The following is a 55,356-nucleotide window of genomic DNA, read 5'->3' as shown; positions in this document are numbered from 1 at the left end:
GCCGCTATCATACTCCGCCATCAACTCGCCATGGTATGCCGTATGGCGGTTAGCTGCGCTTGCTGTTGTTGGTTTTGTTGCTTTATCGTTCGGATATCTTCGCTGTCGGGGATTAACACCAAACAGCCGTTTAAAATCTTCACCGTGAACGTGAAACCCGTCTCAAAAATTGCTTCTTTTAGCTATTGCTCATTAAGGTGTATCGCGGACGATGGGCTAGCTTTATTGCCGCTCGGGCATAGCCCACAGTGTAATAACGTTCTGTTTGGGAAAGAATTCAAGCCATTACACCGCCACCAATATAAATAAGATATTTAATATATTTACAATAAGTCTATTCAATAAAGGAGGTTATTGTAGATTTTTTTTGGGGAAACGTGAAACTGGTGCAGTTTTCCACCCATGAAAGTGCCATCATGGGTGGAAATGGGCTAGTAAGAAACGATAACGCGCACAGTTTTAGAGAATGGGCCTGGGGTTATCGTTTGACCAGGTATCTTACTTAACGTTGCTGAATAAGGGACCGTTATTGGTTTAAAAGGTTTAATTTCACCAATTACATAAGGCTGATTGAAATTTAATTCGGTTGAATTATTTTTTATTACTGTTTGTAATCCATTTCCCATATCAAGATATTTTTCTCCTAATATAGTGTTATTATTTGGTTCAAAACGAACAGAGACATTTAGTCCTGTCTCACAGTCATCTGGAATAGCCATGCCAATATTAAATGTACGACTGACCACACCACCTGTATCCATTTGCTTTGGTGAAATAGCTCCAAATCCTACCGTTCCTCCGTTTGATGATGTAATACTAACGGCAGGAGCAGGGCAAAGCAGAGTTAAATTACCAACAATACGAATATAAACATCGCCACCAAGATAAGTATTTTGTTTATTCACATGAGTTCCTAGTAAGAATAGACCTGTATCGAACGGCCTTAATGGATTAGCTCCTTTCTTCACTGAAAACTTATAATATATAAGAATTAACTGGTTGTTTTTTTCTGGCCATGCTAATAAATCTATATTAGGTACGACAGGGTTTGTGATCGTAACAGTCGAGTCACCATATTGAGTTAATGTTTGGTTGATAGTAACACCACTATTAATCAACATTGATTTTATTGATGGCTGCATGAGATTTTTGAAATATACGTGATTAAGATTAAGATCTTGTCCTGTAAAGTCACAGGTTAGTACTATTGCATTCGTTGTTGTAGATGCCAGCTCTGTTCCTGTGGATATATTGGTGTTATTAGCTTTAATATCAAATATAATATCTTGTTGTATTGTATTGCTACCAGAAGCTGGCGCGCATTTAATTACATCCGCGAAAGTATTAAAACTTAAAAATGATAAAAACAATAAACTGACTAATTTTATTTTTTTTAAGTAAGACATTGTAACCTCTTGCTATTTTTCATTCGATAATGAGCAAATTGTACTTTGACAGGTATAATTTAATAGTTTTGGTGCACCATAATCATCAATATAAGTTACAACAATATTTGGCGACTTTGCTTGTTTCGCTGATAAGGAATAGCTTTGATTACTATTTGGTTTAACAATTATTTCTTGAAAGTTATCGACTTTGTTTTTGCTATCATTAATATTTATTAAAACTATATGATATTGAGTTGGATTTGTTAATTTTAATGAATTGCCAATTTTCTCAATTTTTAATTGTTTTTGCCAGTTATTATCTGGGTATTTAGTTAATCCTTTAGGACGATAAAAAAGTTTAAGCCTTGATTGAATAACAATTTCAACTGCATTATCTAACTCACTTTTAGGAGGAATACCTAAAATGTTCAAATAAAATAAGGACTCTTCATTATTGACAGGTTTTATATTGTTTTTTGAGGTGCTAATCCTCACTTGTTTCTTTTGATTCGGTTCAACACGTTGTAATACAGGTAATGCAATTAAAGGCTCTGAGATTTTATTTTTATTTTCATCTTCGAGCCATGATTGAACTAAGAAAGGGTCTTTAGTGTCAATGTTTTCGACAACAATACTCACGCCGTTGCTAGACTCATCATAAACAACTCGAGTACGGTCAATTGAAATTGTAGCTTGTGTGTATGTACTGACTAATAATAATCCAATAATAATTAGTTTGATGTTTTTCATAATGTTTTACTCTTTATAACAACTTATAGTATTGATATTTTCAATGTCTTGGTCATCAATTGATATTGTACATGACTGGCCAGAATTCCACTTAACAATTAATTTTTGATTTGGGTGAATACCAGTTAAATAAACTAAACCATTTTCTGCAATCATACCTAATGGCGTATCTTTCTCCGAATCATAAACTAATGCACCGAAAGGCGGTGTATTACCATCAGGTAATTTCACCGTAACTAATGCTTTTTCACCAATAATTGAATCTAACTTAGCATAACCAATAGCACCATCAGTTAAAGTTGATTCAACAACACTATTTTCAATACTAACATTTTTAGGCATATTATTAAGGTCAACATACTGAGTAGACCTGTAATAGGTTGGTACGTTACTAATAGCAGCTAGACCAAACCTATTAGTAATCGATTCATCATTATTGATAGAAACATCTTTAGCATTATCAGTATCAATAACCATTCGTGCTTGGTTTTCATATACCCTACGATGCAAAATAGGCCCTTGACTTGTAATGGTTAAAGAACCATCTAAAGAACCACTAATAGATTGATGATCATTACTATATAAACCAGTTATCTGTGCTCTTCCATATTCTGTATCACGATATGCAGAAGCATTCAATGCTGTGTTATCGAAGAAATCTTTTGTTGATAATCCTAAACTCAAATTGTTATCATTTACTTGAGTTGTGTAATTAACGTTATTATTATATTTTTTATCGCGGTCATTATAGGAACCAAAATATTGTAATCTTGAGTATCTTTCACCACCGAAAGGCACGCTTAATGACAGATAAACCTGCTTAGTACGCTCCCCTTTCATATAACTACTTTCGCTAAGTGATAATGACAATAATGCATTATTAAGAAAATCATTATTGATAGTTTTATTAAATGATAAAGTTAAAGTGTCGTTAACTTTAGATTCATCCCAATAACTTTCTCTTGAATAACTTAAGCTTATGTCAGAATTCCAATCAGGAATTTGTTGCGAAAATGATGTGGTAAAAACATTTTTTTGACGATAATTATAGTCTGTTGGGTTTCCTTTTTCACTAATAAAATTACTAACAGACATAAATCCTTGATTTGAAAATTGATACCCAGTTAAATCAAGCCTACTTGTCTCTGAGAATCGTTTCGCATAGTTAATACGATAGCTTTCCCCTGTACTTGAGCTTACTTCATTTAATTTATTCTTAGATTGTGTAATATCAAATGATATTGCGCCAAATTTTTGCATATTTAAGCCAATACCAGCATTATATGCATGGTATTCGTTGTTTGATGTTGCAAATAATCCACCAAAAATAGATAAGCTGTTGAATAGCCCCCAAGATAACTCTGTTGAAATAAAATCATTATCAACATTCTTATAGCCCATAGGGTCTAATTGGCCAGCATTCAGTTTGTATTGTAACATTCCTGGTCGTGTTAAAAATGGAATATTTGTTGATGATATTTGGTATTCCCTAACTGAACCATTTTCTTCTGTTATTTTTACATCTAAAACGCCGGATAGAGAAGACGTTAAGTTATCTATTGAAAAAGGGCCAGGCGCAACTTTTACTTGGCTTAATATGCGTCCATTTTGGGAAATTACAACAGTTGCATTACTTGTTGCTGTTCCTGTAACGCTAGGTGCATAACCCCTTAACATAGCAGGTAGCATATTATCATCGGTGAAAACACTGGCACCTTTAAAGCGTACTGAATCAAAAATCTGACTTGCTGTATAATATCTACCCATAAAAAACTTAGCAGATAAATCCGGTAAGTCAGTAAATAAATAGGTTTGAACCCATTTGAAACTATCGTTACTACTTTCGTTAAAATCTTTTAAGTATTGATAATTACTACGTAGTCTCCAGCGCCCTAAGTTAGCACCAATAGCCCCAAATGAACTTAAATTATTCGTACTATCTGCATTTTTATATTTGAAATAGTTTTCAACTATATTGTAATCAAATACAAAAGCGTTAATACCGACATCTCGTTGTTTAGGTGGAACCCAGCTTTCATCTGTATAGAGAAAATAGACTTGTGGTATTGATAGTTGTAATTCTTGCTTTTCATCATCAAATCGAGACGTAATATCACTATCTTGAGATGATAAATCATAACACTGACCATCTGCCCATGTAGGTGTCTTTTTGATAAACTCTTCTTTTAGTCCAATAATTTCTACTAATTTTTGTGAAATGCAAGGTTGAACTACACCATTTTGATTTAAAAAATCAATTCTATCAAAAAAATTTACTCTTCTATTATTAATAGATACGTTTGAGAAATAAGAACCTTCTTGTACAGTTCCTTTTTCAAATGAACTTAAGTCTATATCTGGGCTACCAGAAATAGACAAAGCATCTCGATTAAATTGAACGTTATTTGCACTAACATAGTTTGAGTATAATAATATACTAGAGACTAAACCCGTCACTATGCTTATTTTAAATTTGTTCATCTTCATTAACCGAAATATCCTAAAAATAATTTTATTTTATTAGTGATAATAGGAGTCAGTAAAACTGGATATGCTGTAGCATAGGATGCTATAAACAGCATATCCAGAATTCGTGTTCAAAAACTTATTTATTATAATGATCTTATAATGTTAATTTTTTATTACTGATAATCTAAAACATAAGCAACGGTAGATTTAACAGAACCAGACGTTGCTGCACCTAATGATTGCATACGTGCAGATAAATCAACAGTATTCGCACCAGTTTTCAGGCTTTGTTCAATAGTTTCACCTGATTTGATATTTTTACCAGTGCTATCTTGGAATAATACTCCGACGTTTTGAGCTGTACCATTGTTAGCCCATAATGTACCGGCGGAATTCATTGCGCCATTAAATGTAACTTTAACTTTTGAATAATCGTCAGCTTCTGCATCAGCTGTTTCTAATACGCAGTCAGATAATTCTAATGTGAAATTAACATTAGGACCTTGTGCACCAGCTGTTTTTAATGAAACAGTAGGAACAGAACCTAATTCAACTTCTTTAGTAACTGAGGTTGGTGCAATAGTACAAGCTCCAGAGTTAACTGTTCCATTAAATTCGATTGTACCACTTCCAATATCTGCTGCGAATGCAGTTGAAGCCGCAGTTAATGTTAATGCAATAACGGAGGACGCTAATAATGTTTTTTTCATTCTATATTACCTTTAATTATTAATGTTTAATTTATGTTGCTGATTAAATATTAAACAGTTAGATTGTTTTTTCAAAGCAAGCTAATAATACGTATAAAAAACATATTGAAAATAAATACTATGTTTCATATATAAAGCATAGTGTAAGTGAATATATTTCGCAAATCTGATTTTATAAAATAAAATTATTATGCATGTTTAGCGTAATTATTTAAATATAAAACAACTAGTAGGAGTAAGTAAAATTATATTAAAAATAACAAGAAGGAGTAAGTGTTGTGAATCTAAAACTTGTGTTTTTGAATGATGCTGGTAACTTCAATTAGTAAAAGAATTAGTAAAATAGCAATACACAATAGTGGTGTTTGTTGTAATGTTATGTTACATCTGTGTGTTGGTTTTTTATTGAGTATTAGCCGAAAAAAAATTTTTTAGCTTATTTTCAACATCATTACATGAGCGTTAACATTAGTAAATATACTTAAAAACTAAATGTGTAATACCGTGATATGTTAAAATACATATTTAACCTTAGAACGTTAATATTGGTAAATATACTTAACGACTAAATGTATAATACCGTGATATGTTAAAATACATATTTAACCTGAGCTGTGGATAAGAATTGAATGAATGCCCCAAGTTGCGATCAGATTGTTTGACGAGCACATTCATAATCGCAAGGATTAATTAAGAAAAAATCTACACTGATGTCGATGACTTTTGTTTGATTTTTCTTCCTCAGTGGGAAAAACAATTTCTTATACCGCGCAGGTTAATTAATGTTTAAATAAAAGTATCACTCAATATCGAAAATGTAAAAAAGCTGAGTTTCGAGTCACGGTGAAACTGTTTCAGGCTATCTAGGCACTATTTCCTTGTGCTTTCAAATATTCGTCGATGAAGACTGTCGTTCTGTCGAACAGAAATCAGGCGACTAGCGAAATCATTAGTACTGAGTAATATCAGGAGACTTTTGGTGTTCGCCAAACCAATCGATACATAGCCAGTAAAAATAATAATGTTGCTAACAATGTTATTTTTATAATCACCGGCATCAATGCATGAATATCAGCATTTTGGGAGTTCAACATGGAAAATCCACTGACCATTGTACTTGATGGGAAAATTTCCATCGTTTTTACAACCCAGTCGGGCATATTAAAGGTAGGAAATGATGCACCTGATGCATAGAAGATGACCATCGAGGTTGCAGATAACATTTGCATTGGGCGGTTAATATTATCAAAAAAGCTACCAATCAACATACCCATAGAACTTACCGCCGCAGAGAACAGAACAATCAGTAAAAGCTGCAAGAACATATTGCCTTCGTTGGGATATCCTTGTAGATAGTAAACCCATCCAAATACAAATATTGCACCAAAAAAGCCGATTATAAACAAGCCCAAAAACGTTCCAATAAACTGCGATGTATTTATTTTTGCTAAACCTACACTGTTACGTAATGCAATAAGCATAGAACTGGCAAAGATAAGTGTTTGTTGGAGTATAATGATAAATACCAACGGCATAACAAAAGATTCGTATCCTAACGTGGGATTATATAGTGGAAGCGAAATAATATTATTCGTGGTTTTCGGTGCTAATCGATTAATGTCGGTTGTAGAGCTTATTGCGTTAGTCACTGCTAACCTCAGATCCGCAGCTACAGCCATATAACCACCAGATAGATGGACATCGACCCCAGCATCTCCGCCTCTGATAAGATTATTTTTAAAATCATTATCAATAGTTATCACGGCTGAAACTTTCCTGTTACGCAATAAATTTAATGCATTAGACAGCGAGCTATCAACATGAGTCACGTCAATTTCACGGGTGGCTTGTAGGTTATCAATTAGATTGCGTGATAAAGATGAACGATCAAAATCGACAACTGCTACGGGAAGTTTGAGGTTTACCTGCGCCTTATAAGCACTAGGATAGAAGATACTGTAAAGAAATAATGACAAAATAGCCGTTGAAAATATCGGTTGTGATTTTTTTATTGATGTCAATGTACTGATAAAGCTCTGCATAATACCGTTAAAATGTGTATTTTCTTGGAGCGCTTCGGGTAACTGTTTATCTTTATGCTTATCTAATAGAACAAAAGAAATGGCTAACGGTATAATAATATAGAGTGACAGAATACCAAACTGCTGAAGGCTAGCTGTAATATCGCTACCAAGGTTAACTTGCTCAAGCTGTATACGATAATAGTGCGTAAATGGCTGAAAGTTACTCCAAAACTGAGCCCAACCATTAGCATTCAAAATTGACAGCGTACCATCAGAGTAAGTTAATGCAGCACTGGTATACACTGTTGAAATGCTTAATGCCATTAATACATTTCGTGTTATTGAAACAAACATAACAGCGATACATGCAGTGAGAAGGCACAGCATAAATATTGCTAACATTAAAACCCAGGAATTACCTAAAATCGGCCAGCCTCGTCCAACGACTTGCCAGACGTTATATATTAAGTTCCATAGGAAAATAATAATTATATAGGGAAGTATGCGAGAAATAACTTGAATTGATAGATAGGATTTACTTTTGTTTACCCAATTGGCGTAGAGCTTATTTTCTTCAAAAAAACGGCCGATTGCACAAATCACCGCACTGCTTAGGATTATACTTAGCAGTACGGGTATGGCGATTGGCGTCAGAAATCTTTCGTAGCTATTTTGTGGATTACTGATATTAACTACTTGAATATTAAGTAAAGGTGTACCTGTGCTTTTATGTTCAGCACCTAACATTTTTCTATTTTTTAGTGAATCAAAGGCATCACTTATCGCGGCTTGTAACCCAACATATGCAGCATTACCCGTTGATCGGAATTGCCCGTTATAACGAATGACTACCGCATTATCGTCTTTGCGGATAGTTGAACCTGATGCACCGGGTGGGATCTCGACAAAAGCATAGATTTTCATGCTTTTCATTAGGTGTTGAGCTTGCGTAACACTTTCCGGTGTTTCAATTAATTCAATACTTTTCGATGCATCAATATTTCTGATTATTTCCCGGCTTAACGAAGAGTGATCGTGATCCACTAGAGCGACTGGTATTTTTTCAGGCACGCCATTACTGAACATTGCACTGACAAAAATTATTAAGATTGCCGGAACAATAAACAGTAAAAGTTTCATATAGCGATCATGGTAGATGAAATTAATTTCATCTACCAATGAGGCTGAAATATTCGATATGGTGTTTTTAATCATTTCCAAAAGGCCAATCAAAAATAACAGACATACCCGGGCGCATCCCTTCAATTTTATCTACAGGATGTAAACGTACTTCAAATGTTCTAACATCGTAGCCACTGGACTGGCGAGTTGCCCGCCAAGTAGCGAAATTACCTTTTGGATTAATGAAAAATACATCAAATTTTGCTTTTTTATTTTTCAGCGCAGGAATAGTTCCTTCAATGACGTCACCTATTTTTAATGCGTTGAAACGATCTTCTCGTAAATTAACGGTTACCCATAGATTATTTAAATCAATCATGCTGAATATTGGTGTACCAGCAGAAACGAGTTCACCTTGATTGGCAAAACGCTTGGCAATCTCGCCATCGTTTTTTGAGTGTACAGTCAATTCATTGACGAGAGAATTTGCTGATTCGAACGCGGCCTTGGCTGCATTAACGTTAGCATCAGCAATACGAATGTCTTCAGTTCGATTACCACGCTTAGCTTGCATATATTGCTCATAGGCAGCATTTGTTTTTTGCTTGGCAATATTATATCGAGCGATGGCATCATCACGCTCTTGGGCAGAAACAGCTTTACTATTATCATAAAGTTTTACTACCCTATCAGTCGTTATCTTGAGGTTTCTCTCATCTGCTTGAGCGCTATTCCAATTAGCTTTTAATGATTCAATGTACTCTGAACGCTCCCCGTTATACGCCTTATCTTGGCTCGCTATAGCCGCAGCTAATGCTTCTTTTGTCTGTAGGGCATTTTCGGTAGTTTGTTTATCATACAAACTGACTAAGGATTGCCCAACGTGTATGCTATCCCCTTCCTTGACGTGCAGACTATCAACTCTTGCCGTGACTTTACTCGTGATATTGATTTCATCTGTATCAACAACACCTTCTAATATCTCATGTTCAGAGTTATGAGATAAAATAAATCCAGCAGATAGCACCATTACGACAACGATAAATATGGCTATCTTTATTATTTTGTTATTCTTTATCGTCATACTATTTATATCCTTAGGTTCTCGCTATTTTTGTGATATTTCAGCAATATGTTGAGCTAAGTTGAAAGTAATCTTCGTTTTACAATGAAAATGCTTACACTTTTACCATAGACTCACTCTATTATACATTTCTTCAATACTTAAACATCTTAATATTTTTAATGAACCAACAAAATAAGACGTGTTCGCATACAATAATCCAAAAATTTATGATAGATAGATCAAATAACCTGAATTTGGATCTATGAGCTTGGCGGCTATCTTCGCCATCACGTTTAAACAGTCACAAATTAACGCCTAACTGACAGCCCTCGTTGCTGCACACAGCTTCAACCCTATCTAGTAGCGGACGAACTTGAGCACTGATTTTTTGCTGTTGTTTATCATTACGGGTTGACTCATCGTGAACAAAAAGGGGGGGAACCGTCGATAACATTTTCTGTGGTATCTTGTGAGGAGAACTGCATTTGTAATGGTCTAATTAAGCTACCAAGATTTATATTTTATAGTTAAGTAAAATTTTATAGTTATAGCATGAGTCAAATTTAATAACGAAAATTATAAAAAGTGGTAATAAATATTTAACAGATATGCAGAAATATACAATAAAGTTGAACGATGGATGCAATGTCTCTCGGCAAATGTGCGGTTTCCAAATATGAAATTAACTCCAAAAGAGAATAGGGCGCTCCCTTAGAACCCACCATTAATAAATCTTTAGTTTAATCCATGTCAGAAAAATGAAATATCGCTCTTTTATTTGTAATAGAACTTAAAAAAGTAATAAAAGTTGATTTTACGCAATCAAATAAAAACGATCAGATTCATAATTGAATAATCCACTATAAATTTTTTTATTTATTTCAATTTACGTTAAAACACTTAATTTAATAAAAAGAGGGCATGTCATGATAATACAAGTTATCACGGCGTTTGTTATTATTGTTACAATATATTTACTTGTAAAAAAATACGAAACCAGGATGGTACTGATAGCAGCCGGTTTACTACTTTGTATTATCAGTTTAACTCCAATGAGCGCTTTAAACGCATTTAGTGAACGAATGGTTTCGGCTCCGCTGATCCAAGCTATCTGTTCCAGTATGGGTTTTGCTTATGTAATGAAATATACTAAATGTGATAAACATTTAGTTTTAGTTTTATCTAGTTTCTTAACTAAACTTGGTTTTTTTCTGATCCCTACCGCAGTTATCCTCACTTTTTTTATCAATATTGCTATTCCATCTGCAGCGGGTTGTGCGGCGGCTGTTGGTGCAACTTTGATTCCTTTATTGATAGCAGCTCGTATTCATCCTGCGATTGCAGGGGGGGCAGTGTTATGCGGTACGATTGGCTCCATGCTTAGCCCTGGCCTCTCACACAATCCATTTGTCGCTCATATGTCTAACATGAGCATTGTTGACCTCATTGCTCGTCATAGCCCATATAGTCTAGCGGTAGGGGCAATTGCCGCAGTTTCTTTATCTTTTGTTGCACTAATCAAAAAAGAGTACAAAATTAGTCAAAACGTTTTCGAAAATGGAGGGGGGACGGTTGCCTCAGAAGAAAAGGAACGTCCAAATTATTTATTTTCTACCGCGCCATTTGTTCCTTTAATTATACTCTTACTGCCGTTTATTGAATCTTTTAAAGAGTTTCAAATTACAGTGCCTGCTGCGATGTTAATTGGCGCTATTTATGCATTAATTATTACACGCACCAACCCTTCGACTATCACTAAAGAATTTTTTAAAGGAATGGGGAATGCATATGGCGATGTGCTAGGCATTATCATTGCTGCTGCGGTATTTTCGGCAGGATTAAAAGCATCGGGTGTCATTGATTCATTTATTGGTTTTCTCATTCATTCTCCTGAATTTGCACGTTGGGGGGGAACACTCGGACCATTTTTAATGGGGATGATAACAGGCTCAGGAGATGCTGCGGCATTTGCCTTTAATGAAACTGTTACACCATTTGCACAGAAATTTGGTTATGAAATCCCCGATTTAGGTATGGCCTCTGCAATTTCTGGGGCATTAGGCCGCACCATGTCACCACTTGCAGGGGCGACAATTGTTTGTGCCGGTTTAGCAAATATTAACCCAATGGAAATCGCAAAACGTACAGCGCCAGGCATGATAGTAGGCGTCATTTTTATTGCATTAATAATGCTTTAATATTAAGGAAATAGTATGTCAATAGTAACGTTAGAACAACTTATAGCATGGCGTAGAGAATTCCATCAGTTTCCTGAAATTGGTTGGTCTGAGTTTTTAACAACGGCTAAAATTGTCAAACATCTACGGGCCCTTAATCTTGAAGTCAAAGTTGGCACGAGTGTTATTAACCCTGAATATGCCTTTGGTCGCCAACAAAAAATAGTTGATAAAGGCTTAGAAGTCGCTCGTCAACACCATGTTAGTGATGAATTACTAAAAGAAATGCAAGACTTAACAGGGTGTGTTGCCATTTTTGATAGTGGCAAACCTGGCCCAACGGTAGCATTACGTTTTGATATTGATTGTGTTGGTGTCACCGAGAGTACCGCTGACGAGCACACCCCTAAAAAGTGTAATTTTTCATCTTGCCATCCAGGTGAAATGCATGCATGTGGTCATGATGGTCATATTTCTATTGGTTTAGCGGTGGCAACTTGGTTAGTGGCAAATAAAGATAAGCTAAACGGTAAAGTGAAAATACTTTTTCAACCAGCAGAGGAAGGGGTTCGCGGTGCCAGAGCAATGGCTGAAAGTGGTATTGTCGATGATGTTGACTATTTTTTAGGATCTCACCTTGGTTTTATTGCTAATAGCGGCGAAATTGTCATTAACCCAACGCATTTTCTCTGTACCACTAAGCTTGACTTCCGTTTTAAGGGAGTGCCATCCCACGCAGGCGCTGAACCAGAGCTCGGTATAAATGCACTTGCTGGCGCATGTCATGCCTCGACACAAATGCTGGGCATCTCTCGCCACGGTAAAGGTATGTCACGTATCAATGTTGGGGTATTAAGGGCTGGGGAAGGCCGTAATGTGACTCCTGCTTATGCAGAAATGCAGGTTGAAGTGCGTGGCGAAAATGAAGATATTAACCGTTTTATGAGTGAGAATGCGATTCGCATGGCCGAAGGTTCTGCACACAGTTTCCAACTTGAAATGGAATATGAAGTGATGGGGGAAGCTGTAGATCTGCAAAACGACCAACAATTAATTGATGTTTTAACCTCTGTTGTTCAGCAACATTCAGAGCTTACTGCGATTGCGACTAAACCCTTTGGTGGTAGTGAAGATGCGACAATTTTAGCAAAACGAGTGCAACGTTGCGGGGGTAAATCACTTTATTTTGTTGTTGGCGCAGATAGAACGGCAGGGCATCATCAGGCGAATTTTGATTTTGATGAAAAAGCCATGTTAACAGCTTATAATCTTTATATTGGTTGTTTAACTTCGTTATTATAAAATCCATGTCATTATTCAATAAAGCGTAATGACGGGGCGATATTCTTTATCGGTTTTAATAATAAAGAAACCCCCTCGTTTCTAACTAGGGGGTTTTGTTATCTTTTGTATAAATTGTATTTAAACTTTATTTCTACTGATATTTATAAATTAATAAACAGCCATAGAAAAAGTTAACTTATTTTAGATACTCATTTATTTGCGTTAATTCTTAATCGACCAAGCTAATGTTTGACCTGCTAAGAAAGGAATTAAATTGCCAACACCAGCAATAGCTAGAGTATCCGGTACCAAAAAATCTCTTTTAACTAATGTGAGTGATTCTTTATTGACAGGTAATTTATAGAATTTGGGGCCGTTTAAAGATGCAAAAGCTTCAAATTTATCTAGTGCATTTGCAGTTTCAAACACTTGAACATATACAGAAAGTGCCACTAATGCATTAAATGCACCAGCACACCCACAACTACTCTCTTTACGCATTTGTTCATGCGGCGCGGAGTCTGTCCCTAAGAAAAACCTCTCGCATCCTGAAGTAATCGCTTTAATTAGCGCTTGACGATGCTTTTCTCGTTTTAATATTGGTAGGCAATAGTTATGTGGGTTTAAGCCTTTGTTAAATAATGCATTGCGATTATAAAGAACATGTTGTGGTGTGATAGTTGCTGCGACATTCTGTTGGTTTTGCATAACAAATTCAACCGCTTCAGAGGTGGTTGCATGCTCTAAAACAATGCGTAGTGCGGGATAACGAGCAACTAATGGAATTAATATTTTTTCGATAAACTTAGCTTCGCGATCAAAAATATCAATCGTACTATCTGTTACTTCGCCATGAATTAATAGCGGAATATCTGCTTGTTGCATGGCATCTAACACATGGCTGATATTATCAATTGAACTAACGCCTTGTGCAGAATTCGTTGTGGCATTAGCTGGATATAATTTTGCCGCTTTAATAATCCCTTGCTTAAAACCTTCAACTAAATCAGTTGGATTAGTATCATCGGATAAGTAAGCGGTCATTAAGGGGGTAAAATCATGTTCGTCTGGGCAAGCGGCTAAAATACGATCACGATATGCGGCGATTTCCTGAGTTGTTTTTAACGGGGGCACAAGATTCGGCATGATAATCCCTCGGCTATAATGCAAGGAGCTAAATGGGAGCACACCTTTTAGCATATCGTTGTCCCGTAAATGCAAGTGCCAATCATCAGGGCGACGAATTGTTAGTTCAATACTCATAAGCCTTTTTCCCTCTTTTAGGATAATGCGGTGTAAGCCTCAAAAGGTGTATCATTCACAGAGCCCGTTAGCTCAGAGATATGTTTTATGCCATGATTTGCACACCAAATTTCAAGTTCATCGATTATGGTTATCATGGTACTTGGATTAACGAATGTTGCTGTGCCAACCTGAACCGCGGTCGCGCCTGCCATCATGTATTCAATCGTATCATGGGTATTGGAAATACCGCCGCAGCCAATAATGGGAATATTGACGTTTTTGAAACATTGATAAGTCATTCTTAATAATACCGGTTTGATTGATGGCCCTGAAAGCCCCCCTAATATATTCCCTAAATTTGGACGACGAGTTTGAATATCGATAGACATTCCGAGCAGCGTATTACCAACCACTAATGCGTCGCAACCTTCTGCTTCAGCCGCTTGTGCTACGCTGATTATGTCTGATGTGTTTGGGGTCAATTTTGCCCATAACGGTAAAGTTGTTGCATTACGCAAGGCTTTAATGACTTGCGCTGTCGTCTCTGGCGCAATGGCGAAAGCTTTTCCGTTAGCTTCAATATTTGGGCATGAAATATTGGCCTCAATACCTGCAATCCCCGGAACTCGATGCAAACTTTCCGCTAAGATCGCAAATTCGGCGGCGGTATTGGCAGAAATACTCGCTATTAGTGGTGGTTGATATTGAGTATAGAACGGTACGGTATTTTCAATATAATCTTCCAACCCTTTACTCGGAATACCGATAGCATTCAACATTGCGCTATCGAGTTCACAAATTCGTGGGATTGGGTTTCCTGCTCTTTTTTCTTTAGTGAACGTTTTAGTAACAAAGGCTCCTAACCTATTAAAGTCAATCACTTCAGCTAATCCGTCAGCAAATGTTCCAGAGGCTGGCATGATGGGATTTTGTAATTTAAGCCCTTTAATATTGACCGACAAATCAATCATAATACGACCTCTTTTATTTGAAAAACAGGACCGTCATAACATACCCGCTTACTTACTTGCGGTTGTTTTTCACCCACTTTTATAGGTCTTACGCAGCAATAACACATACCGATACCGCAAGCCATATGCTGTTCTAGCGCGACCTCTCCATCACAATCAAAGGTTATTGCTAATTGTTGTAATAACTTTGACAATCTAACGGAACCGCATGTATATATTGAGTCAATTTTATTTTTTTGATTGATTTCTTCTATTAATGCCTTGACCTTGTCAACCTCACTGGAGCCATCATCATCCGTGACTTCGAACACGGTCGCATTTACATCATGAAAACGGTGTTGGGACATCAAGCGGCCTGAATCCTGTGCACTTAGTATCGCGGTTACTTGAATATTCATACTAGATGCATGCTCAGCTAAAGGCGCTAATGTGGCCAGTCCCACGCCACGACCTACTACTAATATATGGCGATAGTGCGATTTTAAAGAGAATCCCTTCCCTAATGGGCCTAGGAAACTTAAGTCCTCTCCCGCTTTTAATGTTGCAAGGCCTCGCGTTCCTGCGCCTGTCACTTTGTATAAAAATTCGACTCTGTGAGTATTTTTATCCGCATGGTATGTGCTCATTGGACGACGAAAAAATGGTTTGTCAGTACCAACTTGTGGGCAAGATAAATTAAAGAATTGTCCCGGTTGAACTTTTGACGCTATTGGGCCTACGTCAACAACAATATGTTTATAATTATCATTAACCCATTGGTTGCTGATTACTTTTGACTTACCGTCTACTGCAGCCATAATGAAAACCTCATAAAATTACTTTAAAGAAACGCCTTTGCTCTCTTTTATTAAGAATACTGTTGCAATAATGTCGATGACATAAATTGACGCGAGTAAGGCTATTGCATAGGTGAAAGAATAAGTTGTCGCAAGTAAACCGACGATAAGTGGTCCTGTCGCGCCAACACCGCGGCCAATATTGAATAAAATATTTTGCGCAGTTGCGCGAATTTCAGTTGGGTAGTTTTCAGAAATAAGTACACCGAATCCAGCTAACATGCCATTAACGAATAACCCCATTAAAGCGCCAGCAAACAGTAATATTGTAGGGTCTGTTAATTGGGTGTACACCAGAACCATAACAAAAGCGCCCAGTTGATAGGTAATGAAAATGGGTTTACGGCCAAATCGGTCAGACAATCGACCAAATAGCCAAATGCCTATTCCCATGCCGATAATCGTTACGGCCGTCCACACACTTGATTTACTTAATGAGAAACCTAAGTTGTTCGCCATGAATGTGGGGAGCCAGATCATCAGCCCGTAATAACCAAAATTTTGCACGGAGGTCAAAATGACAATGCCAATTGTCGTTTTTGTGGTTGCTTTATCGGCAAATAAAAGCTTTAACGAAAATTTGTTTTTGACTGATTGGCTTCTTTTGGCTTTAAGAAAAATCTCGGGCTCGCGTAAGCGGCTGCGCATGATAAAAGCAATAACCGCAGGAACGAGTCCAACTAAAAACATCCCTTTCCAGCCAATCAACGGAATTAATAATGGTGGTAAAATGGCGGCCATTAACACACCAGATTGCCAACCTAGCCCAACATAAGATGAGGCTCTAGCTCGTTTTTTCGCAGGCCAAGCTTCGGCAACTAATGTCATGCCTATTCCAAACTCGCCCCCCATTGCGAAGCCAACAAAAAATCGGTAGATCAATAAGTCTGTGTAACCAACTGAAAAATAACACAGTGTAGTAAATACCATATACAGTGCTATTCCCCATTTTAGGGCAAATACACGACCATATTTATCACTGATGATGCCAAAAGAAACACCTCCTGCAACCGTCCCCAGTAATGACCAGCTCACCAGTGCCCCTGCTTCTGTCGGAGTGACTGACAGTGCTACAGTAATTGCAGATATCAAAAAGCCAATCATCAATAAGTCAAAACCTTCAACCATATAACCTGTTATTGATGTGCCTACGGTCTTTAGTTGATAATTTCTCGATTCTCCCTCCTCAGATGGTGTGGCTGAAGGTGAACTCACATTCAGTATGGGGGCGGAATTTTTCATACAATTATCCTTATATTACTCAATAAGATAGAGTTGAGCTCACAACGTTATATTGCGATTAATTTGTTGTTTTTGTGTATTAATTTAAAAATATATTGGTTTAAAGTTTAATTAACATTATTGAAATATATTCTTTTCTTTGATTACAAATTTAACAGATTGAAGAAAGAGAATTTGTTTTGTAAAATAAGAATAAATTCACATAACAGATAATTATGAAGAATAATCCTATTAACTACATATCTATCGGTAATCGCCTTCGAGCCTATCGTATAGCTGAATCCTTAAGGGCAGAGCAAGTTGCCGAAAATTTGGGAATTTCTAGAGCCGCCGTTTATCGTTTAGAAAAAGGCGAAATTGTAAAAATAGAAACCCTTGAAAAACTTGCTGATTTACTTAACACTTCCCTTTCAAGTTTATTAGGAGTCAGCTCTGAGTATTATTCAAATGCTGATGGTTTTTTTGAACGAATGCGTCAACTAGAAGACTCGTCAGAGAAAATCTATGCGCACTTTGAGCCATTCTCATATCTATTAACATCTAAAAATTACGATACGTATCTTGCAAAAATGCTAATGGATTCTGCACCTAAAGGCTTATTATCAGAAAAGCAACGTTCGACTCTTTCAATTTTAGAAGAGCGTAAAAATACTATTAATAGTCGGCCCCCAAGATTATTTAATCTTATTAGCCTTCAATCTATTCAACGAATATTACATACGGGCTTAGTTGGATCTTTAAATTTACCGCCAAGTACAAAAATAGACCGTATATTACAAGCTCGAAATGAATTAATTCATTTAATTAATATTATCGAAGGAAAACAACATCTGGCAAATATTGCTATTTCAATAAAAACTATTCCATCTTTAACATTTCAAATATTTTATAACCAACAGGGTGCTTCATCTTTAGCCGTTAGTCCCTTTAGACTAGGTGAGTTTCCTAATATTACTAATGGCATAGCCTCTGTCACTAATTCGGAAGAAGCAATTTCGCGCTATAGACATCTGTTTGATAATCTTTGGGAACATGCAGCCAAAGGTGAAGATGCCATTAATTTACTAAAAAGAACACTTGATGATTATTAATCTATTTTTTATTTCGCCAATGAATAAAGTGTTTCCTTTAATAAATCTGCTGCAATAATAATATCATTAAAATCGGTAAACTCATCGGGGTGATGACTAATCCCATCTTTTGACGGCGTAAAAATCATTGCTGTAGGAAATTTTTTAGCCATATTCATCGAGTCATGACCAGCACCACTTATCATTTTCAAATGGTTAATTTTTTTATCTAAGCAAATTTGTTCGATGACCTGACAAATATCTTGATTAAGCTTAACTGGCTGCTCAGATGATATTTCTCGAATTTTTATTTCAACGTTATTATCTTGTTGTGATTTTATTATCGAACGGTGCAAACTTTCAGCTACTCTATTAATTGAATCCGTCTCAATGCCGCGAATGTCGACTAAAAATTTCACTTCGCCAGGGATGACATTCATTGAGTTAGGGTAAACATTTAATTTACCAATTGTACCGACAGTCCCCCAGTGTGCTTCTTTACACGCAGCTCGATTTAGGTCGTCGATAATTGCTGCACTTGCTACCAAAGCGTCATGGCGTTGATACATGGGGGTCGCACCTGAGTGATCTGCATGACCATTAACCTCGATATTATAACGTGTTGGGGCGGCAATACCGTTAACAATTCCAACTGTTTTTTTCTCTAGTTCAAGGCGTTTACCTTGTTCAATATGGAGTTCAACGAATGCACTAAAATAATTATCAGGTAATTCACATTCTTCTATTTTATTGCTTTGATAACCTGCTTTGTCGATAACATCAAAAAAATTGTCCCCCTCATCGTCACAATTTAGCACCCATTTCTCTTTGTCTACTTCACCCAGTAACACTTTGCTTCCAATACAAGAAAAACCAAATCGGCTCGATTCTTCTGCTCGAAAAATAATTAATTCTAAGTCGTGGGTGAGCTGCTGTGGTTTAAATTGCATTAAGGCATAAAACCCTGCCAAGACACCTAACGCACCGTCGTAAGCTCCTCCGTTTGGTACTGTATCTAGGTGGGAGCCCGTTCCCACGGCAGGTAAGTCAGAACACTTTCCGGGTAAACGACAAAATACATTTCCAACCGCATCTTGGCGTACCGAAAAACCTGCTTCTTTCATTATTTCAACCATATAACTATGTGCGCTTTGGTCTTCTTTTGAATATGCTAGTCTTGTAATGCCTTTTTCATCTGGTCGTGCAGAAAAGCTTTTTAATTTTTCAAATACACTTTTCATATCTTGCATAGAGAAGTTTTGTCTATCCATGTGTACCTCATTTTCTATAAATACTGCCATAAATTCAGTCTAAAAAATGATACTCAACAGGTAAAGAACAATAAAAAAACATATTAAGAACTAGTTTTTTACATTTTACTGATTTAAATGAAGCCTAAATTGACTAAAAAAACCACTCAAATCTAAAAAATGATACTGTTGAAATAAAAAAATAAAACAGCTGGAAAATTGATCTGTTTTTAAATCACTATCTTGTTTCTACCTGTTAAGACTCAACAAGTCAAATATGTCTGTTTAGCAATTTAATATTCTATGATGTTTATCACAATAACTTAGGTTGTTATATTTTTTGTATGAATGCTATTGTTAACTTTAGGCTGGTATAAATGCTTTAATGGTGACGAAAAATTTTCTTTTTAGATTTTTTGAAGCATATTGTCAGCCAATCAATTAAAAAATTCATTGAAAGTGACTTATTGATTAGGTTTATCAATAACACCAATAATATCGACTTGTACATTTCGTATATCTGCCTTTCCTTTGTCGTCAACTGCACGTATTTGATATTGTCCACTAACGGTAGGTTTCCATTCAATTGTTTGTTTACTTGTACTGCTGCCGATATAAGCATCATTCACAAACCAGTAGACAACACTGCTATTATTATCTGTTGTTGCATTCAAAACGATCGATGTCGTCGTGGCTTCTGTTCGTCTAAAGGTATATGTAGTATTACTCAATGGTGAAATAATTTTGGGTGGTAAGCCTGTAATTGCCGATTCACCATTTAGACAATGGGCCGTAGATGGTGGCTTTTTTTTACTTAATCCGGCGAGCTCAAATACTTTTGCTAGATCTGATGGCCAATATTCGAAGATTTCAATATTTACGTCGCTTTTATTGTAGGGCGGACAGACAACCTCACCTGTGATTTTATCAATGGCAACGGGTCGATAAATTGTATCGATTTTAATAGGTGATTTACCTGGTATAAACCAAGTTTTTCCTCGACGTTGACACCAAGGTGATGGTAGGTTGCCACTCGCTAAACACACATCTTCTTGCTTGAGGTTTTGAGGTTGTTCAAAGGACGGTTCTTTCAGATTGGGATATTCCGCTATAATATTATCAATGATATTAAAAAATAGGGGGGCAGCTGCTTCAGCACCAATGAATGCGCTATTGCCTTTGTTATCAAAATTTCCTAGCCAGACAATTAAAACATAGTTTCCAAAAATACCACTGCTCCACGCATCACGAAATCCCCAAGATGTCCCTGTTTTCCAATAAACAGGTAATGCCATCGATTTTTGCGCTAAGGTAGAACCCGGCCTTCGGTGTTGCGCTAGCATATCTAATGTTATAAAGCTGGCCTCTTCACTTAATAGACGAATGGGCTTTTCTATAGGCGTTGATTGATCAAAACGTAGGGAACGAAGCTCCCCCCTGTTAGCTAAAATTCCATATAATTTTGCCAGCTCTTGCGCAGTGATTTCTCCTCCTCCAAGTACCAATGACAGTCCATAATGGCTTTCACTTGCCATATTGTTTACACCACTAGCTTGCAAAAATTGGTATAAATTAGGTGATTTTAATTGAGATGAGATTTCTACCGCTGGAATATTTCGGCTATAATTCAAAGCATTAGTTGCAGAAATAGGGCCTAAGAATCGTAAATCAAAGTTTTCGGGGTGATAGTTACCAAAGCTGGTAGAAACATCTTTTAAAATGGTCAGTGGATGCAAAATCCCTTGATCTATGCCGAGTGCATAAATAAAAGGTTTTAAAGTAGAGCCTGGCGAGCGTTTTGCATTTGTTCCATTGTTCTGCCCTAGTATCCTTGCATTATAATAGTCTGAGGAGCCTACTAGCGCGCGAATGCCCATATCTTGGGTATCAACCAATAATACCGCCGCATTATGTAAACCAATATGCTGATGTCGTTCAATAAATGCATCCACTTGCCTTTCGACGAGTCGTTGCAGATCGGCATCAATAGTTGTTGTAATAACCTGTGATTTATCAGTGTTATATCGATTACTTTGTATTAATTGTTCAATGAAATGAGGAGCGATATAAGGCATTTTTTCTGGTTGGCGTAAAACCAACGGTAACTCAAATAAAGCAGCTAGAGCCCTATCTTGAGGATGTTCCTCCAACCAATGATGGAAAAGACGATTACGTGCCTGAGTAAGCGTTGGGCTAATTTCATGTGTATTAGGCTCAATTCTGTAACTGGGGGATTGAGGCAATACCGCTAAAGTTAAAGCTTCAGGTAATGTTAGGTCAATCGGCTTTTTATTAAAGTAGATGAGGCTTGCCGCGCCGATACTTTCGATATTACGGCCATAAGGGGCATAGTTAAAATAAGCCTCCAAAATGTCCTTTTTGGAATAACTTAACTCTAGTTGTATAGCACGAAGGATTTGCAGAGATTTGCCTTTAATCGTTCGAGTATTTAGTTGCCAGCGCATACGTGCTAGCTGCATCGTCAGTGTTGAACCACCTTGTAGGCGTTGGCCAAATACATAACTGACAAAGAATCCCCGCCCTAAACTATAAGGGTTGAATCCGGGATGGTAGTAAAAAAAACGGTCTTCATAGCGCATTACTCCATCAACGACTAGCGGAGAAATATCGTCAAGTTTTGTCCAGAGTCGATAGCGGTCATCATTGGCTAGTGTTAATCGCATTAATTGACCATTTTTATCATAATAAACGGTAGATAAAGGCAGTCCCTCATTCAAAGAAGGGTGTGGCCAAAGACGAAAACACAAGCAAAATAATGCAAACAAAAAAAATAACATTAAGATATTTTGAATAAGGCGTTTGCTTCTCACTATTTTTGGGGAGTAAGAAGCATCGCCTTTTAAGCCGGATTGATTCATCGGTTATTTATCAAAATTTATTATTTATCATTATCCATAGCGGATTTACTGGTGCTATCGGGTAACGTTACAGTCAGTGAACCGTTACTTACTGCTAATGCTTGAACTTTACGATCATACATAGCTTCACCATATGCAGCTGGGATAGCGTAAACACCTGTATTAGTAGCTTTTATTTCATAAACATACTCTTGGACATTACTTTTTGCTCGGCCATAGAGAATAATTCTATCTTCCCGAACATCGCTATAGTCGGTATACCAAATACTCCCCTGTGCCGGTTTAGGTGAAGGCCATTTAGCCTTACCATTGTTGGTGTTGAGTGGCTGTTGAACGATTTCAAAACCCCCCGGCAATAAATCAACCACGACAATATCATTTACGCCTTCTTTACTATTTGCACGAACTTTAATATGAACATACAGTTTTTCACCTAAAGTTACTGTATTAACCACTTGACCTTTTTTATTAATATACTCACGAGTGATTTCGAGTCCTTGAGAAATAGATTGCGTAGGAGGCGTATTATCAAAGCCTGCTTGAGTCACTACATACCAAGCTGGATTATCCGTAGGATTGTTTAACGTAATTGCTTGAGTTTCTGCTGGAAATTGACCGAAAGCCGTCGCATTTTCCATTGTTGAAATTAAACTCATTGGATTATTTTTCGTTTTAATATTGATTGTCAACTTGCCTTTGTCACTCGAAGCGCGTTGGATCTGTTTAGTATAATATTCCAGCGCCAAAATACTCATGGCTGATGAGTGTGTTGTATAGCGTTGATCTTTCATTTTCAACACCATATTCTCAAGCAACTGAGGTGGGATTTGTTCCGCTTTTTCTGGGAAATGGCGGACGATTAAATATAAGCGGATACTATCTTGCACTAATGGGTCTAAGAAATTTTGGCTCCACCAGGCTTTATCATATGCATGACTTAAATCATCCCAAGTAGGTTTTAATAATGTCTCAGCTTGGCTATCCATTTTTAGCATTTTATATGAAGCAGCTAAATATAAAGCACCAATATCATTTTTCCAACTATCGGCATAATGAGTCTGCATACGAGTCTGAATGTCAGACAACATATTCGTCGTCACTACCCCTTGACGGGTTAGCAAATAAGTTGCAAATGCTCGATACCTCAGTTCATGCAGATTATTATATGTCGTATTAGCCGCTAATTTTTTCAAATAACCATTAGCTGTTGTTAATAAAGTCCTAGAAACAGGGTAGTTAGCCTCTTTAGCTTCTAATAAAAATTGAACTACATATAAAGTGACATACGGATCTGCATTTGGTGTGGCGCGCCAATCACCAATCATGCCTTGCCCATTTTGGCGGGTTAATAAGGTTGTAAGTGTTTGATCAATTTGTTGGTTTATCTGACTTTGAGTCAATCTATTTTTCATTTCAGGATTATTATGCTGAAATAATAATGGTATTGCCTGACTTGTGATTTGTTCTGAGCAATTATAAGGGTAATCTGCAAGGTATTGAGATAGCCCATTACTTAACACTAACGGTGAATACGAAACGCTAGCATTTCGTACTGCATAATGATCAAACATTTGACGAATGTCACTGAGAGTTTGTTGTTTTCCCTCCATTCGGCCAATGGCTGAACTGCTTCGATATGCAGCTGCGGGACGAATTGATAAATTAACTGTACGAGTTGTCGATTTATCCCCTGATTTTACCATAAAAGTTATTGGGGCATTTCCTAACGTTGCGTTAGCTTTCAATTTAAAGGTTACGACCCCTTCTTGTTTTTCTCTTAACGATATTTGCTGTACATGTTTCTCAATAACCTCTAAGGACGCCTCTGTCGATAGCGTTGCATCAATTAATGATTTTTCACCATTCAAATTGGCAAGGTTATTCGAAATACCTAGTGTGACATCAAATATGTCTCCCGGAGAGACCGTCGTTGGAATATTGGGGCTTAATACGAAATCATCGCGAACGACTGTTGATGATTGAGTATGTCCAATACGGTTTTGTGTAACAGTAACAGCCATAACTCTAATTTTGCCATTAAAATAGTTGGGAACCTTATATTCAAAAGTTGCTTCACCGTTTACATCCGTAATACCAGACCAATAAGCAACGGGTTCATCTTTTTTACGTTTGAATGGATTTAAATGCAATTCAACGTCTTCTCCTGCATCACCTCCTGGAGCAGATTTTTGATTTAGTTTATTAAATTCAGGCAAAATTAAATCTAAAATTTGCATACTTTGCACTTCAAGTGAACGCTTACGGAAGAAATAATCGAGTGGATCTTTAAATTGGTAATTAGCAACTTGCAAAATCCCCTCATCAACCGCAAAAATAGCCACTTTCTGTTGTTTATCCGTATTAACTTTAATGGCCAAAGTTTCACCTGGTTTAATAATTTCAGGGACATCAAGCTTAACGTTGGCTTGGAATGCGGAATGATTCACGTTGAATGGCTTAATACCAAAACTAAGTGGGCTCATTAATATTTCATCAGAGTTAATATCTCGAATAAATTGCACATTAACATAGCCATTTCCTGTTAATTGCTCAGGAACACGAATTTTTTGTACTGAATTAGTTGTCGAAGCTTTAAACCATGTCCAGTGGTATACTTTGTCTCGTTCAATAGTAATAATTCCACTGCCTGCATATGGTGCATTAATTGATATTTCAATATCCTCACCGGGTTTATAGGTATCTTTATTTAATGTCAGCTTCAATTCTGCGTTACGATCTAACGAGCGAGTTATATTTGCGTTGCCAGCAATAGAATAATGAACTCGGTTTAGTATATTTCCATCTGCGTTTTTCACTAACAAAATATAGTTGCCTGGCATTTGAGTATTGAGAACATATTCATTGCCTGCTTGATCGATATTTAATGATGTTTTACTAACAAGTGTTTCTTTTAATTTCGATTGGTATTTAAAAACACCAGAATTTTGGCGAGTTAGCACAGAAATATATTTTTGTTCTAGGATCTCAAGGGATAATCCTTGCTGTGCAATTTGATTTAGCGTTGGATCAATCGCAATAACATGCAATTTTCTTAGTGCATTCTGGTTAATATAGTTTAATGAACCATCTGCTTTTATTCCAACTAAATAATCATGAGGAGAGACTAAAACTCTCGCTGTTGCCATGACTGAACGGCCGCTTCCAGCCTCAAATGCTTCTGAAAATAACTGCATTTGATAGGTTGCACCATCATAGGATTTTAATCCTAGATCAATGGTTGCTTTACCGTTTTCGTCGGTTTCCCTTGCTTCTAAATCCATTTCAAAATTATTCTGATTACGACGGCTCTGGTTGAACATGTAATTTTTATACTGAGAAAAACTAGGATAAACCGGACGTAAAGTCAGTTTGGACATCACTCGTCTATCTTGAGCAGGGGTACCAAAGAGATTTTGTACATCAATTTGTGCTTTTAATTCATCGGGTTTTACCCAACCATGCGACCTATCTGGTGTTAAATTAATCGCAACTTTCATCGTATCAGGTTCAAATTCTTTCACTGTAATCGTAGTGCTACCTAACAGACTATCATTTGAATCATCTTTACTCACCAAGTAAAGATTAATGTTCCAATCCCCCGTAGGTGCGTTTTCGGAAGTTGTATAACTTAATTCATTAAAACCAAAATCATTTAATTGGATTGATTTAGATAGCATTAAGGTATTACGTGGGTCACGCACTTCAATACGTAACGGAATTCCCGCAGTGGAGGTTTTCCAATCATGTGTACGAGTTATTAGACCAATATTAAAACGATCTCCAGGGCGATAAACACCTCGGTCAGAAAATAGATAGCTATCTAAAGTTCTAGGATCAAGAGGCGTTTCGTCTCCATATATATCAAAACGTGAGAGATCTAATCGTCTATCATAATTAGCACTTGTTGGTAAAAATGAAACATCTCCCTCTTTTTCTACTAAAAACATTACTGCTGTTTGTTCATTACGAAAATCATTTAAGGGAGAGAATGCAACATGACCACCTGCATCTGTAATTTGGCTTAATAAAGTTGTTCCATTTTTGGCTATTACAGAAACTTTAGCTCCAGTAACCGGTTCTCCGGTATAAATAGATTGAACGAATACATCACGAGAACCATCTATCGATGTTTTAGCAATAATCCCTAAATCTGTCACAACGACAAATCGGGAATCGCCATAATCGCTTTCACTCTCATAATCTTCGTTATTTTCAGGAGCCCATTCACGCAGTGTCAACAAGAATATACCGTGTTTGCTGTTTGGGTTTTTACTTAAATATTGACTTAAATCTATACCTTTATATTGAATTTCACCCTCATTATTTTTATTTAATGTTGTCTGATATTTAAAGTGTTCAGTGAAGTATTCATCATTTAAGCGATTAAAATTTATAGAAGTAAATTTTTTTTCTTTAAAAGAAACTACATGATGTAATTGATTGGGAATAACACGTTTTATATCTAACTGTAACCCCGCTAAATTACGACTCGCCACCGTGATGTGTTTCTCTCCTTTCATTGAAAGCAAGGAGCCTTCTGATATAAAATTTAATAAGATAGGGTAGTCAGGTACGCGGACAATTTTTAAGTAGTCATTTTTTAAATGATAACCACCAACGGAAGCGATCCCTGCGGGGATTTGTACGAGTAGAAAACGATTTGCTGGCGCTTTATATGTAAAGCTAAATAAAGATTGCATTTCGCTTTCATTATCATTCATTTTTATGGTCAGTTCTTCTGATTTATCTAATATTTTGTCGCTAATATCATCCATAGTCCAATTATAAGGGATGTTTTTACGATTTTTTTCTTCAGGATTAATAACGGGAAGTAACCTAACTTTTATACCAGAAAGTTCTTTTTCATTAATTTTATCGTTTAAAGAGATCAACAACGCACGAGAGTCTTTACCTTCCGCCGTTTTTACCAGCTTACTGTCAACGCTTGTGATTTTTAAGTTGTATATACTCGGAATAACGACTTTAAATTCTTTTATTTCTGCTGTGCTATTTGCTGAAACAGTTGATTGAATTCCTTTATTAATAGTGAGAATTGCTTCGCCAGCAATATTCTTTGGCTCTAATAACTCGGAGTGAACCCATGCAGTCAATTTTTTATCATCATAATTAACGGTATATTTTAATTTTTTATTATCTGCATAACGAATATTTAGGTTTTTTTCAAAACTCTGTACATTGATTGGCGCATTAAATGCTAATGTATATATGACGTGCTTTTTAAGGGGATCTTGAGGATCTTGATAAAACTCCTTTTGATTTAAACGGTAACTAAAATCTGGAGTTTTAACATGATAACGTTTTTTATTTACGGTAACTTGAGGTGCTAATAGTTCTTCATCATTTATTTCAATCAAGAATTCTTTACCCATTGGCAATGCTTTTTGGGCCGTAAATGTTAATATCCGATCATTACGCCATACCCACTTCCCTTCAATTGCGGGAGTTATTTTTAGGCCGTTGGTAGTTACTTTTCCAATCATTTCTATTGGAGCGGAAGGCCTAGAAAAAACCAAAGAAATAGTTTGTGAGGGCTGAGTCTCTTTTTTATAATCAATGGCTCTTGGCTCGACGACTCGAATTGTCGCGTTTTGTACTACGATTGGCGCGACTTCAATAGGTTTTGCTCTGTTTAAATAGCTATGATATCCATAATAGCTTCCCCATGACACGGCTATTATACCGATGAGAAAACACAATATACTTTTGGGATATTCAACACATCCGTTTTCTAGTCTTTTTAATTGATTCGCAGTAAAAACTACCCAAGTTGGTGTAGTCCATTGAATATTTCCTACGATAGGGCGCAATATAAAACCAATTAAACGCAAAATTAATACAAAGATCCTACCAATAACGCGAATTAGTAAAAAAGGTTGACGAAGCAAAAAACGTAAAATATCCATAATATACCGTCCTTTAGACCCCAAATTATTCAGACTAGCCACGTTACTCAGATCAAAATGACTTTAAAAATACTAAAAAGCCATCAATAAACTGTCGCTACACACAAATTGAGTTTAATTTTATGAGCGATAAAATATAATATCATTTGAATAATATGTTTTATTATTTTAAGAATTTTCTTTAAGTATATAAATTATGGTGTTTTTACTTAGTTTATATGACGGTGCAATAAAGCGATAAAGTTGCATCTTAGTCAATGAGCTAAATGTTAAACTTGTTAATAAAACGGTAAGAAAGAAGTATTTATTGAGGCTAGATGATTATCGTGCCACATAACATTTATTGAAAATTAAAATGCGCAGGGAGAGAATAAAAGAGGCGAGGGTTAATTATTCTGCGCGAGAATAGCTGCGCGGTAAAACCCATAATAAAATAAGTGATAAAAAATATCTGGAAACATAGGATCAATGCACTATCTGATTATCATTCTTAATTGCTAACACAAGTAAGGCCATATCTCAATTTGATATAGCCTTGAGCGTCTGTTTTCGCTTTACCAAGCGTAATCAAAGGTGACAGTGCCTGTTCTTCCTATACCATAGAAACAGGCATCACTCATTCCACAGGATGAAACATAATGTTTATCCATTAAATTATTAACGTTTAATTGTATCGTAGCGCCTTTTAAAGAAGGAGATACATGAGCAAGATCATAACCAATCATTGCATCATACAGTGTGACTCCGGGGACAGAAAACCCATTATCAGCACCAGCCTTACTCGACCCAATATATCTCACTCCAGCCCCTGCTTTAAATCCATCTAGCATCCCTGTATTTTCTTGATATTGGCCCCATACTGACATCATATTTTTAGGAATACGGGGAAATTGTTTACCTTTTTCAGCACTATTTGCTGTTTCAAGTACTTTAGTTTTTGTGTAGGAATATGCTCCAGTCATTGCAAATTTATCGGTTAATTTACTATTTATCTGGGCTTCGATCCCTTTGCTTTCTCCCTTGCCGATAAGTGTCATATAGCCTAATTCAGAGTCGTATTTAGGAATGTTTTTTTGCTCAATATGATATAGCGATAAAGTAGCAAGCGTATTTTGGTCTGGGGTCAGATATTTAATTCCGACTTCCGTTTGTTTTGCTGTTTTAGGATCAAACGGCTTACTCTCAGGTTTTCGATTGGTCGCAAGGTTGGGTTCAAAAGACGTACTATAACTAATATAAGGGGATATACCATTATCAAACGAATATAATAAACCTATTAAACCCGTTAATTTTCCATCATTTTGTTGCGATTGGTTGTTGATTGTTCTGTCTGTTGTTCTTACTTTGACCCAGTCATAACGTGTGCTAGCTAATAAATTCCAGTTATTCCACTCAACTTGATCTTGAATATAAATACCAATTTGATTGCTTTTTTGTAATTGGTCAGTGGATAGTGTTTGCTTGGAAGTATCTATTGGCTGATATTGAGGGTTACGCCAGTCAATATCATAATTGCCGCTTCTATCACGCCAAAACTGTTTATCCTCTTTAGTCCATTTATAATCGATACCTGCTAATAGTGTTTGAGAAACCCCCTTACTGTCGATGTAAAAATTTAAGTGGGTATCAACGCCAAATGTATTGAGTTTTGTTTTTTCATGTTGAGCCATGCGCTTTAACACATAAGGGTAGTTTTTGGCGTTATCAGCTAAAGTGTTAAACACGAGGTAATTATATTTTTCATCGATTTCGGCGTAGCGTGCCTTTTGTACTAACGAAATTCTATCACTGAAATTGTGCTCAAATTCATATCCAATACTGCGCTGTTTTTGTTTGGAAACATTATAGTCGGGATTACTTATATTAAAGTCTTGCGGAATTTTTCCTTCAGGTGTTGATTCAAGAGTTCCCAATTTTGGCAGGAAATTTCGATAACCATTTTTCGGTGCATTTTGTAAATAAGTCAGAAGAGTAAAAGAAGTGTTCTCATTAAGAAATGTTATTGCTGGAGCGATGGCATATTTTTCTTCTTCGTAGTCCCGTACTTGAGTATCTTTCTTTTTAGCCAAGCCATTTAAACGATAGAGTACATTGCCATCATCCGTTAATTTACCCCCTAAATCAAAAAAGCCTTCTGTTTTATTTCGATTACCTGCTCGTAACTGAATTTTATTAATACGCTGCGTAGTTGGTTTTTTACTTGTCATAGCAATAACCCCACCAGGGCTTATTTGCCCGTATTGAACAGAGGCAGGTCCTTTGATCATTTCAATTCTATCCAAAAACCAAGGCTCGGTTGTCCCCATAGATGAGGATGCATTTCCTCCGAAAGAAATACCATCAAGAACTTTATTTGCATAATCAAAACCGCGGCTGAATACTTCATCATTACGATTTGAATCACCACGATATTCAGTTACCACTCCAGGTGTATACCTGAGCGCATCAACAACAGTTTCGGCGGCTCTGTTTTCTATCTGAGTTTTGGTCACCACATTCACTGTCTGTGGTAGTTTTAATATCTCAGTATCATTTTTGGTTGCAGACGATGTCGTTATTGCAGTGTATGGATCTTTGGAATTTGGCGCAGTGATAACCAAAACATCAGCTGCGGAAGCAAGTGGTGACACGATTAATAGTGGTAAAACTAATAATTTATTTTTTTTAAACATGATAATACCTGTTCATCCCTATTTTTAGTGTAGTCTTTTTAAGAGAGTGTGAAAAACTAAGCGCATACGGTTGTTTGCTAACCCTATTTTTTGATTTTTCAGGGGGTTCAAGAAGATAAATTTCCTTTTGCTGTTAATGCTTATATCTTCGAGACTGTCGCTATTGCGGCATAAATAAACCTGAATTAAATCAAAATCATCTATAGTAGTAGATGTAATAAAACAAAATCATATAGTTATGTTATTGGCATATTTTTCCGTTCGACTATTTTGAACATCTAAAGTTAACATTTTATATGATAATGATAATCAATCAATATATTGTGTAGCAAAGTTAAACAATTAATTTTAAATTTAGGAATGCCAGCTCTTTGAAAAGTTAGGGTTAATTCAGGCTGTATTGATGGCTTTACAGGCCAAATGATCTCAACCATCCTATTTGAGAATGTTAAAGTACATGCAGATTCTTTTTTGTCAGACTAGTCGTTTTTTGTTTACTACTTTAGTTGTGTTAGATGTATATCGTTAAGGGAAGGCTTATTTACGTTTGTGGGTTTCAGGTGATCATTTCTATATAGGTTGTTATAATCGCCGAAATATTGTCTTATACGTCAGTGTTGTTAAGCTTCAAGCTTTGTATATTAAGACGGATTAGATTGCGAAATATAGGCACATTGTTTAGGCGCTTAGTTGCTGTGAAAATATAAAAAGGAGGAGTCTAGTCGTGGAATATTTATTTTAGTGAGTTTTTATTTTCAGAATGTTTAAGATGATTTGGTAATAAAATATAATATTAAATATATTACAACATTAATTTAACAAAGAACATTAAATCACTATGCTATTAGTTCACAATCGATTCAGCTTAATGGCTATCATTATTGGTGCATTCAGTATTCTGGTCATACTGGTAAATCAAAGCCTTGAACGAGAATATGACCAATCAAAACCTAAATTAGAACAAGTTGTTCATAAAAAGGTAAGTGGAATAAAAAAAGCTGCAATGGATGCAATTAGAGGGAAAGAGTATCAGGCTCCTATCACTGATCCTGCCAGTGAACAACGAGAGGCTTTACTTAATAAAATTGAATTATCAAAACAAGTGAGTGTAGGGCTTGGCCTATTTGGCGTTTTTTTTGCTGCTATTTCATTTATCCGTCATGAAAATAAAAATTCAGGTCGAATAGCGTTAGCGTTAAATGGTAGCATTCTCACTTACTCTCTTTTATTGTATGCTGCGACGGGGTTGGCTAGCATTATCGCTATTTTAATCATCATTTGGTTAATTGGACATTTCTTTGATTTTTTTAGTATTTGTTAACTAAAATTATATGTTCTTAAGCCTCACATTAAATAATATGTAGTTAAGTGGCCAAAAGTTGATGGCGTCTAAGTCTACATATATACGATTATTTTTATGATTGCTTTTGTCTGGATGTAGAAGTTATACATCAAAAAAATGAATCATCTACATTTCACAGCAACGATTTTGTTTGTATTGATTATCAAACGCCTTATAATCCCTAACCTAAATAATCAAGTGTTATAGTTTAGAAAATATTAATTTATAACCTCTATTTAGTATTATGCATTAGATCTTACATATTTCTCTGATTTTATACCCTTTTATTATATTTAAGGAATATCCTATTAGAAAAATTTTATTTACGTTGGTTGTTCTTTGTTTTATTCCTGCCTGTTTCGTTTGGTAAAACAACGCAACAAAAAGAATTAAAATGTCGACAAGGACTTGGGTACAGTTGCTACACCGGAGGCGGTGACTATGAAAGAGGGAGATATTGTCAGGTAAGATTATAAAAAAGCCAAAGAGTTATATGAAATAGGGTGGAATATGGATGAGCTACATACTTGCACTCGATTAGCTAAAGAAGCGTTTGGACAAGCTTGCGATAAAAATAACAAATAAGGGTGTAAGGAGTACCGAATAATGAATGATGGGAGCGAGTGCTAGCGGCTATTAGGCTGAATGTGGTGAGTTAGGAAATAGGTTTAATAGTTTAACGGGTTAATTATGATGTTTTTGATTTCCTATCTTGCTAAATAATAACTGTTTCATATCATCATTACCATAAGATGTTATTTCTTCAACTTATAATCGCATTCACTGAGGTTACAAGTTAATAGAGAAATAAAAAAATATTTTCTGGTGTTAAAATAACGAAATGAAAATTAAGTATTTTCGCCGCAGAGTCGTGTAGCCAAAACATGCTCAAGTCATTTTCCTCAGAAGCCCACAGTTTATAAATGTTATTTTTATTATAACACACGTGGTACTGATTGAACTTTCATCTAATGGCCGGTTAGTAATAACGTAAGTATATAATTAATATTATATTTTAATCGTCTAGCCTTAACAATGAGACCTGCTATCCAATCTAAAGGAAAATTGAATCCGATACCAAGTTGTTATTGCCTTAGAATTTCAAGTACTAGCAATACTGCCTCGTGACCTCATGGGGGAATTCAGGGTTGTGTTAGCGACTCATAAACCGTGAAAGTAGTACCCCTTAACATGTCTAACATGAAAGGTTAGTATGCTGCCGCACTCTTTATGCTGGTTCTATCATACATTTCAAATGTATCTAAAGAGGAAATTTTTTTTGAATCATTCAAATTTATCTGCACCGTCATTTGTGTTTTTATGTAGTTGTATTTGCAATCATAACCAGACCAGCAATTTTTGCTTTTTTCTTCTTCAGTAGCGTATTTTTCGGTGTAGTAGTAGTAATATGTACCAATGGTATTGGGACGGTTAAATTGATATTGCCTTCCCCAATCATGATGAAATGAAATGGTCAATGCTTGTATGTCTATGTGAGTTAATTTATATCCTTCAAGAGCTGGAATTGAAATTGAAAATTCTGTTTCGAGGGGAGATTTGAATGGAATATCAACAACGCTTATTGCACGATAACCATTGATTAGACTGGGCTTTTCATACCAAAAGGTCACTTCGACATTTCTATTTAAATCACTGTTTTGGTTTGCCCACATTTTGTCTTTCGAAGTGATAATTAACGTTCCATAAGAGTCATATTGCTTTAACTCACTGATTTTTATATCCTCGGATTTATATTTTAAATCAATAAAAAAATCAGTGTATGGCTGGTTCATAAAGTCTTGCTTGTATTTTATTGTGATAAAAATGTGGACAGCAAGTAATGTAACTACAATAGCAGCAATGATTTTTTGTTTTATCGTTAAACTCACTCATAATCCCTATTCAGTTAAATGACATCATCATTGTGGCAGGCTAAACTTACTTGCCTGTAAAGTAAATGGTTAAGTCATTTATTATTGTTTGCTATGCCTCCATTACTAGGGTTTAAGGCTATATTTCAATATTGAGGTAAATAAAAGAATGAATACCAATAGAAGAAAGGCCTTCCATACACTTTACACTTTCGGTTAAAACTCTTGTAACGAGTGATGAGGGGGGAGTGACTTCAAGTGCAACTCTATAGCGATATTTATTTCTGAACATGATACGCCTATGTGTTGGCCTTAGGTAAGTTGTGAAAATGATACTCAATTTCAAAAAGAGTATTAGATGATGAGATTGAAAATATACTTACGATCAAATAAAAGATAAGTTTAATAAATAACGGAAATTATATAAAATCGGAGTAAGCGAGTTATCTTTCTTTATTGAGGATTAATAAATTAAAAGATCATTGTAATATGAAAATCTCATTTGAACTGAACAATAAATGCGTTTATATATGTTTTATTAAAAAAACATTTAATATAAATTTAATCAGTGATTAAAAAACAAAGAAAACACAGAGTTATAAAACTTTTAATAGTAAATAATCATGATGCAATTAACTAAGTATATTTTACATGATTTAAGTGTAATAACTTAATAATTATAATTATTTGGCTTGTATTTTTGTATATATACTTATTGTAGTGAAGTTTTTAATTTATTTTCCTTCTTATCATTTTGTTTGATAAGGTTATTTTGCTATAGTACATTAAATGAAATACAAATTTTAAATAAAACATTTTGTTTGAAATTAGTTTATGTATTATGATGAATATCTTCCAGATGATTAACGTTTTAAATATTTTCACAAATTAAAATTGAGTTTTAATTTTCAAAACATTAATAGAGAAACATTTGCTAACATTTGTTGGTATTTAAATGATCCTTTATTGGTTTTATTTAATAAACAAATCTATGCGAATTCTACTCTTTAATTAGAGGAACATATAATGAAAAAACTATTATTAACCGCTATGATTGCAACAAGCTGTTTCTCCCTAAACTCATTAGCTGCAACAGATACAGTTGGTGGTGGGCAGGTCAATTTCTTCGGAAAGGTCACTGATATTTCGTGTACTATCTCCGTTGACGGGCAAGGCAGTAATGCAAGTGTATATTTAGCCCCTGTTTCAATTAAAGAAGTGACAGCAGCTGCGGCTCATACTTATTTAAAACCAAAGTCGTTTGTTATTGATGTGACAAACTGTAAGCAAACAGCTAAGGTAGGGGATGAAAACACTGATACTGCTTTAATGATGAGCCGGATAGGTGTGTATTGGGATGGTGGTAATATATTACAAAACCCACCAGCTGGTGCTGAAGGGTATTTAGCGAATACAGAATCAACGGGCGCTCAAAATATTCAACTTGTTTTAGCAACAAAAGATGCAGCTTCTTTAACTGGCACTAAAATCATTCCAGGTGACCCAAGCCAGCCAAAAGTCACTAGCGATTTAACATCTATTAAAGATGGTGCAAGATTTACATATTTTATTGGATATGCAACTCCAACACCATCAGATGTTTCTACAGGTTTGGTTAATAGCTATGCAACCTATGAGATAACGTATCAGTAATGTTGACATTATTAGTGTTTCTGGCGGTAGTTTCCACTACCGCCTTTAAAAGAGGTGAATATTAAACTTCTAAGTATATTTAATGTATTACTATTTTTTATTTGTTATTTTTTATGAGTTAATAACTTTATTGTTGATGGAGCACGATGTGTTTACTCTAAAAATGACAAAGAAATTACTATTTAATTAAATAGCCCATGACTAGCTCTGATTTGCCTTAATGAAGGCACCCCAAAAAATTCCCCTGAGACAATTAAAATACCTTTCAGATAATGTCACCGATAGCAAAATTGCAGAGGTTTTAGCAAAAATAAAAGTGAGATACACTGATACAAGTATTAGCCTAATATAAAAAATAAAATTATATTTTTTATATTATTGTTTTTCCTCTCTAAAGCTTGTGAAAAATAGGCTAGTGGGCAATATGCCTGCACACAAGACAGATCATAAGCATATCTCGCTTACCTACTTATTGATGATGCATATAATAGAGCTGAGTACCTTTACTACATGACTTTAAGTAGGTAAGGCACCCAAGCTTGCATTATAAGATTTGTTTCTGTGAAAGTTTTATCAATAAAGTAGCGGTGCAGATTTCAATTTACTGAAGAAATAAATTAGCTGATTAGGGGATTGTTTATAACGCCTTTTCTATAAGTAGAAAGCAGTAGCCACTGCATTATTCTGATCAATCTTAGATAAACTAATTCCAGATAGTTTAATCGAGTTAACTGCAATTAAATTTTCCCCTAATGCGTTTAATGTATGAGAATGATGCGCATTTTTGCCATTTTCACGACAAATTGAAGTCAATTGTTTGCCTTTCATTTGATATAAGCATGACTCTTCGTAAATATACCCGCCAAAATAAACCGTTCCACCGCTATTTGCTTGGATATTAGTAGAAACTAAAAAGAAAGAAAATAAAACGTAAAATGCGTATTTCATTGTGTATAACCTTTTTTTAACACTGTATTTTGGGTGGATGTTATTTATTTAAGTAAAATATGAAGCGTATAATACTATATAACCAGTCTAAATGAGAAGTAAATGCAATAAATATCCATCAATAAAAGATATAGTATTTTTTATTTGGTTTTGTGTGGTTTTTTTTATTTACTTTCAATGTAAATACAATGTTAATTGGAATATAAATTTTTGATGTTTATATTCCATTTTCATGTACTAGTTAACTTGTATTTTTACCAATTTGATACATAAAAAATAAAACTAATTGATATTAATGAGAAAAATAAGTCTATCGTGATTTTCTCTTAATGTTGTTTTTTTAACAAAAAAATAGTCATTGTTAACTAAATTGTTAATGCGGTATTAGATATCTTATTTGTAGCGCTATTATGTTTACTTTTGATATTGAACTATAATTTAATCTTTTAATTCAATGTATTAAAATGAAATAGATATTTTTCTAAGAAAAATAGGCTGCGTCATAGAATAATAAAAGGAAATACCAGTATGAAAATATTGGTTTTATTGATCATCCTATCGGCATCATTGCACAGCACGCTCGGTGCTATCAGCTGTATTCATTGCGCTGATGGGCTCAAGTTGAAATGGTGTGGATGTTTCGTAAATAGCCAGCAACAGGTACTTGGCTGAAGGAGGGCGCTTTAAAATTAAAACCGATACTGAATTAAGAATCTGTTTTTTACCATCATAATATGTATTTAAATTAGTGAAATTTGATTTAACTTATGTCATCTATTGTGTCCACAGTTCCTTTCTTTGTGATTAGCATTAATTAAATTTAGTCATGTCTATTTTTATAGTTTAAAAATGAATGTAAAAACAATGGGTTAACTTGATAGTTACCTTTATGCTAATGTTCCAATTTTTTGATTGATTGATTATTATCCGATCAAGATGCAACCTACCTCAGTATTAGCAATCAAAATGATTTGCTTAATCAGGAGGTTAATAATGTTATCTAATAAAGCCCCAGCACGCGTTTGGAACACACGACGTACGGAAAAACAGCGTCGTATGGCATCTATACCAGTGCAAGGAAAGGTTCTACCAACGGCAGACTTAGTTGAAATCCTAGAAAAGCTACTTGTGTCGGGTGATCGTGTTGTCTTAGAAGGTAATAACCAAAAACAAGCGGATTTTCTCTCCCGCTCACTGGCTGAAGTTGACCCTTCGAAAGTTCATGACCTGCATATGATTATGCCCAGTGTTGGTCGAAGTGAACATTTAGATATCTTTGAAAAAGGTATTGCTCGTAAGTTAGATTTTTCATTTTCTGGCACTCAAAGTACTCGTATTTCTCAGCTTTTAGAAGATAATCAACTGGAAATTGGTGCTATTCATACTTATATCGAACTTTATGCCCGTCTTTATGTTGACTTAGCGCCTAATATTGCTTTAGTTGCAGGCTTTAAAGCTGACAGGAATGGTAATCTTTATACAGGGCCAAGTACTGAGGATACACCCGCACTAGTCGAAGCAGCTGCGTTTCATGATGGGATTGTCATCGCTCAAGTCAATGAATTAGTTGAAAATGAATGTGACCTACCTCGTGTTGATATCCCCGGCTCTTGGGTTGATTATGTTGTCGTTGCTGATAAACCATTCTTTATTGAACCTCTATTTACCCGTGACCCTCGCCTTATTAAACAAGAGCATATATTGATGGCAATGATGGCTATCAAAGGAATATATGCTGAGCATCAAGTCCAATCATTAAACCATGGTATTGGCTTTAATACTGCCGCCATTGAGTTATTACTGCCAACTTATGGTGAACAGCTAGGCCTACGAGGAAAAATTTGTAAACACTGGACATTAAACCCTCATCCAACACTAATCCCTGCAATTGAAAGTGGCTGGGTAGAAAGTGTGCATTGCTTTGGTGGTGAATTGGGGATGGAAGAGTATATACGAGCTCGTCCAGATGTATTTTTTACGGGTAATGATGGCTCTATGAGGTCAAATCGTGCTCTTTGCCAGCTTGCAGGCCAGTATGCCGTAGATATGTTTATTGGTTCTACACTTCAGGTTGACGGTTTAGCTAATTCCTCAACAGTGACTAGAGGTCGCTTGTCTGGTTTTGGTGGGGCGCCAAATATGGGGCATGACCCTCATGGACGTCGTCATGCTACTCCTGCTTGGCTAAATATGATCACTGAGCCAGATCCAATGAAGCGTGGTAAAAAATTGGTTGTTCAATTGGTTGAAACTTTCCAAGCGGGTGTAAAACCTACATTTGTTGAAAAGTTGGATGCTGTTGACGTTGCGAAAGCATCAGGAATGCCATTAGCACCAGTGATGATTTATGGTGATGATGTCACTCACGTACTTACTGAAGAAGGTATTGCTTATCTCTATCGCTCTGAGAGTTTGGAAGAACGTCGAGCTATGGTTGCTGCTGTAGCGGGTATTACTGATATAGGTTTAGGCGTTGATACGAAACGAGTCGCTGAGTTACGTAAAAGCGGCAAAGTTGTCTACCCTGAAGATATTGGCGTTCGCCGTACTGATGCTAACCGTTCATTATTAGCTGCAAATAGCGTTGCTGACCTTGTTGAATGGTCCGGCGGGCTTTATAACCCACCGGCTAAGTTTAGGAGTTGGTAATGAAACTTTTACCCCAGATTCAGGTTGAAGGAATGACAGAATGGCTAGCAGAGACAGCCACTCAATGTTTAATTGATGAAGCTCGATTAAGCCCAAAGCCTGGTCTGGTGGACAGTAGAGGCAATGGAGCGCATAACGATTTATCTCTGGCACTAATGGAACGTTCTGCGTATAGCTTAACCCCTACTTTTCAAGCGCTTGTGCAACAAAGCTGGCTGCGCCCAGTCGATATTGCACTTAGGCAAACTATAGGGCGACTTGGTCGTGAAGGCGAACGACAGATGATGTTAGCGACTCAAGGTGTGAACACGCATCGTGGTGCAATTTGGGCGTTAGGATTACTTCTTAGTTCTGTGGCAATACTTGGCGGTACTGGTCGTGCTCAGGAAATAGTCGAAGTAGCCGCAATGTTGGCAATATTACCCGACGATGCTGCTCCGAAAGTCTTTAGCAAAGGGTTATGTGCAACTCACCGTTTTCGTGTACCTGGGGCTCGTGAAGAGGCTCAGCAGGGTTTTCCACATATCATGCAGCATGCTTTACCTCAGTTACGACAAAGCCGGTTAAATGGTAGCAGTGAAACTTGCGCTAGACTTGATGCATTAATGGCAATTATGACTTCACTTTCAGATACTTGTGTTCTTTCTCGTGCTGGAATGCAAGGGCTAAATGCGATGCAAGAAGGCGCTTTAGCTGTACTTCGAGCGGGTGGTAGTGCTCATCCTGCGGGTAAACAAGCACTGGAGCAGCTAGATAAGAAAATGTTGTCACTAAATGCCTCGCCAGGCGGTGCTGCTGACTTACTTGCAGCCACATTATTCATTGATCATATTGAATCGCCCTATTTAAAGAATTAAGAGGATGTTATGGAACATATTACGTTAACTGTACCTGCTAGTCGTAAGTTAAGCGGCAAAGCACTAGCAGGCGTTGTAGGCTCAGGGGATATGGAAGTGCTATTCATCGCTGACCAGAGCCAAGCATTAACCATTGATATCACTACATCTATCGATAATAGTCATAAACGTTGGGAGGTATTATTCGATCGTTTACAAAAAGTGAGTAGCTTACCCGCAGGAAAAATGACTATCCATGATTTCGGTGCAACACCAGGTGTAGCACGTATTCGTATCGAACAAGTTTTTGAGGGGGTAAATCATGCGTAACGACCGAAGTTTTATAGAGTTAAATGCCCGCCAACGTGCACACGCATTGCTAGATGAAGGGAGTTACCGCGAATTACTTGATCCTTTTGAAGGCATTATGTCTCCTTGGTTAAGTGCTCAGGGTATTGTTCCACAAGCAGATGACGGTATGGTTGTCGCAAAAGGAACTATCAACGGTAAATCATCTGTCGTAATCGCGATAGAAGGCGCATTCCAAGGCGGCAGTATGGGAGAAGTTTCTGGTGCCAAAATGGCCGCTGCACTTGAGCTTGCTGCCGAAGATAACCGTAATGGTATTCCCACTCAAGCCGTTTTGAGTTTAGAAACTGGCGGAGTACGTTTACAGGAAGCAAATTTAGGCCTAGCCGCGATTGCCGATATTCACGCTGCTATTGTTGACCTTCGTCGCTACACTCCAGTTGTCGGTATTGTTGCTGGTACGGTTGGCTGTTTTGGTGGGATGTCTATTGCTGCGGGTTTATGTAGCTATTTGATTGTTACTCGTGAAGCTCGTTTAGGTCTTAATGGCCCACAAGTTATTGAACAAGAAGCGGGTATTGAAGAATATGATTCACGCGACCGTCCATTTATTTGGAGTATGACCGGTGGTGATATTCGTTATCAAAGTGGATTGGTCGATGACTTAGTTAATGATGGCGTCAACGATGTAAAAGCGGCAGTAAGCAAAGCATTAGATAAAGGCATTCCAAAGCAATACCGTACAGATAATTATAACTGGTATCTCGATCGTTTAATGCATTTTGACACTAAAAAGCAAGCAGACAAAAAACAAATTCAAGCCCTCTTCGCACAGGAGGATAAATAATGACTAATTCAATTAGCCGTGGCGAATTATGGTTACAAGCTCTCGCACCAAAAGCAAAACGTTTAGATGGTTTATGTCCATCTGTTCAGGTCGCTGATGGAGAGTTAAATGGAGAAATTGTTCGCTTTATTTCCGTAGTGCCCGATTCAAATAATCACTTTCCAAGAGCAGCGAAAGGAGAGGTAGGACTGTTAGAAGGTTGGACTCTAGCTAAGGTCGTTAGTGAAACGATTGCTGAGGATGCGAACAAATCAGTTAAACGACCTATTGTGGCTATCATTGATGTTCCAAGCCAAGCTTATGGGCGTCGAGAGGAAGGATTTGGTATCAATCAAGCGCTTGCTGGTGCAGCAGCAGCCTATGCAAATGCACGAATTTCCGGCCACCCTGTTATCGGGTTAATTGTAGGTAAAGCGATGTCTGGTGCATTTTTAGCTCATGGCTATCAAGCAAACCGTTTAATCGCATTCAACGATAAAGGTGTACAAATCCATGCCATGGGCAAAGAATCAGCCGCTCGTATTACATTGCGTACGGTTGAGTCATTGGAGAAATTGGCCGCAACAATCCCGCCAATGGCATACGATATCAATAACTACGCAACATTGGGATTGCTCTCAAAACTGCTGGATATTAGCAACCCGGATGCTCCAGTTGAAAAGGATTTGACGCTAGTCAAGAGTACTTTACAACAAGCTATCAGTGATGCACGTCAAGATCCTTCACTGAAAAGTCGTTTAGGTGCTGATAATCGCCGTTATTCTCTCCTTGTGCGTGAGCGCATGAGAGCGAGTTGGTAAGAAGTATTATAAATATTGCATAAAGTATGTCTCCACGGGCGTTCATTGTACGTCCGTGCTATCAAATCTATATATTTCAGGTGATTTATGACTTACGTAATTATTCATGCACTGGCACCAATTTTTGTTATTATGCTACTTGGATATTGGGCTGGTAAAGCAAAAATGGTTGATAATCATGATGTTAGTTTGCTTAACATTTTCGTAATGGATTTTGCCCTTCCGGCTGCATTATTTAGCGCCACCGTTCAAACGCCATGGGTTGGTATTATTGCGCAATCAACTTTAATATTAGTACTTACTCTTGCAATGTGGATTACCTACGCTGCTATTTATTTTCTTGCAACAAAAACCTTTAAAAAATCGCCACAAGATGCTGCTGTACTGACCCTTACCGTTGCTCTTCCAAATTATGCTGCTTTAGGTTTACCAATTTTAGGTAGTGTATTAGGTGAAGTGCCATCAACTTCCTTATCTGTTGCCGTGTCCATTGCTTGTGGTTCCGTTCTTATGACCCCATTTTGTTTATTGATCCTTGAGCGCGAAAAAGCACGTAAAGAAGGTGGGAATTCAGGGTCTAGCATTTCAATGTTGCCTATTTTGATGTGGCGTTCAATTAAGAAACCCATTGTTGTTGGTCCTTTATTAGGTGTCATACTCTCGGCGTTGAATATTCAAATGCCCGAGATTGTACTTGCGACACTAAAACCACTCGGTTTATCTGCAACAGCAGGCGCACTGTTTTTAACTGGGTTGATTTTGTCAGCACGTAAATTGCAAATAAATACAATGGTTATAACTTCTACTGTTGCTAAGTTGTTGATCCAACCAGCGATAGCTTGGGGAATTGTCTTAATATTAGGGTTGCATGGCTCAGTTGCTATAACGGCTATTCTTATGATTGCATTATCTGCCGGTTTCTTTGGTGTCGTGTTCGGTAACCGCTTTGGCGTGCAGTCGCCAGATGCAGAAGCTGTGCTATTACTAAGTTCGATTTTAAGTATTCTTTCATTACCACTATTCATGTCATTAACATCAGGAATTTAATTTATGTCCATAACATTACGTCCGCATGATCTTATTTGGTTAAATGGACGCGATGCGTTGGAAGGTATAACAGAAGGCTGGGTTGATGTTCATTGGCACGCAGACCTCCCCGTTGTTGTACGACGTGATTTTGATAAACAAGGACGAATCCCTGTAGGAGTACGGGGATTAAACCGTAACCAGAGAGCGCCAGCGTGGGTCAATTTAGATAATATTGTTCGAATTTGCTCTCCTGAATCGTTAACCTCTTCACAAACACTATTAAAATCACCTTTTGTATCGTTATCTCCTATACAAATGGCCTTATCGATATCACGACATGTATGGCCATGGGTATGGGGTATCACAGGAAGTACCGGCTACGCTTTAGCGACGGGTATACCTGTTATGCATTCCTCAAGTGATCTAGATTTATTAATCCGTGCGCCACAACCTCTCCCATATGAATCACTAGAATATTGGCAACGCCTATTAACACAAGGTTCCTGTCAAGCTGATACGCAAATTGAAACGCTAAACGGCGCTTTTGCTCTTAATGAATGGCTACGTGATGGTAAAGCATTATTAAAGACATCTCAGGGGCCTCGCTTGGTGGATAACCCATGGTACTAAGGAGATTATAAATGAAAATCTTGTTTACCTTTCCGGGGCAAGGTACCCAGTATCCCAACATGCTGAGAAATTTACCGGGAACAGAATTAGATCAAGCAAGAGATATATTAGGTTCAGAAATCGATTCTCTAGATACTAAAGAGGCATTGAAACATACGCGAGCCGTACAATTATCACTATTAATTGCAGGTGTAGCTTGGGCAAGAGAACTACAGCGTCATGGCGTAACACCTGATATTGTAAGCGGTCTATCTATTGGTGCATATCCTGCGGCTGTTATTTCTGGCGCACTAGATTTTGTTGATGCGGTTAAGCTAGTTGCTCTTAGAGGCGACTTGATGGAACAGGCATATCCCCATGGCTATGGTCTGACCGTAATTATAGGGCTTACTTTTTCACAGGTTGAATTATTGATAGAAAACAGCGGCACTTATATTGCAAATTTCAATTCAGAAACACAAATCGTTATTGCAGGTGATGATGAGAGTATGGCTAAAGTTGCTAAACAAGCGCTATTAAAAGGGGCATCTAAAGTTCATCGTCTCGCAGTAAGTGTTCCTTCTCATTGTGCATTACTTGCTGAACCAGCACAAAAGCTAGTCGAAGCCTTTAGCCGTGTATCACTTTCTCCTCCTAAATGCGCATACCTAAGTGGCAGCACAGGACGTGTGTTATGGCAAGCTGAGCGTATCGCGGATGATCTCGCTATGAATATGGCACGTATGGTACGTTGGAATGAAGCAATCGTTTCTGCGGGTGAGAGAGAAGCAAGACTTGCGATAGAAATGCCTCCTGGTGAGGTTTTAACTTCTCTAACCAAACAAGCAGGGTGGGAAGGTGAATCTATTTCATTAGAACATGATGGGATAGATGTTGCGGCATACTTAGCGAAACGTTTAAGAACACATGATTATTAATACTAATTTTAATTTATATATTCAGCCCAATATAGGTTGGGCTGAATGTTAACTTTAGTATTGAAGTGAATAGCTATTGCGCTTTTTGGGCAAAATGCGCATCTAAAGGTTCACTGAACCAACGTCCATTTAATACCTGTGTCACTAACTCATGTTTTTCTTTGGTTGTTACAGTGTTATCTTGCTCTATCAAATCAATCACATCATTATATGTATAAGGCTTATTGCTCATATAAATAATCGATTTTTGTTTATTTTCATCTATGATTAGTAAAGACTCACCGGCTTTCTCATTTTCAGGCGTCCAACGTTTCCATACCACCTGACTTGCATTCGTGGGTTCACCATTTAGCAAGAAGCTCGCTAAATAACCATTCAAATTTTTCCTTGTATCTATAGTGCCTTCCAGTTTTTCTAATTGTTCGGTGAATGGCATAAATTTAGTTTTATCCCATAGTGAGAGGAAAATACCGTGGAATGAACCAAGAGGTGCGAGTTGGCTACCTGTGACGACTTCATTATTTCCTATTGCAAGCTCCACACCATAGATTGGAGCGTCATAATAAGGATACATTGTTTTTGCGGATTGATTCACATTAAATAAACTATATAGCAAGCTGCCATATTTGTTCACAAAATGATATTGGTTCAACAATTTTGTATTCGTTGCTAAAGAATTATCAGCGATTGCGCTGGAAAAACGTTTGTCTCCTCTTGCAAATAAAGAAAACTCCCCTTGTCCTGTTACCATGATAACAGGGACTGAATTGTATTTATCTGTTTCAAAACCATTTTTAGGTAAAACCGTACCATCACGATATAAATGTGGAAACTGAGACATTCGAATACCCGCATCACCAAATAAATTAGCTAAATCTACAGCAGGGAGTTGGTAGAGATAATCTTTTACATCTGATGAATGACTAAGTATCCACGTTTTAGCTGATGCCTGCGTTGATTTTTTTCCATCACGAACCGCAAGTTTTGCCAATCTATCAGCAAAAATTTGTGCGGATGCATCTTTATCAGATGTGGTCATTCCGCCGCTAAATACAATCGCTTTATTGAATGAATTTTTAAATATTGGAGAGATCAGCATGGCCATAACATCACGCCCCCCAGCTGAAAAACCGGAGATAGTAATATTATCTGGGTTTCCACCAAAGGATTTAATATTATTTTTTACCCAATCTAATGAAAGTTTAATATCTAATAGTGCATAGTTTCCTGAGTCTTCAACTTTATCACCAGTATTTAGTACATTAATGGGGTTAAAACCAAGTGCCCCAAGACGATAATTAACGGTCACAATAACAGCATTTAATTCTGTAGCAACAACTTGAGGATTAAATTCAGCCGATGTACCAAATTGATTATTACCACCATGTAAGTAAAATAACACTGGCAGGTTTTGTTGGTTATTATCAGGGCGGTAAATATTAAGATTTAAACAGTCCTCAGCCCCTATTGTGCCTTCCTTACTCATTTGAATGCAATCAACAGCAGGTTTCGTGGCATCAAATGGCATTTGCCACAGGTTAGCAGGTTGTGGTTTTTTCCAACGTAAATCACCAATCGGTGCTTTACCGTAAGGTATGCCTGTCCATGTGAACAAACCTTCTTGGGCTATCCCTTGCACTTTCCCTGCTGTTGTTTCAACAATTAAATTTGTAGCATGAGCTTGTGAGACCAAAGCTGACAGTAAGAAAAAACTTACTGTGCTGGTTTGCACTAATGATTTTTTTATTTGAGTGGTTAGCATGATGTTTCCTTATTATTACAATATACTATTAGTCTTTAATATTGTGCATGCAGCCTCAATCTAATAAAAAAGAGGATAATAAATATTTAGTTAAGTTTGATGTTCAAAATAATGATATTTATTTGGTCGTTTTATGTAGATTTCGTGTATACATCCTCACCTCAGCGACCAATGCCAGTAAATTTGGGTCTCGTTCACGGTTTCGGGGAAAGGCTATTGAGATAGCTTGTTGCATTTGATAGGGCTCTGCTAATTTAAGGAGCTGGACTGAGTTTTGATACATACTTTTCATTCGTCCAGGCATGAGAGTGAAACCAACCCCAGCTTGAACTAAGCTCAACATAGAAAAAATATCATTTACCTGAGTAATAATTTTGGGCTCAAAACCAGCAATATGAAAAGCATTTTGAAATCCTTCATAGGTAGCAAATCCTTCCGCTAATGACACAAATTCTATGTTTTGGTAATCACGTAAATCAGCAGGAGAAGAAGTATCAAGTTTTACTGACATTGGTGCAGCAAGATATATGTCATCATAAAAAAGAGGTAAGCTAACTAAGTTATTATTTATTAGTATTTTTTCTTCCAACGATAACAAAATGGCATCTAGCATTCCCTCTTCTAGTAAATTTAATAATGTTTGATTTGAACCCATCGTTAAATGTAAGTTGAGGTCAGGGCGGCGAAGCTTCATCCCTTTTAATAATAAAGGAACGGTTTCTAATGTTAGGGAATAAAGAGTACCAATACGTAAATGGTTTTTTCCAATTCCAGCCGCTTTACGAGCCTCAATTAAGCCATTAGACATGTGCTGGAAAGATTCTTGACAATATTTTAATAATATATTGGCAGCTGGTTGGCTAATTAGATTACGCCCTTTATGGATAAATAGAGGGCAGTTGATTTCATCCTCAAGTGAATGTAACGCACGATGAACACTAACATTACTAAGATTTAATGCTTCGGCAGTTTTCGCAATGCTGCCTTTTTTCATGAATGTAATGAAAATACCCAGTTTTCTAAAGGAAATATTATTGTTAAACAATAAATTTATCGTTTCATTCACATAAACTCTCCACTTTTAACGCTAAGTTAGCAATTTCTCAGATTATAGGCCACTAGTCATAATAGATTTTTGCTGCATGAGCGATTACCCCAAAGTCAAATGTGGGGTATTCTATAGTTCTACATACTTTATAAAAAAATAATTAGCAACTGTTGCTAATTCAAATTTTGTTTACCGTGGGATTGAAAGAGTAAACGGGGTTACTGCAAGAGAATATTGTTGTCAAAGATTTATGTGGGCAATATCAAACTTAACTAATTTGCTCAAAGGTAAAGATGACAAGGGGGATAAAGCTTGCAGTTTATCCACTGCAAAAACGAATATGGCAGTACCGATTAAGATTATGATAGAAAACTTTACTATCCATAACTAAGAAAGAATCGTGCTTACTGAATTTCCTAAGAGGTTGCTATGAATGTTCTGATTCTCGGTGCACGTGCACCTGCTTTGAATGGATGCGAGCCTTTGAAAAATCAGGGGGGACTGTAAGCGTTGGCGATTCATTGAGCAAGCCGCTTAGCCGTTTCAGCCGCTCGGTGCAGCACTATATCGGCTTACCTGAACCGCGACAGAACCCAACTGCTTGGGGCGAAGCACTTGAGACAGCGATGCAAAATCAGCATTTTGTTCTGCTACTGCCAACTTGTGAAGAGGTATTTTACTTGGCTCATTGTCTCAAGCGGCTATTACCGTTGGATCAGGTGTTAACTAGCGGTTTTTCACTGTTGCACCTGCTCTCCAGTAGGGGAAATTAGAAACATTCTGGATCATTGACCAAATACAATGCTCATTGCTGGACGCCGCAGAGAATTTTCCTGATGGCTTTGACACTTATTTCGTGTGACCTAGCTGGGTTAGGCATGATAAACAACATGAGGAAAAATATCTTTATCTAAAGAGATAATTATTTTCTACACTAGATCAAAAGTATACGTCGTATAAGAAAAGAGTCTGATTAGTCATTATTACCCAAAATTAGAGTAACAACTTGGATTTGATTTTTCTTGAATTTAATTATTTTGTCTGGTTTTTATCATTTACTGTTAATATGAGTAAGGCACTTTATGAAGAAAATGATTATAATGAATTGATTTATATTGAGATAAAAAAGACATCATTTTTTTGTTAACATTTATACTTTCAATTTTACTTACCATTGTTGTTAAATTGTGATTTTTCATGTATCAACAAAGGTATAGGAAAATATGCAGCATTTAAAGCTTTATTTTTATTCTTTTTTTTGATTTTTCTAGATTTATATACGTCAGTCATGGGTTCTAAAAAAGACTAGATAAGTTTACTTATTTGTTTTTTATGATGAAATATTTTGTAGTATTTTGTAATAAAATGAAACTTAATATTTAGCCTTATTGGGGATAATTTAAATACTGAAAATATATGATTATAATAAGCCTATCGAATTAACTTCTATGATGGAGTTTATTAGCGATAAATCGATATTGAAAATAAATAAAAATCAATTAAATATCTAACATTTTTTGTTGGAATTTTAGCGTTTCAAAATTTCAAAAGGTAAGATTTTATTTATATAAATATTGTTATTACTTCATAGGGTTTATTTCATGTTTGAGAAAACCATAGTCGCATTATCTTTAACTTCTATTTTTGATGTTAAATTTACTGCATATCCAGTTGCTAATTTAATAGTAAAAAGAACAATTACGCCAAAAACATGTAATAGTAAAGGCCAAAATTAAGTTGGCTTGGAATAAGTATTTGATATTTATTCATATACGTTTTCGGCATCGAGTTATTCAGTTTAATGTATCTGTACTATCAAAAAATATTTAACTTTTGCAATGTTTATTAAGTATTGATGAGCTTAATAGCCAGAGTGCATTTTTGGGTGGAATATCGATTGATGGTGTTCAGCTTTATTTTGATAGTCCTTTGGAAGTGAAAAATGGCGATACCTTTCCCTTTTCTGCCAGTGTATTTAATAAAAAATGTGATTATATGGACGTCATCATGAGGGAAGGGAATTTATTAAGCAATGAGCAATTGGTTATTTCGCCTTTAAGCCGTTGCGGATTTAAAAATTCAAATAACGATACAATAAAAGTTACTCATAACGAATGATGTTTATCTATCAACTGAAATGATACTCAAAAAATTGATTTTATCATTCAGGTATAGGGGGTATCTAACATATGAAAAATGTAGATAAAAATAGTAAGCCAGAAAATAATATTTACTCATCCATAATAGGGAAAGAACTTAGAAATATTCGTAGAAAAAAAAGATTTTCTGGCACTAAAGTTGCTAATAAATTAGGTATTTCACAGCAACAATATTCACGTTATGAGTGTGGGAAATGTCGAATTTCTGTAGATACTTTATTAAATATTCTTTTTTTCTTAGATTGTGATGTCGATAATTTTTTTAGTGAATTAATCATTAAATTAAAAACACATCACAGTGAACATCCTGATGTTAATGTAACGTTAAATGACGCTCATAAAGAGATTGAGAATTATTTCGAAAAAACAAACTAAATTTGTTTATATTCGTTCGTCAGAAAGGTGTGGTGATTCTCTTCGTCAGCGGTATTACGGAAGTGGTAGTCGACATTCAGCCACAAAGGGTACATGGATAACCGAACTGTGTCCTGTCATGATGCTTATTGGAGTGACATAGTGAATTTAGTCACTTCAATAGGCGGTGATAATCATTCAAATTTACCGCTTATAGCGGATATATCAAGTGGGAGAGTTAGGTTTTTAATTAAGATTTAACGATAACCACATTTTACCAATAAATCATATCATAGCGCTTTAGTTGACAGAAGGAACCCACCAAGGTTGTTATACATTGCCTTGGGATAGTATGAACACAGGCATATGAAAGGTCATCGGGGCACAAAAATATAAATCGTATATTTTAGCCGAAAAATCACTTGGTTTTTAATGCGTAGATTATAAATAATTATTTATAAAATCAAGGAGATCGCAGATGCATTATAAATTAAATGCGGAGATATTATTTGTTGATATAGCCTGAACAAGCTATTTTTGCCAGTCCTAAATTGCGTTAAATTTGACACATTTTTTAACAAAAAATGCGTTTTAATTTATTGTTCTTCTTGTCGGTGTGTGTAAATATTAATCGGTAATTTCACTTAATAAGTGTTTTTATCTAATACGTAAATTTAACTTAACAATATCCACCAATAGACAGGAATTCAATGAAACGGAGCTTCTTCTGGCGCTGCGGCGTATTTTCTTTTGCTTCAATATCCATATTCTCAGCCTTCGCTGCCCCCCAAGCACCCGAAAATGCGGAACGTTTATTGCAGCAGCAAACCCAGCAGCAAAACGCGCAGCAGCAACAATTTGAGGCTAAGGCTCCGGATGTGAGCTTGTCTGTGCCTGTTGTAAAAAGCCAATTGAAATTTTCTGATGAAATACCCTGTTTCACTATTAAGCAGGTTTTAGTCACAGGACAAGAGTCCTTACCCCACTGGGTACCCGTTCAACGCTTAGCGAACCAAGCTATCGGGCATTGTATCGGTGTCGAAGGGATTAACCATTTAGTCACTGATATGCAAAATCGGTTGATTAGCCACGGCTGGATAACCACTCGCGTATTAGTGCCCGAGCAAGATTTGTCATCGGGTATTCTTAAATTGGTGGTGATGCCGGGTAAAGTCCAAAAAGTAATTTTTACTGACGATTCATCAACCTACAGCGCATTATACAGTGCGATGCCAGCCCGTGCGGGTCATTTATTGGATTTACGTGATATTGAACAAGGGTTAGAAAACCTACAACGCTTGCCAACCGTGCAGGCCTCGATGGAAATGGTGCCAGGAGATGGGCCGGGTGAGACCCAAATTGTGATTAAGCGCGAACAGTCACGTTATTGGCATGCAGGCGCGTGGTTGGATAATACTGGCTCAAAAAGTACGGGGAAAAACCAAGCAGGTGTGATGCTAGCATTGGATAACCCAACATCACTCAGTGATCTTTTTTACCTTACCGCCACACGCGATTTAAGTTTTTCGAGCGATAAAGACACCACTAACTACAGTGCACACTACTCGGTGCCGTTTGGTTATTGGCAGTTTGCCACCACAGCAAGCGATTATGAATATACCCAAACGATCGCGGGTGCAAACAGCGATATTAAATATCGCGGTAAAAGCAAAAGTCTAAATCTACAACTAAGCAATGTGCTTTACCGTGATGCGACGGCAAAAACCACGGCGACCTATGATGTCAATTTACGTGAGACACGCAACTTTGTGGGGGAAACTGAAATTGGCAACCAAAAACGTCGAACGACGGCGTGGAAGTTGGGGCTAAATCATCGCCAATATGTCGGGCAATCAACTATTAACGTGGGGGCGAGTTACCAACATGGCACACGTTGGTTCGGGGCAATGCCTGCTTTTGAAGAGTTTCGCAGTAAAGACTCCCAAGATTATGCAACAGCGCTAGCCGTGGTTATGCAATTTAATGCATCGGCCAGCATTCCTTTCACATTCGCTGAGCAATCTTTGCGTTTTGATACTCAATATTCGCGCCAAATGAGCGATCGTCCCTTAACACCGCAAGATCAATTCAGTATTGGTAACCGTTGGACGGTGCGCGGCTTTGACGGTGAACGTACTCTCAGTGCCGATGAAGGCTGGACACTTCGTAATACTTTGTCGTGGTCACTGCCTATCCCTGCTCAAGAGCTCTATGTTGGCGCTGACTATGGCAAAATTAGCGGACGTTGGACAGATATGAATTTAGGAACTCACCTTGCTGGTGGTGTTGTCGGCCTGCGTGGTGCGATAAACTCCGCCAATTTAAGTTATGACCTCTCGATAGGTACCCCTTTCTCTAAACCCGATGGCTTTAGAACCGACCCTGCCACTTTTGCTTTCTCTGTAAACTGGAATTATTAAGGACTCTCAGGATGAACAAATTATTTTACCGCCTAATTTTTAATGCCGCTCGCCAGATGGTGATGGTGGTTTCAGATATTACGCGCAGTCATCGTGCGGGTCCTGCGGGTTCGAGTGAACATCGTGTTGAGAACACAAAAAGTGGCCGAGTGCGCTGGTCAGTTAAACCGATAGTGACGTCTTTGTGGTTCACATTGGGCATGGTGAGTTTCAGTGTTTCGTCATCCACCATTGTTGCGGATGGTAAGGCACCGGGCAACCAACAGCCAACTATTGTTAACACGCAAAATGGTTTACCCCAAGTCAACATTCAAGCGCCAAATCGGGATGGCGTTTCACGCAACCAATACAGCCAATTCGATGTGGATCATAAAGGGGCTATCCTCAATAACAGTAGCACCAATGTGAATACACAGCTTGGTGGTATTATTCAAGGTAATGATTGGCTTGCCAAAGGGGAAGCTAAGATTATCTTGAATGAGGTCAATAGCCGTGACCCAAGTCAGCTCAATGGTTTCATTGAAGTGGCAGGGAAAAAAGCGGATGTGATCATCGCGAATCCTGCGGGGATTACCTGTAACGGTTGTGGCTTCATCAATGCCGATAAAGCCTTACTATCGGCGGGTAAAACGTTGATAGAAAATGGTAAAATCAAAGGATTTGAGGTCGATAAAGGCCGTATTGATATTCTCGGTAAAGGCTATAACGGTAATGGGACTAACTACACCGCGCTGATTGCTCGTTCAGTGAATATTAATGCCAAATTACATGCCAAAGACTTAGCCATTACCACCGGTAAAAATACGGTTGCAGCAGATGGTCAAACCCTTCTGAAAACGGATAACTCAGTGGCTGAGGATAGTCCAGAATTTGCTCTCGATGTTGCTGCACTCGGTGGCATGTATGCCAATACCATCAAAATGCGCGGGACAGAGCACGGTGTGGGCGTGCGCAATGCGGGGCATATCGGTGCAGAGGCGGGAGATATTACCCTATCGGCTGATGGTAAGATTGGTAATAGTGGAGCGATCACTGCAAGTCAAAATATCACCCTAAACAGTCAGGAATCCATTCATAACCAAGGTACTGTTTTAGCTCAGCAAAACGTGAAGCTTAATGCAAAACAGACTATTACTAACACCGATAAAGGCCAAATGGTTGCGGGGCGTGACGCGACCTTAAATGCTGCACAAATAAACAGCGACAAAACCGCTTTGCTTGCAGCAGGGGTTGATAGCAAAGGCAAACTCACTTCTGCGGGTTCGCTAACCGTTAAAGGCGATAAAGACGTAGCATTGCAAGGCGATATTGTTGCCAAAGATTCACTAACAGCAACAGGCAGCGCCTTAGATTTATCCCATTCCAATACCCAAGCCAAAAATATTAAGTTGACAGCGAGTGCTGCGGATATTCGCACCCAAGAGGCGCATTTACTGGCAACAAACAATGCAACATTGACGGCCAAACGTGGCATTGATAACCAAAAAGGGGAGATTGTCGCCAATCAGCTGACATTGTCAGCGCCTGAGTTTATTGATAATCAACAAGGTAAATTAGTTCAAACGGGTAACTCAAAAAACACCTTAAAGACCCAAGTATTGAGTAACCAACAAGGGGAAATCAATCTTGCAGGTGATACCTCTATTATCACTAATCAACTGAATAACCAATCCGGTAATGTATTCAGCCGTGATGGCAAAGTCGATATTCAAAGCCGAAACCTAGATAACCGCCAAGGCACCATACTCGCTTCTGGTAAGCAAGGGCTGACACTCAAAACAGATACGCTGGATGGGCAGAATGGGGAAATTCTGACCAATGGTGGATTGGGGCTAACTGCTAAATCGGTGAATTTCGACAATGCAACCACTCAAGCAGAACAAATCACGTTACAGGCTCATGCATTATCTCATCGTCAGGGCAACATGTTGCAGACGGGTGATAAAACGATGACGCTCAATATTGCTAATGGTTTGGATAATAACCAAGGAAGTATCGCATCCAAAGGTGATTTGAACTTACAAGCAGGGGCAGTTGATAACACGGATGGCAAATTACTCACCAGTACAAACCATCGTTTAGACCTGACGTCTACTGGCGAAGTGAATAATACGCGTGGCGTTATTCAAACCGATAAATACCTAATGATCAAAGCGGATAAACTGCTCAACCAGCAAGGTAAAATCAGCAGTTTATCCGGTGCTGCTTTATTAACGGCAAATCGTTTAGAGGGTGAAAAAGGCACTATTTTTGCGCAAAATGCATTGCGCATAGAAAGCGCTGATATCAATTTAAACCAAGGCTTCACGCAAGCAGGCCAAGTTTCTATTTTAGCCAACAACTTTACCCATCAGGGTGCCACCTTACTGCAAACAGGAGAAGGCAAAACTGAGCTACACATTCAAAACCAATTTGATAACCAGAAAGGTGAAATTTCCAGTAATGGTCAAATTGATATTGTGGCAAACGGGCTAAATAACCAAGACGGCAAAATTATTGCGGCCAAATTGGGGCATTTGACGCTAACTATCCAACAGGCGTTGAATAACGCGCAAGGAACATTATTAGGTAATCAAGGTGTCAATGATCTTCAAAAAATCCACCACGATGATCATTGAAAAATACTCCACCTAATATCTAAAAAAATAATCTTAATCTCGGTGTTTAAAACGATAAGACTCGTTACCCGTTTCAAGAATGTGG

General features: G+C 37.0%; 37 protein-coding genes. 19 read left to right on the top strand and 18 right to left on the bottom strand.

Annotated features, from left to right (window positions below):
* Nucleotides 1-431 precede the first annotated feature (431 nt).
* From ACLPIE_RS19690 to ACLPIE_RS19665, 6 genes are all read right to left on the bottom strand, one after another.
* On the bottom strand, nucleotides 432-1,406 hold the full coding sequence (locus ACLPIE_RS19690; RefSeq protein ID WP_430263419.1) for a fimbrial protein: 975 nt from the start codon (nucleotides 1,404-1,406) through the stop codon (nucleotides 432-434).
* A gap of 12 nt (nucleotides 1,407-1,418) precedes the next feature.
* Nucleotides 1,419-2,138 carry a fimbrial biogenesis chaperone gene (locus tag ACLPIE_RS19685; protein WP_430263418.1) on the bottom strand — a complete coding sequence of 240 codons (720 nt, stop codon included), beginning with the start codon at nucleotides 2,136-2,138 and terminating at the stop codon, nucleotides 1,419-1,421.
* Nucleotides 2,139-2,144: 6 nt separating this feature from the next.
* A complete protein-coding gene (locus tag ACLPIE_RS19680; RefSeq protein WP_430263417.1) occupies nucleotides 2,145-4,625 on the bottom strand; it encodes a fimbria/pilus outer membrane usher protein in 2,481 nt (826 codons plus the stop codon).
* A gap of 155 nt (nucleotides 4,626-4,780) precedes the next feature.
* A complete protein-coding gene (locus ACLPIE_RS19675; RefSeq protein WP_430263416.1) occupies nucleotides 4,781-5,317 on the bottom strand; it encodes a fimbrial protein in 537 nt (178 codons plus the stop codon).
* A 965-nt stretch (nucleotides 5,318-6,282) separates the two neighbouring features.
* A complete protein-coding gene (locus ACLPIE_RS19670; RefSeq protein ID WP_430263415.1) occupies nucleotides 6,283-8,481 on the bottom strand; it encodes an ABC transporter permease in 2,199 nt (732 codons plus the stop codon).
* A 67-nt stretch (nucleotides 8,482-8,548) separates the two neighbouring features.
* Complete coding sequence (locus ACLPIE_RS19665; protein WP_430263414.1) at nucleotides 8,549-9,547, bottom strand: HlyD family secretion protein; 999 nt, start codon at nucleotides 9,545-9,547, stop codon at nucleotides 8,549-8,551.
* 908 nt (nucleotides 9,548-10,455) lie between these two features.
* Here ACLPIE_RS19665 and dcuC point away from each other — a divergent pair.
* Nucleotides 10,456-11,727 (top strand): C4-dicarboxylate transporter DcuC, encoded by a 1,272-nt coding sequence (dcuC, locus tag ACLPIE_RS19660; protein WP_430263413.1) that lies wholly within the window; start codon nucleotides 10,456-10,458, stop codon nucleotides 11,725-11,727.
* A 15-nt stretch (nucleotides 11,728-11,742) separates the two neighbouring features.
* Entirely contained in the window at nucleotides 11,743-13,008 is a 1,266-nt protein-coding gene (locus tag ACLPIE_RS19655; RefSeq protein WP_430263412.1) for an amidohydrolase, read from the top strand.
* Nucleotides 13,009-13,212: 204 nt separating this feature from the next.
* Here ACLPIE_RS19655 and pyrC read toward each other — a convergent pair whose 3' ends face one another.
* From pyrC to ACLPIE_RS19635, 4 genes are read right to left on the bottom strand one after another with little or no spacing between them, the layout of a single operon-like run.
* Nucleotides 13,213-14,253 carry a dihydroorotase gene (gene pyrC, locus ACLPIE_RS19650; protein WP_430263411.1) on the bottom strand — a complete coding sequence of 347 codons (1,041 nt, stop codon included), beginning with the start codon at nucleotides 14,251-14,253 and terminating at the stop codon, nucleotides 13,213-13,215.
* Nucleotides 14,254-14,270: 17 nt separating this feature from the next.
* Entirely contained in the window at nucleotides 14,271-15,206 is a 936-nt protein-coding gene (locus ACLPIE_RS19645; RefSeq protein ID WP_430263410.1) for a dihydroorotate dehydrogenase, read from the bottom strand.
* On the bottom strand, nucleotides 15,203-16,003 hold the full coding sequence (locus ACLPIE_RS19640) for a dihydroorotate dehydrogenase electron transfer subunit (RefSeq protein ID WP_430263409.1): 801 nt from the start codon (nucleotides 16,001-16,003) through the stop codon (nucleotides 15,203-15,205). Before ACLPIE_RS19640 ends, ACLPIE_RS19645 begins: the two co-directional genes overlap by 4 nt.
* Nucleotides 16,004-16,021: 18 nt before the next feature.
* Nucleotides 16,022-17,284 carry an MFS transporter gene (locus tag ACLPIE_RS19635; RefSeq protein WP_430263408.1) on the bottom strand — a complete coding sequence of 421 codons (1,263 nt, stop codon included), beginning with the start codon at nucleotides 17,282-17,284 and terminating at the stop codon, nucleotides 16,022-16,024.
* 215 nt (nucleotides 17,285-17,499) lie between these two features.
* Here ACLPIE_RS19635 and ACLPIE_RS19630 point away from each other — a divergent pair, with 215 nt between their 5' ends.
* Nucleotides 17,500-18,375: a helix-turn-helix domain-containing protein gene (locus tag ACLPIE_RS19630; protein ID WP_430263407.1), complete on the top strand. Its 876-nt coding sequence runs from the start codon at nucleotides 17,500-17,502 to the stop codon at nucleotides 18,373-18,375.
* A gap of 8 nt (nucleotides 18,376-18,383) precedes the next feature.
* Here the strand turns inward: ACLPIE_RS19630 and ACLPIE_RS19625 are convergent, their stop codons facing one another.
* The 4 genes from ACLPIE_RS19625 to ACLPIE_RS19610 form a co-directional block, all read right to left on the bottom strand.
* Nucleotides 18,384-19,625, bottom strand: a complete 1,242-nt coding sequence (locus tag ACLPIE_RS19625) for a M20 family metallo-hydrolase (protein ID WP_430263406.1) — start codon at nucleotides 19,623-19,625, stop codon at nucleotides 18,384-18,386.
* A gap of 443 nt (nucleotides 19,626-20,068) precedes the next feature.
* On the bottom strand, nucleotides 20,069-22,483 hold the full coding sequence (gene pbpC / locus ACLPIE_RS19620; protein WP_430263405.1) for a penicillin-binding protein 1C: 2,415 nt from the start codon (nucleotides 22,481-22,483) through the stop codon (nucleotides 20,069-20,071).
* A 20-nt stretch (nucleotides 22,484-22,503) separates the two neighbouring features.
* Nucleotides 22,504-28,407 carry an alpha-2-macroglobulin family protein gene (locus ACLPIE_RS19615; protein ID WP_430263404.1) on the bottom strand — a complete coding sequence of 1,968 codons (5,904 nt, stop codon included), beginning with the start codon at nucleotides 28,405-28,407 and terminating at the stop codon, nucleotides 22,504-22,506.
* 554 nt (nucleotides 28,408-28,961) lie between these two features.
* A complete protein-coding gene (locus ACLPIE_RS19610) occupies nucleotides 28,962-31,079 on the bottom strand; it encodes a TonB-dependent siderophore receptor (RefSeq protein ID WP_430263403.1) in 2,118 nt (705 codons plus the stop codon).
* 838 nt (nucleotides 31,080-31,917) lie between these two features.
* On the opposite strand from ACLPIE_RS19610, the gene ACLPIE_RS19605 reads away from it, so the two are divergent.
* Nucleotides 31,918-32,400, top strand: a complete 483-nt coding sequence (locus ACLPIE_RS19605) for a hypothetical protein (protein ID WP_430263402.1) — start codon at nucleotides 31,918-31,920, stop codon at nucleotides 32,398-32,400.
* A gap of 1,229 nt (nucleotides 32,401-33,629) precedes the next feature.
* On the opposite strand, the gene ACLPIE_RS19600 is transcribed toward ACLPIE_RS19605, so the two are convergent.
* A complete protein-coding gene (locus tag ACLPIE_RS19600) occupies nucleotides 33,630-34,310 on the bottom strand; it encodes a hypothetical protein (RefSeq protein WP_430263401.1) in 681 nt (226 codons plus the stop codon).
* 1,008 nt (nucleotides 34,311-35,318) lie between these two features.
* Here ACLPIE_RS19600 and ACLPIE_RS19595 point away from each other — a divergent pair.
* The gene (locus tag ACLPIE_RS19595) at nucleotides 35,319-35,945 is read left to right on the top strand and encodes a fimbrial protein (RefSeq protein ID WP_430263400.1); all 627 of its coding nucleotides are present in this window, start codon (nucleotides 35,319-35,321) and stop codon (nucleotides 35,943-35,945) included.
* Nucleotides 35,946-36,596: 651 nt separating this feature from the next.
* Here ACLPIE_RS19595 and ACLPIE_RS19590 read toward each other — a convergent pair.
* The gene (locus tag ACLPIE_RS19590) at nucleotides 36,597-36,893 is read right to left on the bottom strand and encodes a hypothetical protein (RefSeq protein WP_430263399.1); all 297 of its coding nucleotides are present in this window, start codon (nucleotides 36,891-36,893) and stop codon (nucleotides 36,597-36,599) included.
* 528 nt (nucleotides 36,894-37,421) lie between these two features.
* On the opposite strand from ACLPIE_RS19590, the gene ACLPIE_RS19585 reads away from it, so the two are divergent.
* The 9 genes from ACLPIE_RS19585 (at nucleotide 37,422) to ACLPIE_RS19545 (ending at nucleotide 44,910) form a co-directional block, all read left to right on the top strand.
* The gene (locus tag ACLPIE_RS19585) at nucleotides 37,422-37,565 is read left to right on the top strand and encodes a hypothetical protein (RefSeq protein ID WP_430263398.1); all 144 of its coding nucleotides are present in this window, start codon (nucleotides 37,422-37,424) and stop codon (nucleotides 37,563-37,565) included.
* Between the two features lie 321 nt (nucleotides 37,566-37,886).
* Complete coding sequence (gene mdcA, locus ACLPIE_RS19580) at nucleotides 37,887-39,542, top strand: malonate decarboxylase subunit alpha (RefSeq protein ID WP_430263397.1); 1,656 nt, start codon at nucleotides 37,887-37,889, stop codon at nucleotides 39,540-39,542.
* Nucleotides 39,542-40,399 carry a triphosphoribosyl-dephospho-CoA synthase gene (locus ACLPIE_RS19575; protein WP_430263396.1) on the top strand — a complete coding sequence of 286 codons (858 nt, stop codon included), beginning with the start codon at nucleotides 39,542-39,544 and terminating at the stop codon, nucleotides 40,397-40,399. The genes mdcA and ACLPIE_RS19575 overlap by 1 nt, the downstream gene beginning before the upstream one ends.
* Before the next feature lie 9 nt (nucleotides 40,400-40,408).
* Nucleotides 40,409-40,708: a malonate decarboxylase acyl carrier protein gene (gene mdcC / locus ACLPIE_RS19570; RefSeq protein ID WP_430263395.1), complete on the top strand. Its 300-nt coding sequence runs from the start codon at nucleotides 40,409-40,411 to the stop codon at nucleotides 40,706-40,708.
* On the top strand, nucleotides 40,701-41,534 hold the full coding sequence (locus tag ACLPIE_RS19565; RefSeq protein ID WP_430263394.1) for a biotin-independent malonate decarboxylase subunit beta: 834 nt from the start codon (nucleotides 40,701-40,703) through the stop codon (nucleotides 41,532-41,534). Before mdcC ends, ACLPIE_RS19565 begins: the two co-directional genes overlap by 8 nt.
* Nucleotides 41,534-42,334 carry a biotin-independent malonate decarboxylase subunit gamma gene (gene mdcE, locus ACLPIE_RS19560; protein ID WP_430263393.1) on the top strand — a complete coding sequence of 267 codons (801 nt, stop codon included), beginning with the start codon at nucleotides 41,534-41,536 and terminating at the stop codon, nucleotides 42,332-42,334. The genes ACLPIE_RS19565 and mdcE overlap by 1 nt, the downstream gene beginning before the upstream one ends.
* Nucleotides 42,335-42,421: 87 nt before the next feature.
* The gene (locus ACLPIE_RS19555; protein WP_430263392.1) at nucleotides 42,422-43,381 is read left to right on the top strand and encodes an AEC family transporter; all 960 of its coding nucleotides are present in this window, start codon (nucleotides 42,422-42,424) and stop codon (nucleotides 43,379-43,381) included.
* A gap of 3 nt (nucleotides 43,382-43,384) precedes the next feature.
* Nucleotides 43,385-43,993 (top strand): malonate decarboxylase holo-ACP synthase, encoded by a 609-nt coding sequence (locus tag ACLPIE_RS19550; RefSeq protein WP_430263391.1) that lies wholly within the window; start codon nucleotides 43,385-43,387, stop codon nucleotides 43,991-43,993.
* 11 nt (nucleotides 43,994-44,004) lie between these two features.
* Nucleotides 44,005-44,910: an ACP S-malonyltransferase gene (locus ACLPIE_RS19545; RefSeq protein WP_430263390.1), complete on the top strand. Its 906-nt coding sequence runs from the start codon at nucleotides 44,005-44,007 to the stop codon at nucleotides 44,908-44,910.
* Between the two features lie 73 nt (nucleotides 44,911-44,983).
* Here ACLPIE_RS19545 and ACLPIE_RS19540 read toward each other — a convergent pair whose 3' ends face one another.
* Together ACLPIE_RS19540 and ACLPIE_RS19535 are read right to left on the bottom strand one after the other, a co-directional pair.
* Nucleotides 44,984-46,672, bottom strand: a complete 1,689-nt coding sequence (locus tag ACLPIE_RS19540; protein WP_430263389.1) for a carboxylesterase family protein — start codon at nucleotides 46,670-46,672, stop codon at nucleotides 44,984-44,986.
* Between the two features lie 118 nt (nucleotides 46,673-46,790).
* Nucleotides 46,791-47,738 (bottom strand): LysR family transcriptional regulator, encoded by a 948-nt coding sequence (locus ACLPIE_RS19535; protein ID WP_430263388.1) that lies wholly within the window; start codon nucleotides 47,736-47,738, stop codon nucleotides 46,791-46,793.
* A 1,583-nt stretch (nucleotides 47,739-49,321) separates the two neighbouring features.
* Between ACLPIE_RS19535 and ACLPIE_RS19530 the strand changes: the two genes are divergently transcribed.
* The 5 genes from ACLPIE_RS19530 (at nucleotide 49,322) to ACLPIE_RS19510 (ending at nucleotide 55,271) form a co-directional block, all read left to right on the top strand.
* The gene (locus ACLPIE_RS19530; protein WP_430263387.1) at nucleotides 49,322-49,456 is read left to right on the top strand and encodes a hypothetical protein; all 135 of its coding nucleotides are present in this window, start codon (nucleotides 49,322-49,324) and stop codon (nucleotides 49,454-49,456) included.
* Nucleotides 49,457-49,601: 145 nt separating this feature from the next.
* Nucleotides 49,602-49,838 (top strand): hypothetical protein, encoded by a 237-nt coding sequence (locus ACLPIE_RS19525; protein WP_430263386.1) that lies wholly within the window; start codon nucleotides 49,602-49,604, stop codon nucleotides 49,836-49,838.
* A gap of 71 nt (nucleotides 49,839-49,909) precedes the next feature.
* Nucleotides 49,910-50,254 carry a helix-turn-helix domain-containing protein gene (locus ACLPIE_RS19520; protein WP_430263385.1) on the top strand — a complete coding sequence of 115 codons (345 nt, stop codon included), beginning with the start codon at nucleotides 49,910-49,912 and terminating at the stop codon, nucleotides 50,252-50,254.
* Nucleotides 50,255-50,943: 689 nt separating this feature from the next.
* Nucleotides 50,944-52,653 (top strand): ShlB/FhaC/HecB family hemolysin secretion/activation protein, encoded by a 1,710-nt coding sequence (locus tag ACLPIE_RS19515; RefSeq protein WP_430263384.1) that lies wholly within the window; start codon nucleotides 50,944-50,946, stop codon nucleotides 52,651-52,653.
* A gap of 11 nt (nucleotides 52,654-52,664) precedes the next feature.
* Entirely contained in the window at nucleotides 52,665-55,271 is a 2,607-nt protein-coding gene (locus ACLPIE_RS19510) for a two-partner secretion domain-containing protein (protein ID WP_430263383.1), read from the top strand.
* The last annotated feature ends 85 nt before the right edge of the window (nucleotides 55,272-55,356 follow it).

It is taken from the genome of Providencia sp. Me31A, assembly GCF_050487165.1.
Lineage (GTDB): Bacteria > Pseudomonadota > Gammaproteobacteria > Enterobacterales > Enterobacteriaceae > Providencia.
The sequence above is the reverse complement of the archived record's forward strand: the minus strand, read 5'-3'. Positions and strand labels throughout refer to the sequence as shown.

Bases quoted from the DNA above. Each gene is read 5' to 3' on its own strand.
- ACLPIE_RS19530 (WP_430263387.1), top strand. From the start codon at position 49,322: ATGTTTGAGAAAACCATAGTCGCATTATCTTTAACTTCTATTTTTGAT.
- ACLPIE_RS19640 (WP_430263409.1), bottom strand. From the start codon at position 16,003: ATGGCTGCAGTAGACGGTAAGTCAAAAGTAATCAGCAACCAATGGGTT.
- mdcC (WP_430263395.1), top strand. From the start codon at position 40,409: ATGGAACATATTACGTTAACTGTACCTGCTAGTCGTAAGTTAAGCGGC.
- ACLPIE_RS19540 (WP_430263389.1), bottom strand. From the start codon at position 46,672: ATGCTAACCACTCAAATAAAAAAATCATTAGTGCAAACCAGCACAGTA.
- ACLPIE_RS19615 (WP_430263404.1), bottom strand. From the start codon at position 28,407: ATGGATATTTTACGTTTTTTGCTTCGTCAACCTTTTTTACTAATTCGC.
- ACLPIE_RS19515 (WP_430263384.1), top strand. From the start codon at position 50,944: ATGAAACGGAGCTTCTTCTGGCGCTGCGGCGTATTTTCTTTTGCTTCA.
- ACLPIE_RS19590 (WP_430263399.1), bottom strand. From the start codon at position 36,893: ATGAAATACGCATTTTACGTTTTATTTTCTTTCTTTTTAGTTTCTACT.
- ACLPIE_RS19690 (WP_430263419.1), bottom strand. From the start codon at position 1,406: ATGTCTTACTTAAAAAAAATAAAATTAGTCAGTTTATTGTTTTTATCA.
- pyrC (WP_430263411.1), bottom strand. From the start codon at position 14,253: ATGAGTATTGAACTAACAATTCGTCGCCCTGATGATTGGCACTTGCAT.
- ACLPIE_RS19625 (WP_430263406.1), bottom strand. From the start codon at position 19,625: ATGGATAGACAAAACTTCTCTATGCAAGATATGAAAAGTGTATTTGAA.
- pbpC (WP_430263405.1), bottom strand. From the start codon at position 22,483: ATGAATCAATCCGGCTTAAAAGGCGATGCTTCTTACTCCCCAAAAATA.
- ACLPIE_RS19645 (WP_430263410.1), bottom strand. From the start codon at position 15,206: ATGATTGATTTGTCGGTCAATATTAAAGGGCTTAAATTACAAAATCCC.
- ACLPIE_RS19545 (WP_430263390.1), top strand. From the start codon at position 44,005: ATGAAAATCTTGTTTACCTTTCCGGGGCAAGGTACCCAGTATCCCAAC.
- ACLPIE_RS19550 (WP_430263391.1), top strand. From the start codon at position 43,385: ATGTCCATAACATTACGTCCGCATGATCTTATTTGGTTAAATGGACGC.
- ACLPIE_RS19605 (WP_430263402.1), top strand. From the start codon at position 31,918: ATGCTATTAGTTCACAATCGATTCAGCTTAATGGCTATCATTATTGGT.
- ACLPIE_RS19675 (WP_430263416.1), bottom strand. From the start codon at position 5,317: ATGAAAAAAACATTATTAGCGTCCTCCGTTATTGCATTAACATTAACT.
- ACLPIE_RS19595 (WP_430263400.1), top strand. From the start codon at position 35,319: ATGAAAAAACTATTATTAACCGCTATGATTGCAACAAGCTGTTTCTCC.
- dcuC (WP_430263413.1), top strand. From the start codon at position 10,456: ATGATAATACAAGTTATCACGGCGTTTGTTATTATTGTTACAATATAT.
- ACLPIE_RS19630 (WP_430263407.1), top strand. From the start codon at position 17,500: ATGAAGAATAATCCTATTAACTACATATCTATCGGTAATCGCCTTCGA.
- ACLPIE_RS19565 (WP_430263394.1), top strand. From the start codon at position 40,701: ATGCGTAACGACCGAAGTTTTATAGAGTTAAATGCCCGCCAACGTGCA.
- ACLPIE_RS19520 (WP_430263385.1), top strand. From the start codon at position 49,910: ATGAAAAATGTAGATAAAAATAGTAAGCCAGAAAATAATATTTACTCA.
- ACLPIE_RS19555 (WP_430263392.1), top strand. From the start codon at position 42,422: ATGACTTACGTAATTATTCATGCACTGGCACCAATTTTTGTTATTATG.
- ACLPIE_RS19635 (WP_430263408.1), bottom strand. From the start codon at position 17,284: ATGAAAAATTCCGCCCCCATACTGAATGTGAGTTCACCTTCAGCCACA.
- ACLPIE_RS19685 (WP_430263418.1), bottom strand. From the start codon at position 2,138: ATGAAAAACATCAAACTAATTATTATTGGATTATTATTAGTCAGTACA.
- ACLPIE_RS19510 (WP_430263383.1), top strand. From the start codon at position 52,665: ATGAACAAATTATTTTACCGCCTAATTTTTAATGCCGCTCGCCAGATG.
- ACLPIE_RS19665 (WP_430263414.1), bottom strand. From the start codon at position 9,547: ATGACGATAAAGAATAACAAAATAATAAAGATAGCCATATTTATCGTT.
- ACLPIE_RS19585 (WP_430263398.1), top strand. From the start codon at position 37,422: ATGAAAATATTGGTTTTATTGATCATCCTATCGGCATCATTGCACAGC.
- ACLPIE_RS19655 (WP_430263412.1), top strand. From the start codon at position 11,743: ATGTCAATAGTAACGTTAGAACAACTTATAGCATGGCGTAGAGAATTC.
- ACLPIE_RS19680 (WP_430263417.1), bottom strand. From the start codon at position 4,625: ATGAAGATGAACAAATTTAAAATAAGCATAGTGACGGGTTTAGTCTCT.
- mdcA (WP_430263397.1), top strand. From the start codon at position 37,887: ATGTTATCTAATAAAGCCCCAGCACGCGTTTGGAACACACGACGTACG.
- ACLPIE_RS19575 (WP_430263396.1), top strand. From the start codon at position 39,542: ATGAAACTTTTACCCCAGATTCAGGTTGAAGGAATGACAGAATGGCTA.
- ACLPIE_RS19610 (WP_430263403.1), bottom strand. From the start codon at position 31,079: ATGTTTAAAAAAAATAAATTATTAGTTTTACCACTATTAATCGTGTCA.
- mdcE (WP_430263393.1), top strand. From the start codon at position 41,534: ATGACTAATTCAATTAGCCGTGGCGAATTATGGTTACAAGCTCTCGCA.
- ACLPIE_RS19670 (WP_430263415.1), bottom strand. From the start codon at position 8,481: ATGAAACTTTTACTGTTTATTGTTCCGGCAATCTTAATAATTTTTGTC.